The organism is Stenotrophomonas sp. GD04054 (assembly GCF_029836955.1).
GTDB lineage: Bacteria > Pseudomonadota > Gammaproteobacteria > Xanthomonadales > Xanthomonadaceae > Stenotrophomonas > Stenotrophomonas maltophilia_A.
This window is the reverse complement of the sequence record NZ_JAOECR010000039.1, coordinates 1-49070: the sequence shown is the minus strand read 5'-3', so window position 1 is coordinate 49070 and position 49070 is coordinate 1. Positions and strand designations below refer to the sequence as shown.

Genomic DNA, 49070 nt, shown 5'->3' with positions numbered 1-49070 from the left:
GGAATCAGCGTTTGGGCGTGTAGCGGCCCTTGGACTGGCTGAGGAAATGATACGTGTTGTTCTTCGAATCCACTTCGAAGCCGACGCCGGACTGTTCCATGCCCGGGCGGGTCATGGTCACCAGGGCGTCGGTGCGGGCGCGGTTTTCCTTCGGGAACACGTCCAGATGGTCGGTGCGGAAGGTGGTCGGCACCGTGCCCGGGCCGACCGGGCTGTCGCCGGCGACATTGCCGCGCAGCTTCATCTCGTCGCCCTTGGCGCTGAGCCAGCCGGTTTCGGCACGCAGGGTCCAGTGCCTGCCATCCTTGTCCGGCATCTCGAACAACGGCGTGGCGATGTTGATGGTCTGGTCACCGCGCTGGCGTTCCAGCAACGGTGCGCGGAGAGTGGTCGATTCCTTGCCTTGCTCATCCAGGGCGACGATCTGGAAGTCGTGCAGGATGTAATCCACGCCCACTTCCTGGCCGCCACTGGCTGGCCCCTTGTCGCGGTTGCGCAGCGCCGCCCAGCTGCTCAGCAGGGCGGCCAGCAGCAGGCCGATGCCGAGCAGGGTGCGCCAGTTCACGGTCGGCAGGTTCATGCGCCGAACCTCGCCAGCACCGCATCCACATGCCCCTGCGCGGCCAGCAGGATGTCGCACAGCTCGCGCGCGGCGCCACGCCCGCCATCGGCACGGGTCTGCCAGTGCACGCGCTCGGCGATCCACGGATGGGCGTTGGCCGGCGCCACCGCCAGGCCGACCGCGCCCAGCGGCGCCAGGTCCGGAAGGTCATCGCCCATGAAGGCCACCTGTTCCAGGCCGATGCCATGCTGCGCGCACAGCGCCTGCACGCTGGCCAGCTTGTCGCCCACGGCGATCTGGGTGTCGATGCCGAGGTCGGCGCCGCGCTTGAGCGCGGACTGGCTGTTGCGCGCGGTGATCAGCACGGGGTGGATGCCGTGCTGCTGCAGCAGTTTCAGGCCCAGGCCATCCTGCACGAAGTACGCCTTGCTCTCGTTGCCGTCCTTGTCGTAGTACAGCCGACCGTCGGTGAGGGTGCCGTCCACGTCGAAGCAGGCCAGGCGGATACGGGCCGCGGCGGCATGCAGGTGGGCAGGGAAGGCGGGCAAGGGGGACCAGGGCATCAGGGCGGCAGGCTCGGTGGGTTCGGGTGGGGCAGTACAGACTGAATGGGGTCTACGGACTGTCGGTTAAACCACCCGGGCCCGCAACAGGTCATGAATGTTCAGGGCGCCGACCGCACGGCCCTGGCCATCGACCACGATCAGGCCGGTGATCTTGTGGGTCTCCATCAGCCGGGCCGCCTCCACCGCCAGCTGGTCGGCGCCGATGGTGCGTGGGTTGCGCGTCATCACATCGGCGATCTTCGCGGTGCGCACGTCCAGCGCGCTGTCCAGCGCGCGGCGCAGGTCGCCGTCGGTGAACAGGCCGATCAGCACGCCGCCGGCATCGACCACGGCGGTCATGCCCAGCCGTTTGCGGCTCATCTCCATCAGCGCTTCACTGAGACTGGCGTCGGCGCCCACGCTGGGCAGGTCGTCGCCGGTGTGCATCACGTCGGTGATGTGCAGCAGCAGGCGGCGGCCGAGGCTGCCGGCCGGGTGTGAACGGGCGAAATCGTCGGCGGTGAAGCCGCGCGCATCGAGCAGGGCCACCGCCAGCGCGTCGCCCATCGCCAGCGAGGCGGTGGTGCTGGAGGTCGGCGCCAGCGCCAGCGGACAGGCCTCGGCCGGCACGCTCACGTCCAGGTGGATGTCGGCGGCGGTGGCCAGGCTGGACTGTGGGCGCCCGGTCATGGAAATCAGCACGTTGCCCTGGCGCTTGAGCACCGGCAGCAGCATCAGCACCTCGTCTGACTCGCCCGAATAGGACAGGGCCAGCACCACGTCGTCCTCGGTGATCATGCCGAGGTCGCCGTGGCCGGCTTCACCCGGGTGCACGTAGAACGCCGGCGTACCGGTGGACGCCAGGGTGGCGGCGATCTTGCGGGCGATGTGCCCGGACTTGCCCATGCCGGTGGCGACCACCCGGCCGCGGCTGGCCAGGATCGCCTGGCAGGCCTGCTGGAACGCCTCGCCAAGGCGGTCGGCCACGGCGTCCAGCGCCTGCCGCTCGATCTCGAAGACGCGGCGGCCGCTGGCGACCAGGCCGGCAGGGTCGACGGAACGGGGGGGCAACAGGGATTCGGCCATGCGGACGCCACGCAGCGGAAGTAGAATGGAGGCACATTTTATTAGGAAAGCCCGTTGGACGCCGACACCATCCGCAATCTGATCGAAACCGGCCTGCCCGGCGCCCGCGCCGACGTGCAGGGCGACGATGGCGTGCATTTCGAAGCGACCGTGGTCTGCGAGGCCTTCGCCGGCAAGATGCCGCTGGCTCGCCACCGCATGGTGTATGCCACGCTGGGCGACCTGATGGGCGGCGCGATCCACGCGCTGGCGCTGAAAACCGTGACCCCGGCCGAAGCCGGCTGAACCGCAGAAGATCCCGAATACATGGCCAAGATCGTTGTGACCGGCGGCGCTGCGCTGCACGGTGAAGTGAGCATCTCCGGCGCCAAGAACGCCGTCCTCCCCATTCTCTGCGCGACCCTGCTGGCCGATGCGCCGGTGGAGATCACCAACGTGCCGCACCTGCACGACGTGGTCACCACGGTGAAGCTGCTGGGCGAGCTGGGCGCCAAGGTCACCATCGACCAGGGCACGCTGTCGCGCGGCAGTGCGATCGTGGTCGACCCGCGTTCGGTCAACCAGCACGTGGCACCGTACGAGCTGGTCAAGACCATGCGCGCCTCGATCCTGGTGCTGGGCCCGCTGCTGGCCCGCTTCGGCGCGGCCGAAGTATCGCTGCCGGGCGGCTGCGCGATCGGTTCGCGTCCGGTCGACCAGCACATCAAGGGCCTGCAGGCGCTGGGTGCCGAGATCGTGGTCGAGAACGGCTTCATCAAGGCCACCGCCAAGCGACTGAAGGGGGGGCACTTCACCTTCGACATGGTCAGCGTCACCGGCACCGAGAATGTGCTGATGGGCGCGGTGCTGGCCGAAGGCACCACCATCCTCGACAACTGCGCGATGGAACCGGAAGTGACCGATCTGGCGCACTGCCTGATCGCGCTGGGCGCGAAGATCGAAGGCCTGGGCACTGCCCGCCTGGTGATCGAAGGCGTCGAGCGCCTGTCCGGCGGCCGCCATGAAGTGCTGCCCGACCGCATCGAGACCGGCACCTTCCTGGTGGCCGCAGCGATGACCGGTGGCAAGGTCACGGTCAACCGTGCGCGCCCGAACACCATGGACGCGGTGCTGTCCAAGCTGGTCGAAGCCGGTGCGAAGATCGAGACCACCGAAGACACCATCACCCTGGACATGCAGGGCAAGCGGCCGAAGGCGGTCAACCTGACCACCGCGCCGTACCCGGCATTCCCGACCGACATGCAGGCGCAGTTCATGGCGCTCAACTGCGTGGCCGACGGCGTGGGCGTGATCAACGAAACGATCTTCGAGAACCGTTTCATGCACGTCAACGAACTGCTGCGCCTGGGCGCGGACATCCAGGTCGAAGGGCATACCGCCATCGTGCGTGGCAACGAGCACCTGAGCGGCGCGCCGGTGATGGCCACCGACCTGCGCGCCTCGGCCTCGCTGATCCTGGCCGGCCTGATGGCCAGCGGCGATACCACCATCGACCGGATCTACCACCTTGATCGTGGCTACGAGAACATCGAAGAGAAGCTGTCTTCGCTCGGTGCCACCATCCGGCGCGTGCCATGATCCTGCGCGGCAAGTTCAGCCCGCGTCGCAAGGCGCTGCTGGCCCTGGTGCTGATCGTGCTGGCGTGGCTGGGCTATGCCTGGTACGCCAACATCGCCATCACCCAGGGCATCGAGCAGAAGGACATGGACTGGAACGGCGATGGCACGGTCTCGCGTGATGAAATCATCGAGTCGTTCTATGCGGTCGCAGTGAACGACAGCCAGGACGGCAACCGTCATTGCCGCACCTTCGTCTGGCGCAGCACCGGTGAGCAGATCCGCGTGGACTGCCGGACCGAGTTCAAGCCGGCCGAGGAACAGAAACCGGCTGAAGCGAAGAAATAAGAAAACGCCCGCGAAAGCGGGCGTTTCTTTGGGATACACCCATCCACGCATGGCGTGGATCTACTGGAACGTGAAGTAGATCCACGCCATGCGTGGATGACGTGGATCTCCGGTCAGTTCATCGCCTTGATGGTCAGGTCCAGCGCATCGCGGCCGCTCTCACGCTGCAGCATGCGCGCCGGCACCGGGAATTCCGGCACGATCCAGGCGATCAGCTCCTTGTTGCCGTCGGCGCGCGAGACCTTGGTGGCCTCGTAGCTCTTGCCGCCCACGGTGATCGATTCCTTGCCGATCACACGGTACGTCATGTTCTTGATGCGGCCTTCGTCGACCATGCGATAGGTCAGCGGCTTGCCCGCCGCCAGGTCACGGGCGATCGCCAGGTTGATCAGCAGCGCGTCCATGTCACCGGCTTTCAGCGCAATCGGGCCAGCGCGATCCGGCTTGATGTCACCGGTCCAGGTGGCCTGGTTGCTGGTCCAGTTGTAGTTGGCCTGCACGTTGCGCTTCTTCACCAGCAGCGCCGAACGGTCCTGGCTGCTGAGCGGGCGCAGCTGGCCACGCACTTCCTCGAACACCGTGCTCTGGCTGAGGTCGGCCAGCTGGTTCTTCACCTGCAGGCTGTAGCGCCACTTGTTGCTGCCTTCGCTGGCCAGGGTCATGGTGCCGTTGGCCTGCATGCCCATGTAGCTGGCCAGGTAATCGGCCTTGAACGGTTCCAGCGCCATGGCCGGCAGGCTGGCCACGGTCAGGGCAGCGGCTGCGATCCAGGTGAGGGGGCGGGTCAGGGTATTCATGCTCAGACTCCTTGGTATTCGATCAGGCGCAGATCGACGCGGTCTTCGCCGTCTTCGCGTTGCAGGATGCGCACCGGGGTGGGGACACCGTTGGCGATCCAGAGAATGGTTTCGTTTCTGCCACCGTTGGTCCGGTAGACCCGCAGTGCGTTGTAGGACAGGTCGCCGACCTCGACGTTCTCGGTCTGCGGCGCGGCCTGGTAGTCGTGTTCGCGGACCTTGCCCATGTCCACGTAGCGGTAATGCATGGAGGCGCCTGGACGCGCATCGCGCATGATCGCCAGGTTGATCAGCAGCGCGCTCTGGTCGCCTGCCTGCAGCGGGATCGGTTGCGCGCGTTCCTTCTTGACGTCACCGGTCCATTGCGCGGTGCCGGCCTGCCAGTTGTAGGTGCCGACCGCCTTCTTGCCCAGGAACAGGCCCTTGCGCACCGTGCTCTGGCTGAGCGGCGCATACACGCCGCTGCGCTCCTCGAACACTGTGCTCTGTTCGATGTTCAGGCCCAGCACGCTGGCAAAGCCGCGGCGGCCGACCACCTGCATGTCCACCCGCCACTGGCTGCCGCCGGTGTGGGTGACCTGCATGCTGGCATCGCCCGCTTCCTTGCCCTTGTAGAAGGCCTGGTAGGTGGCGCTGAACGGTTGCAGCGGCGGTGGCTCCCAGGCCAGTGCCGGTGGCATCGGTACGGCCGGCGCATCGGCTGGCGGCTGCGCTGCGGGGACGGGTGCCGGCGGGGTGGCGGGCGCCTGTGCCTGGCCCCAGCCCACGCCGGGGAACACGGCAAGCGACAACAGCAATGGAGTGGACAGCAGGGTCGTGGTCTTCATGGAGGACAGGGACCGCAGGAGGGGGGCAGGATGCCAGCCCCGCAGTCAGCGGGGCGTGTGCATGGGGACTACCGGTTCAGGTTCCCGGCGGAATCTAGGGCCAACGGGCTAAACAGGGGGTGACCGTCCAGTTGCGGCTGGCCCTCCCGTTCAGCCAGGCGGCCGGCGCACAACAGCTGCAGGGTGGCGATCAGCAGCGGATGCTCCACCGCCAGCACGCGCGCGGCCAGGCTGTCGGCGTCATCGCCGGGCAGCACCGGCACCCGCACCTGCGCCAGCACGGCGCCCGCATCCAGCTCGGGCACGACCAGATGCACGCTGGCACCGTGCTCGGCGTCGCCCGCCTGCAGCGCCCGTGCGTGGGTGTCCAGGCCCTTGTGCAGCGGCAGCAGCGATGGATGGATGTTGACCAGCCGGCCATTGAAGCGCTGTACGAAGGCCGCGCCGAGGATGCGCATGTAGCCGGCGCAGACGATCCAGTCCGGTTGTACTGCGGCCAGCGCATCGCCGAGCGCCTGCTCGTAGCTGGCGCGGTCGCTGAAGGACTTCGGTGCATGCGCCCAGCGCAGGTTCGGTGCGACGCGCTGCAGGGCCTCTGCGGCGGGGCGGTCGGAAAACACGCCGACCACCTCGGCGGGCAGTCGGCCGTCGGCAATGGCATCGAGGATGGCCTGCAGGTTGCTGCCGCGACCGGAGGCGAGCACGGCAATGCGGGTGGTCGCGGTCACTGCTGGGCGCTCCGGCGGATCAGCGGCCAGATCAGCAGGCTGCCGAGGGTGGCCATCAGCATGTCGGCGTGCGCGTCCCACATGTCGCCCTGCTGCCCGTTGTAGGCCTCGGCAGCATCCGGCGACAGCGCCAGCGCGATGGCCCACTCGAACCATTCGTAGACCAGGCTGGCACACATCACCGTCATCACCGCCAGGGTGAAGGCCTGGCCCAGGCGCAGCGCCGGCCACGCATGACGGGCAAGCTGCAGCAGCGCAGGAGTGAAGCAGACGCCGAACAGGAAGTGGATGAGGCGATCGAAATGGTTGCGCTGCCAGCCGAAGGCCGCATTCGGCGACCAGCCGCTCAGCGTCTGCGCCCAGGCGTCGTAGGGCACGTTGGAATACAGCCAGCGCGCGGCCACGCAGTGCAGGGCGATGAAGCCGCAGATCGCGATGAAGGCACCGTTGCCCAGCCAGCCACCGCGACGGTCGACCCACAGCAGCGCGGCCAGCCCGATCACGGTCAGGGTGCTGTGCAGGGCCTGTTCGGTAGGCCACAGCGGGTGGACCCAGCTGATTGCGAACACCGCCAGCACGGCGGCAAAGGCCAGCTTCTTGGGGCCCGAGAAACGGTGGGTGGTGGGCGAAGCGGACGTCGGGAGGGCAGGCGCGGACATGGGAAATCGATCAGGAAAGGACGGGGCGTCTGCCGGCAGGTTCAGACACTGAGGTGGTCGCCGCGGTCGAACAGCGCGGCCATGTCAGGTTTGGACAGGAACACCCAGGCATAGGCGGCCAAGGCCATGCCCAGCGGGCCGGCCAGTACGCCCAGCCACGCCGCGCGCCGGCACCAGGCCAGCCCGGTGCGATGTGACAGCTGGCGCGCGGTATACAACTGCACGAACCCCAGCACGGCCGCCAGCACTGCGATGGACGCATAGACCGTGGTCAGCATCCAGGCGTCGTCCAGCCCGCGCGAGTGGGCCACCCATCCGCTGAGGCCAAGGAACGCCACTGTGGCGAACCAATGGAAGCCGGCCAACGCGTAGAACAGCACTTTCAGCGTCTGCAGATGGCTGGTCAGCTGCAACTGCGCCAGGGTCTGATGCGGCAGCGGCGGCGGATTGCCGGAGGCGGTCATGCGGGCGTGGCGGGAAGGTCGAAGGCGGCCTTCACCTGCGGGCGCAGCAGGGTGATCAGGCTGAACACCCCCAGCACCGTGCCGACGGGGGTGAACAGGCAGGCCAGGCCGGCCGCGATCAGGCACAGCAGGTAGCGGCGTCTCTGGGCCAGGCAGCGTCCGGCATAGGCGACGAACGCGCCCAGGGTGACGCCACCGAATACGGCGACGCAACCGATGAGGGTGAACATCCAGCCGAACAGGCGCTGTTCGGCCGGCGACGACGGCTGGCCGCCGGAATTCATCGGCAGGTTGCCGGTGAGCGCGGTGATGCCCAGCACGATGTGGATGATGAAGATCAGCGAGAACAGCACGATCAGGCCGCCGACCACGTAGTGCGCGATGGCCAGCATGCGCAGGTGGTCGGCATCCTGCGCGTTGAACACCGGTACCGTCGCCAGCGGCGGCGGCACGGGGGCGGGCGACAAGGGGGGCGTTGCGTCCATGCGGGCTCCTGGGTTGTCGGGATCAGGCGATGTGGACGCGCTCGGCGCCTTCGGCGGTGACCACCTGGCCGATGGTCCAGTGCTCCAGGCCCTGCGCCTTGACCGCATCGGATACCGCGGCCACCTGGTCCGGCGCCACGATCAGCACGAAGCCGATACCGCAGTTGAAGGTACGCCACATCTCGCTGTCGGCGACCGCGCCTTCCTTCTGCAGCCACTGGAACACCGGCGGCAGGGTCCAGGACGAGGCCTGGATGTCCAGGCCGAGGCCTTCGGGCACCACGCGGATGATGTTCTCGGTCAGGCCACCACCGGTGATGTGGGCCATGCCGTGGATGGCCGCGCCGTGCGACTTCAGCAGCGACAGGATCGGCTTCACGTACAGGCGGGTCGGCGCCATCAGCGCATCGACCAGCTTCACGCCGCCTTCCAGCTCCAGCTCGGCCGGGCGGCCGGCGCGGTCGTAGATGCGGCGCACCAGCGAGTAGCCGTTGGAATGCGGGCCGGACGAAGCGATGCCGATCAGCACATCGCCGGCAGCCACGCTGGCGCCATCCTTCAGCTCGCTCTTCTCGACGGCGGCGACGGTGAAGCCGGCCAGGTCGTACTCGCCCGGGGCATACATGTCGGGCATTTCAGCGGTTTCGCCGCCGATCAGCGCGCAGCCGGCCTCGGTGCAGCCGTTGGCGATGCCGCCCACGACCGCCGCGGCGGTGTCGATGTCCAGCTTGCCGGTGGCGAAGTAGTCCAGGAAGAACAGCGGTTCGGCACCCTGCACCAGCACGTCGTTCACGCACATGGCGACCAGATCGATGCCGATCGTATCGTGGCGGTTCAGCTGGTGGGCCAGCTTCAGCTTGGTGCCCACGCCGTCGGTGCCCGACACCAGCACCGGCTCGCGGTACTTGTTGGACAGGTCGAACAGGGCGCCGAAGCCGCCCAGGCCGCCCATCACTTCCGGGCGGAAGCTGCGCTTGACCAGGGGCTTGATCCGCTCGACCAGCGCGTTGCCGGCGTCGATGTCGACACCCGCGTCACGGTAGGTGAGGGGGGAGGGGGCGGAAGACGGGGTGTTGGTCACGGGCGTCGGCGCTGGCAGGGGTTGAACGGGCGATTTTAACAGGCCGCATTGGCGCAAAGGCCGTATTCGGGCAACAATTCCCCCGGATACGTCGAGCCAATGGATGTCCTGATGCGCCGCAGCCTGATTCTGACCCTGCTCCTTGCGCTGAGCCTGCCGGTGGCCACGATGGCCCAGAGCGGCCTGCGCACCGAGGGTGATGTTGCCACCGCCACTGGCGCGTACGAGGCCGAAGTGCCCGTCAACAGCCAGGCCGAAGCCGACCGCAACGGTGCGCTGGCCCGCGCCTTGAGCGTTGTACTGGGCAAGTTGTCCGGCGATCGCAGCGTGATGTCGCGCCCTGGCGTGGCGCAGGCGCTGCGCAATGCCAAGGATTACGTGGCCAGCTACGACTACAAGCAGGACCAGAGCGTGAGCGCCAGTGGCGCCCCCAGCTTCCGCACCCTGCTGGTGGCCCGCTTCCGCGAGGACGATGTCGATTCGCTGGTGTCGGCGCTGGGCCTGCCGCTGTGGCCGCAGCCGCGGCCGAAGCCGGTGCTGTGGCTGGCCGTCGATGACGGCAGCGGTCCGCGCCTGGTCAGCGTGCAGCAGGCCAACGCCGCCCGCCCGTTGCTGAACCGCGCCATTGAACGCGGCTACAAGCTGGGCCTGCCCAGCGGTGGTGCCGCCGAACAGGCGCTGGCCGGTGCCATCTGGCGCCAGGACAGTGCCGCCGTGGCCCGTGCCTCTTCGCGCTACTCGCCGCCGATGCAGCTGATCGGCAAGCTGTACCGCGCCAATGGCGGCTGGCAGGCGGACTGGGTGTTCGTCGACAACGGCCGTGAGCTGAACAAGTGGACCAGCAAGGACGCCAACGCCATGCGCGCGATGGCCGCCGGTGCCGATGGTGCCGCCGATGCGCTGGTCAAGCGCTATGCCAAGGCCGGCGCGGCCGTCGGCCAGGCCGGCACCTATCGGGTGGTGGTCACCGGCATCAACAGTGCCGACGACTACCTGCGCCTGGCTGCCGGCCTGCGTGAGGTGCCGGTGGTGCGCAACGTCACCCCGCTGCACGCTTCGGCCGGCCAGCTGGAGCTGAGCCTGGAGATGACCACCGGCCTGGCCGGCTTCAACCGCATGCTGGGCGACAACGGCGTGCTGGTGCCGAGCGCACCGCTGCCGGCCCTGCCGACGCCGATCGACGACACCACCGGTGCCCCGGTCGCTGCGCCGGTCAGCAACGAGTACCGCCTGCGATGAACCTGACCCCGGAAGCGGAAATCGCGCAGTTCCTGCGCCGCCTGAAGTACATCCTGTTCGCCGGCCTGATCGGCTGGGTGGTGTGGTTGCTGGCGCCGATCCTGACCCCGTTCGTGCTGGCGCTGGCGCTGGCCTGGCTGGGCGATCCGCTGGTGGACCGCATCGAGGCCACCGGCCGTTCGCGCATGACCGGCGTGGTGCTGGTGTTCGCGGCGATGGTGCTGGTGATCGTGGCGCTGCTGCTGGTGCTGGTGCCGATGATCGAGCGCCAGATCACCACCCTGATTGCGGTCGCGCCGCAGGCACAGGCGTGGCTGATGGAAAAGGGCATTCCCTGGTTCGAGCAGAAGACCGGCCTGGAAGTGATGCAGTGGCTGGACCCGGACCGCCTGATCGAATGGGTGCGCAGCCACTGGCAGCAGGCCGGCGGCTTTGCCACCACGTTCATGGGCTACGTCTCGCGTTCGGGCTTTGCGATGGTGACCTGGGTGGTCAACATCCTGCTGCTGCCGATCCTGGCGTTCTACTTCCTGCGTGACTGGGACAAGCTGGTCGAGCGCGTGGCGTCGGTGATTCCGCGCAACCAGATCGGCACCATCAGCGCATTGGCGCGTGAGTCCAACGAGGTGCTGGGCGCCTTCATCCGCGGTCAGTTCCTGGTGATGCTGGCGCTGGGTGTGATCTATGCCGGCGGCCTGTCGCTGGTCGGCCTCAAGCTGGGTCTGCTGATCGGCCTGATTGCCGGCCTGATCAGCTTCATTCCCTATCTGGGCGCGACCACCGGCATCCTGATGGCGGTGGTCGCCGCACTGGTGCAGGCACAGGGCTTCGACCTGAAGCTGCTGATCCTGGTCGGCGTGGTGTTCACCGTGGGCCAGCTGCTGGAAAGCTACGTGCTGACCCCGCGGATTGTCGGCGACAAGATCGGCCTGCACCCGGTGGCAGTGATCTTCGCGGTGATGGCCGGCGGCCAGCTGTTCGGCTTCCTCGGCATGCTGCTGGCGCTGCCGGTGGCAGCGGTGACCAACGTGCTGCTGCGCTACGCGCACCAGCGTTATCGCCAGAGCGAGCTGTACGTGGGTGAAAAGCCGGCGATCGTGCTTGATGGCGTGGTCGATGCCCCCCATATCATCATTCCGAACGACAAGGGCCCCGACCTGAAGTGATGGGTGTGCCGCAACTGCCGCTGGCCCTGCATTACCCGCGGGACCAGCGCCTGGAGACCTTCATCGGCGCGCCGGACGGCGCGCTGGCGCAGCTGCGCGCGATCGCGGTGGGTGCCAGCCACGATTGGGTCTATCTGGAAGGTGCGGCGGGCACGGGCAAGACCCACCAGGCACTGGCGATGTGCTCCAGCGCCGAGCAGGCCGGGCGACTGCCGACCTACGTACCGCTGGCCAGCGCCGCCGGCCGCGTACGTGCGGCGTTGGATGGGCTGGAGGCGCGCGAGCTGGTGGCGCTGGACGGCCTGGACGAGGTGGCCGGCAACCGCGAGGACGAGATCGCGCTGTTCGATTTCCACAACCGCGCGCGCGCTGCGGGCGTGACCGTGCTGTACACGGCGCAGAAGGCGCCGGAAGAACTGGGCCTGGTACTGCCCGATCTGCGTTCGCGGCTGGGCCAGTGCGTGCGTGTGCTGCTGCAGCCGCTGGATGAGGAAGGACGGGCAGCGGTGCTGCGTGAGCGCGCGCTGCGGCGTGGGCTGGCGATCGACGAGGCCTCGATCGAGTGGCTGCTGTCGCACACCGGTCGCGAGCTGGGTGGATTGATCACGCTGCTGGACTGGCTGGACCGCGAGTCGCTGGCGGCGAAGCGGCGGATCACCGTGCCGTTCCTGCGCCAGGTGCTGGAAGAAGGCCGGCCGCGTTACTGAGGGTGGGGTTTGCTTTGCAGGGCTGCGCCCTGCACCCGCCGAAGCCGAAGCAACGTCAACGTCAACGTCAAAAGCGGGCTATCCGTGGGATGGCGGGGTGGCTCAGGTTGCGGGGGACGGCGCAAGTACGTCCATGTAGCCTCGGTCGCGCCATCCATGGCGCTCACGCCCCCGCAACCTGAGCCACCCCGCCTTCGACAGGTTCCCGCGGCTGTTGGTGGGTGTCGACCTTGGTCGACACGCGTCTTGCTTGTGGTAGGTGTCGACCTTGGTCGACACCAGAGCGAGCATAGCGACGCGACCCGCTTTTGCTTTTCTTTTTTCTTTTCCGTGGCTGGACGCGCACGGAAACTGTCAGAGGCCGGGCGGGATGGGTACGCGGGGGTGTCTGCGGCATGGATGCCGCGGACAAGCCTCCATGGATGGATTCACGGCGTCCCCCGCGTACCCATCCCGCCCGGCCAAGCACGGCTTTGCAGTCGAGCAAGCTCGACTCTACTGATTAGGCATCCAGCCACGAGGGGCTCAGCCGTTCGCGGCCAACTCAGCATCCAGCGCGCGCAGGCGATCCAAGGTCCCGACATCGGTCCAGCGCCCGCGATGGTGCTGCCCCGTCATCAACCCCTGTGCCATGAAGTGCTTCTGCAGCGGCACCACCGAGAACTTCGGCGGCAGCCGCTCGCTGCCCGGTGCATCACCGATCACCGTGTGCCAGTCGGCCACGATGGAAGGGCGATACACGCCGATGCCGGCATAGGTCAGGCACGGTCCTTCGCGGTCGTGGTGCAGCAACCCCTGCGCATCGAGGCGGTAGTCACCGTTCGGGTGCTGAACCGGATTGTCGACCAGCACCAGATGCGCCTGGCCCTGCGGCTCGCGCGGCAGCGTGGTGAAATCGAAATCGGTCCAGATGTCGCCGTTCACCACCAGGAACGGGGCGTCGCCCAGCACCGGTAGTGCATTGAGGATGCCGCCGCCGGTTTCCAGCGGGGTCTGCCCTTCGTACATGAAATGCAGGCGCAGGCCCCATTGGCTGCCATCGCCCAGCGTCGCTGGAAACTGTTCGGCCAGCCATGCGGTGTTGACCACCACCTCGCGCACGCCGAGTGCGGCCAGGCGTTCCAGGTGCCAGACGATCAGCGGTTTGCCGGCCACGTCCAGCAGCGGCTTGGGCGTGTGCAGGGTCAGCGGGCGCATGCGCTCGCCGAGGCCGGCAGCAAAGACCAGCGCCTTCATCGGGCCACGCGCATCGGTGCGGCCAGGTCGGTCAGCGCCGGCTTGATGCGGTGTTCCAGCAGCTGCTGCAGCGGTGCCAGCTCGCGGTAGCGCGGCAGCACTTCATCCAGATAGTTGATGAAGCGCGGCGCGTCGTCCAGGTAATGGCCCTTGTTGTCGCGATAGCGCAGGCGGCAGAACAGGCCGAGGATCTTCACGTGGCGCTGGATGCCCATCCAGTCGGCATCGCGCAGGAAGGTGGCACGGTCGGGCACCGGCAGGCCGGCGTTGCGGGCGCGCTCGTGATACTGCGCCAGCCACTCGTCCACACGCTGCAGCGGCCAGCTCAGGAACGCGTCCTTGAACAGGCTCATCGCATCGTAGGCGATCGGGCCGCGCACCAGGTCCTGGAAATCCAGCACTGCCGGACCACTCTCGACCGGCATCAGATTGCGCGGCATGTAGTCGCGATGGGTCATCAGCTGGGCCTGGCCCAGCGCGTTGTCCATCAAGCGGCGGTGCACCAGCTGCAGCCCTTCAATCTCGCCGCAGTCCAGTTCCAGGTTCAGGTGGCGCTGCAGGAACCATTCGTCGAACAGGCCGGCATCGCGCTGCAGCAGCGCTTCGCCAAACTGGCCGAAGTCGGCCGGCACCGGGATCGCCTGCAGGCGCAGCAGCTGTTCGATCGAGCGGCCGAACCATTCGTCCGCGTTGCGCTCGTCGAGGATCTTCGCCAGGGTCGGGCCGCCGAGATCTTCCAGCAGCAGGAAGCCGGCATCCAGATCCTGTGCCAGCAGCGCGGGCACACGCAGGCCGTTGTCATCCAGCAGGCCGCGCATGCGCAGCCACGGGCGCGGATCTTCCAGCCCCGGCGGGGCATCCATCACGATGTGGCTGCCGCGCGTGCTGGTGGTGCGCCAGTAGCTGCGCATGCCGGCATCGACCGAGGCGCGTTCGACCACCGCACTGGAATCATCGAGCTGGGTACGGGCCCACTGCAGGCGCTGCGCGCTGCGCTGGGGATCGGAGGTGGGTTCGGTCATGCAGGCATATCCGGGCGCGCCGGGCGCGCCTACGTCGGGAACAGGAAGGGAAGAGGGTGCGGGATCAGCGGCGACCGCTGAACAGACGCAGGACGGCCAGCACGGCCACCGCGCCCAGCACCGCACCGAGGAAGCCGGCCGGCTCACCGGGGGCGTACCAGCCCATGTACTGGCCGAACCACCCGGCCAGCAGCGCGCCGATGATGCCCAGCACGATGGTCAGCAGGCAGCCCATGCGGTTGTTGCCGGGCATGAAGAATCGCCCGAGCAGGCCGACGAAGAAGCCGACCAGGATGATGTAGAGCCAGCTGCTGCTGCCGAACAGACCATTCATGCGCGCGATTTCCACCAAGGGTGGACGCAGCCTAGCAAGGCCAGGCTGCGTCCGTCACGGTGTGCCGGATTCAGCAGCAGCCGTGGTCGCCGTGGCGGGTGCCACTGTCGGCAGCCACCGGCGAACCGCTGGTCTCGCCGCGCAGGCTGGCGGCGTAGTGCTCGCTGATCACCTTGGACACGCAGGCGGTGACCTTCTTGCCCATCGGAATGTGCAGGAACTCGTTCGGGCCGTGTGCATTGGAGTGCGGACCGAGCACGCCGGTGATCATGAACTGGGCGCCCGGGAACTTCTCACCCAGCATCCCCATGAACGGGATCGAGCCACCTTCGCCCATGTACATCGCCGGCTTGCCGAAGAAGGCCTGGCTGGCGTCGTCGATGGCCTGGGTCAGCCACGGCGCCATGGCCGGGGCGTTCCAGCCGGTGGAGGCCTTTTCCAGATCCAGAGTGACCTGCGCGCCGTTCGGCGGATCGCGCAGCAGCGCTTCCTTCAGCAGTTCACCGCAGGTCTTGCCATCGGCGGTCGGCGGCAGGCGCAGCGACAGCTTCACCGAGGTCTGCGGGCGCAGCACGTTGCCGGCCGATTCCAGCGGCGGCATGCCACCCACGCCGGTGACCGACAGTGCCGGGCGCCAGGTGCGGTTGAGCACCAGCTCGGTCAGGTCCTCGTTCATCGGACGCAGGCCGTCGACCATCGGGAACTTCTCGAAGATCTCGGTATCGACCACTTCGGCGGCGCGCTTGGCCTGTTCCTGGCGCTCGGCCGGGATCTCAACGTTCATGCCGTCGATCAGGATGCGGCCGGTGTCCTGGTCCTCGATGCGCGACAGCAGCTGGCGCAGCAGGCGGAAGCTGGACGGCACCACGCCGGAGGCATCGCCGGAGTGCACGCCTTCGTTGAGCACCTTCACGGTGAAGTTGCCGCCGGTCAGGCCGCGCAGCGAGGTGGTGCACCACAGCTGGTCGTAGTTGGCGCAGCCCGAATCCAGGCAGACCACCAGCGACGGCTTGCCGATGCGGTCGGCGAGGTGGTCGACGTAGGCCGGCAGGTCATAGCTGCCCGACTCTTCACAGGCTTCGATCAGCACCACGCAGCGGGCGTGCGGCAGGCCCTGGGCCTGTAGTGCCAGCACCGCTGCCAGCGAGCCGAAGATGGCGTAGCCGTCGTCCGCACCGCCACGGCCATACAGCTTGTCGCCGCGCAGGACCGGGGTCCACGGGCCGAGGTCGTCGTCCCAGCCGGTCATTTCCGGCTGCTTGTCGAGGTGGCCGTAGAGCAGGATGGTGTCGTCGCCGGTTTCGGCGCCGGTAGCCGGAATTTCCAGGAAGATCAGCGGGGTACGGCCTTCCAGACGCACCACTTCAACCTTCAGGCCGGGCAGCTGCTGGGCCTTGGCCCAGTTCTCCATCAGGGTGACCGCCTGTTCCATGTAGCCGTTCTGCACCCAATTGGCGTCGAACATCGGCGACTTGTTGGGAATGCGGATGTAGTCGACCAACTGCGGGACGATTTCGCTGTCCCACTTGTCATTGACGAATTGGCCGAGCTTGGCGCTGTCCATCTGAAACTCCGGTTGCATGGGCTGATCCGGCCATTCTACGCCTGTGCCGCGGGTAGGGTTTTTCCTACATCACGTCGGGTATTTGGCTGGCTTTTAGAAATCCAGGAAACCGATAGGCTGTGTGCATGTGGTGACGGACACTGTTCCTACCGACGGGATTGCCGGTCGGGACGGCCAGAATCACAAGGAGATACACGTCGTGCCTTGGAGTGTCGTGTTGAGGGCACTGGTGCTGGTCGTGTGGATCGCTGGGGCGCATGCCGCCGAACCGATCGACATCAACCGCGCCGATGCCCAGGCGCTGCAGCAGGGATTGACGATGGTCGGAGCCGCCAAGGCCGAGGCGATCGTCGAGCACCGGCGCAGACACGGCCCGTTTCATCGCGTCGAGGACCTGACGCAGGTGAAGGGGATAGGGAAAGCAATCGTCGAACGGAATCGACAGCGGATCACCGTAGGCAACAGGTTATTGCCGGCGGATCCGGTACCCGGATCGGTACCGGTGCGAACCGTACCGAGGCGCTGACAGCAGGAATCGTCGGAACCGGCAGGAGGCTGGTTCACCGGACACGGACAGGAAGGCCGTGACCACCGACCGCCGCAGGACGCGGCACCAATCACCAGGATGGTGGCATCACAGACCTGTGGAAGGGGCTGAGATACAAACAGGACAGACGCGGCCGCGTGCAGGATGCAACGCTACCCCCACAGCGCAGGATGCGAGGGGGCGGCAGCAGGCCGACAAGGACGTAACGATTGCCCGGTACGACACATGGCTGTGTCGCCGGGCAGTTTCATTTCCGGCACCTGGTTTTGCCGCGGCCACCACGGGTCGATGGTGTACGGTGGCCGCACCGCATGGAAAGGACCCCCGCTGGTTGCTTCTGCACCGCCCCACTACCCTGATGCTCGCCCTTGCACTGGCCCTGCCGCTGCTGGGCCATGCCGCTGCGCCGACGCCGGCCGCCAAGCCTGCCGCTGCCGCAGCCAGCACCGCCGAAGTGCGCGGACCGACCGACCTCAAGCCGGGCGAATACCTGTGGCATCCGGAAATTTCACCGACCGGCCCGATCGTGCTGGTGGTCAGCCTCGATGAGCAGCGCGCGTACGTGTACCGCAACGGCATTGCCATCGGCCTGACCACGATCAGCTCGGGCAAGGCTGGGCATGAGACGCCGACCGGCGTGTTCACCATCCTGCAGAAGGACAAGGACCACAAGTCCAACCTCTACAACAGCGCGCCGATGCCCTACATGCAGCGGCTGACCTGGGACGGCATCGCCCTGCATGGCGGCAGCCTGCCTGGTCATCCGGCCTCGCATGGCTGCGTGCGGCTGCCGCAGGCCTTCGCGCAGAAGCTGTTCAGTGAAACCCAGCGTGGCGACACCGTGGTCGTGGCCGATGCCAAGAGCTCGCCGATGACCCTGGCCTATCCGTCGGTACTGGCACCGGTCAACGCGCGTGGCCAGGCCTTGCCGGAGACCGAGGGTGGGGCGCCGGCGCAGGCCTGGTGGAACGACAGCGCGGCGCCGGCGGGGCAGGTCGGCATCCTGGTCAGCCTGCACGACCAGCGCCTGTACGTGCTGCGCGATGGCGTGATGATCGGCGAGTCGCCGCTGAAGGCCGACGCCCTGCCGGCGTTCCAGGGCACCACCCTGTTCGTGATGGGGCAGGGCTACAGCGATACGCCCAGCCCGTTGGACGCGAACCAGCGCCTGCACCAGTGGACGGCCTATCCGCTGCTGGGCCAGGACCGTGCCCAGGCCACGCCGGACCTGCTGGCCACGCCCTCGCTGCCGATGGCGTTGCCGGCCGATTTCGCCCGCCAGCTGTACCAGGTGCTGGTACCGGGCACGACCCTGCTGGTGACCTCGCTGCCGGCGGTCCGCCCAAGCCCGGCTGAATCCGGAATGCAGCCGGTCTTGGAATCCGAGCCGCCAGGGTCCACCCTCAAGGGCAACTGAGTCCCTTCGTTGTGCCCATGACTGCATCCCGCCTGTGCCGGCTGGCCGCGTTCGGCCTGCTGGCGACCTCGGCCAGTGCTCCGGTGCTGGCACAGACGCCCGCCCTTGCCACCAGTGCCGATGATCTGGCCGCCTTGCTGTCGCGCAGTGCGCCCAAGGCCGACCGCCACGTATTGCAGCTGGCGGCGCACGCCATGCGCTGCGCGCTGCAGCGGCCGGAGCTGGGCATCAATGGTGATCGCCTCAGCGTGATCGATTATTCGCGGCCGTCCACCGAGCCGCGCCTGTGGGTGTTCGACCTGGCCCACCAGCGCCTGCTGTTCGAGGAATGGGTGGCGCATGGCCGCAACAGCGGTGAGAACCGCACCGAACACTTCTCCAACCGCGATGGCAGCTTCATGTCCAGCCTCGGCGCGTTCACCGCGCAGGAGACCTACATGGGCGGCAACGGCTATTCGCTGCGCCTGGCCGGGCTGGAACCGGGCTTCAACGACCGCGCGCGCGAACGCGCCATCGTCATCCACGGCGCGCCGTACGTGAACCCGGCGACTGCGCAGCTGCAGGGGCGGCTCGGCCGCAGCCTGGGCTGCCCTGCGGTACGCCTGTCGGTGGCCAAGCCGCTGATCGACGCATTGCGTGGCGGCACGATGGTGTTCGCCTACTACCCCGACCAGGACTGGCTGAAGCACTCGCAGCTGCTGGGCGGTGAGTGTGGTGGCCAGGGCACGCTCGCCACGCGGTGATGCATGACGGCGCGCGGCATGATGCAATGCGCCGATGAACATCGACTCCCTGTTGCACACTCCGAGCCAGGTGATCTCCCGCCTGGACTATCGCCGCGAACGCTGGCGCAACGGCTTGGGCTGGACCCGCGAGATCCTGCGACTGCCGGCGCAGGGTGATGACTGGGCGCTACGCCTGTCGGTGGCCGAGATCGAGCAGGATGCCGCGTTCTCCGCCTTCCCCGGCGTGGAGCGCGAGCTGGTGCTGCTGCAGGGCAATGGCGTGCGCCTGCGTTTCGAGGATGGCCGTGTGGCCGAGGTGCTGCCGCCGCACGGACGCGTGCGTTTTGCCGGTGAGGAAGCGCTGCACGGCGAACTGGTCGATGGCACCACCCACGACTTCAACCTGATGTGGAAGCGCGAGCTGCTGCGGGCCGAACTGCTGCACCGGCCGCTGGTGGGCACGATGTTCTTCTTCTGCGAACCGGGCGTTGCCTGGGCGCTGCATCTGCTGGCCGGTCAGGCGGAGTTTGGTGCAGATAGTGGCCTGCCGGCGTTGCAGGCGGGAGACACTGCGTGGTTGGCGGCCGGTGAACGGCAGCGTCATGCGGTGCAGGGCGGTGGCGAATTGCTGGCGATACGGGTCAGTGCAGCGGCGGGATGATTCCTGGGCGCCCGTGGGCGCTATCCACGCATGGCGTGGATCTACTGCAAATGCGGTTGCCACCATGTCTGGACACACCGTTCAGTAGATCCACGCCATGCGTGGATGCGGCCACCGACACCGCGTCACGGTGCGAACCAAGGTTCGCACCCACCAGAATGCGGTTCGCGCCAGCCGAATCTGTTCAGTAGATCCACGCCATGCGTGGATGGGGCCGCCGATACCGCGTCATGGTGCGAACCAAGGTTCGCACCCACCAGAAAGCGGTTCGCACCCACCAGGATGCGGTGGCCTCAATACACATCGCGCCGGTAACGACCGGCCAGCAACAGCGCTTCCTTGCCCGCGGTACCCAGCACCTGCTCGATCACTGCATCCACCGCCGGGGCCATGCCCTGCAGGCTGCCGCAGACCAGGATCGTCGCGCCTTCATCCACCCACTGCCGCAGCGTTGCCGCTTCGGCCAGCAGCCGGTCTTGCACGTAGCGATGCGCGCCGCCATCGCGGCTGAATACCGCATCCAACCGCGCCAGCGTGCCGTCTTCCAGCATCGCCTGCAGTTCTTCACCGAAGTGGAAGTCATGCGCGGCGGTGCGCTCACCGAACAGCAGCCAGTTGCGGCGTGCGCCACTGCGTACGCGTTCGTGCAGATGCGCGCGCAGGCCGGCGATGCCGGTGCCGTTGCCGATCAGCAGCAGCGGCGCATCGGCCGGCGCGCCATGGAAATTGTCGTTGCGGCGCAGACGCAGCTGTACCGGTTCGCCGATGGCAGCGTGGTCGCACAGCCAGCCGCTGCCGATGCCGGGTGTACCGTCAGCGCGCAGCTGGCGGCGCAGCAGCAGCTCAACCGCACCGTCGGCCATGACCGAGGCGATCGAGTACTCGCGATGCGGCAGCGGTTGCAGGGTCGCCAGCAAGGCAGGCAGATCACCCGGGGGAACCAATGAGGGCAGGTGCGAGCGCGCGACGCGTGCCAGCAACGTCTGCCCATCATCCAGCACGGTGTCCGCGTCGAAGCGTTGTGCATCCAGCCAGGCACGCACGGTGTGCGATGCGTGCTGCGGGCCGATCTCGGCGATGTCACCGGCCTGCCACTGCGCATTTGCATCGGCCGGGGGCTGCAGGCGCAACCAGTACACCGGACCACCGGGGCTGCCCGGGTTCAAATGCTCGCGTTGCAGCAGCGTCCACGGCTGGTACTCGGCCGGGCTCCAGTCGGGCAGTTCAGTGGCGCCTCCGCCAAGTTGTCCCAGCAACTGCTGCCAATGGCGCAGTGCCGCCGGATCGGCGTTGTCGACCTCGATTGCATCGAACAGCGGATGCGCACCGTGCTGGCGCAGCCACGTGTCCAGCTGGTGGCCGAATCCGCAGAAGTGGCCATAGCTGCGGTCGCCCAGTGCGAGCACGCCGTAGTGCAGGTGCTGCAGCGAGGGCGGCGTGGCCATCACCCCGCGCAGGAACGGCAGGGCGTGGTCGGGTGGGTCACCTTCGCCGGTGGTGCTGGCAATGAACAGCGCGCGCTGGCTGTCGGCCAGCAACGCGGCGTCGACCTCATGCAGTCCGCGCACACGCACCGGCACGCCGGCACCGCGCAGGGCCTCGGCACTGCGTTCGGCCAGTTCGCGGGCAAAGCCGGTCTGGCTGGACCAGACCAGCAGGATCGGTGCGGTATCGCCGGACGCCGCATCATCGCGCGGACGACTGCGCCACCACAGTGCTGCGCAGGCCAGCGCGTACAGCGCGGTGGCGATGATGGCGATCTGAGATTGCCGTGCCGGCGGTGCGCCCTGCCACCAGGCTTCGCCGAGATGAAGTCGCAGCAGCGCCCAGGCGATCAGCGCCAGTACGATCAGTACAAGTGCGTTGCCGAACAGCGCGCGCGATGGCCGAGTGCTCATGCGTCCTGCCCGTCGAGCAGGCGCTGGAAGGCGCTGCTGAGGAATTCCTGCGGGCCTTCTGCGGCGCGTTGCAGGTAGCGCGCGGCCAGTCCTTCGCGTTCGGCCAGCGCCATGCCCTGTTCGCGACCCAGCACGGTCAGTGCGGTGGCCCAGGCATCGGCGTGCATGGCGTCGTCGGCTACCACGGTTACTGCCGCGGCGACCTGCCGCACCGGTCTGCCTGTACGCGGGTCGAGGCTGTGACTGTAGGCCTCGCCATCGGCCTGGTACTGGTGCCAGCGATCGCCGGAAGTGGCCACCGCCTTGCCGTCCAGCGCCAGCACCCGTGGCGGGGTATCGGTGTGCACGTCTTCTTCGGGTGCGGATTCCACCAGTACGCGCCACGGCTGGCCGTCCGGTTTGCGGCCGTAGCCGGCCAGTTCGCCGCCGACTTCGATCAGCGCGCCAGTGATGCCTTGTCCAGGCAACCAGGCGGCCACGTGATCGACGCCGAAGCCCTTGGCGATCGCAGAGAGATCCAGTTCCAACCCGCCCGGTTGCAGCAGCGCATCGTCCTGCCACTGCAGGCGCTGCCAACCGCATCGGTCGCGGGTGGCCTGCAGGGTGTTGGCATCGGGCAGGTGGCGATCGCCTGCGTGTGCACCGAACCCCCATAGCGCCACAAGCGGGCCGACGGTGGGATCGAAGGCGCCGTCACTGGCGGCAGCGATGGACTGTGCGCAGGCCAGGACGTGGCGCGTTTCGGCGGGCAGCACGCACCATTGGCCGGCGTCGGCGCGGTTGTAGCGACTCAGATCCGAACCACGCTCCCAGGTGCTCATCTGCGCGACCACCTCGTCCAGCCGCGCCTGGATGCCAGCATGCAGCGGGTGCAGGTCGCGCTGGCGCGACGCGACCAGCGACACGCTCCAGGTGGTGCCCATGGTGGTGCCACCGAGGCGGGCGATGTCGAGCAGGGGATCGGTCATGGTGGTGTGCTGCAGGCGCGATGCCGGGGCGTGCCCGGCATCGCGGTCCACGTCATTACTGCGGAAGCACTTCCAGCGTGGCGACGTAGCTCAGGCGGCGCTTGGCGGCCTGCTTCACCGAGGTCTTGTTGTCTTCGGTGCCGGTCTCCAGCCAGTACATGCCGGCTTCCGGCCAGGTCACCTTGATCTCACCCTTGGCATCGCTGGTGACCTTCAGCTCGTCCTGCGCGTTGCGGTAGCGGGTGGCGCCACGCACGATCTCGAACTCCAGGCCGGCGGTCGGCTTGCCGTCGATCAGCACGCGGAAGGTGGCTTCCTCGCCGGCGAACAGATCGTTCGGGTGGCCGACGGCGACCAGCTCGATGCCACGGTTGGTCGGCTTCAGCGCGGTGTCGTTCGGGGCGCCGTTGGTGACGAAGGTCTCCACGCGGCCGACCGACTGGCTCACTTCCAGCTTCTTCGCATCCTTGGGCAGTTCGCCGAAGGTAGCCACGCTGCCGCGCCAGCGCTTGCGCTCGCCGTTCTGCTCGTAGGTGGCGAACAGGCCGTCATTGACCGACGCGATGCGGTAGGTGCCCGGCTGCTTCAGCTCGACATCGAACACGCTGCGGTACTTGCCGGTGGACGCGTTCTGCGGCTGCACGGTGCTGCCGTCCGGCGTGGTGATCACCAGCGACTCCAGGCGCAGCGGCACGTGGTTGAAATAGAACAGGTCGTTGGAGACCGCACCGTCGACGGTGATCCACGGCGCATTGCCGGCGATCACGGTCTGCGAGGGCAGCAGCCAGGCCTTGTGGGCCAGGGCGGAGAAGGGAAGGGCAGCGGCCAGAGCGGCGGCGAGGACGAGCGTGCGCTTCATGCGGAAGACTCCAGGTGGATGCAGGGTGGTGCGGCGAGAGGAGGGGAATTACGACTTAATCCCCTCCGTCCCCTTTTCAGGGTTTGACGGCGAGGGTGACCTGGCCCAGTTCGGTGGCGCCCTGCGCCTTGCCGTTCTGCGCGGCGGTGGCCGGCCAGGTGAAGGGGATCTTCAGCAGCTCGCGGCCGCCGACTTCGCGCACCGCTTCCACCACCAGGGTGTAGTTGCCCGGAGCCAGCTGCTTCAGCGCCGGCTGCTTGTCGTTGAACGACAGCGCGTGCTTGCCGGCCGGGCGGGTCGGGCCGGTCACGCCGTCCACCGGCACCTGCAGGGTGCGGCCGCTCTTGCGCCACCACTGGCGCAGGTCCGGCAGCCACTTGGTGCCGTGGCCTTCGCTGTTGCTGGTCTGCTGGTACCAGACCGACAGGTTGGCCGCGACCTTCTGGTCGGCGCCTTCCAGCCACACCGCCACGTACGGGCGGTGGTACTCGGCCACGTTGAGCTTGGGCACTTCGACGTTGATGTCGAGGGTGGTGGCATAGGCCGGCGAGGTGGCCAGCAGGCCGCTGAGGGCGATGGTCAGGGTGACGCGCATGGGGCGGCTCCGGAAACGAAGGAAAGTCAGTGGATCAGCAGCAGGGCGATCAGCAGCGGGATCATCAGGCCGAGGCCGACCAGCGGCCAGGTCATGCGCCGCTGCCGTGCATGCAGGTGAAGCAGGAACAGGCCGGTGATGCAGAACACCAGGCAGGCCACGGCGAACAGGTCCAGGAACCAGCCCCACGCTGGGCCCGCGTTGCGGCCCTTGTGCAGGTCGTTGAGGTAGGACACCGCGCCGCGCGAGGTTGATTCGTACTCCACCGCGCCGGTCTCGCGATCGATGCTCAGCCAGGCGTCGCCACCCGGGCGTGGCAGTGACAGGTAGATCTCCTCGGCCGACCACTCGGCCGGGCGCCCGCCGATGGCGATGCCCAGCTGCGTGTCCAGCCATTGCCGGGCCGGGCGCGGGATCGGCGCGTTGCCATCCTCGCGCGTGCCCAGCTGGCCCAGCAGCGCGGCCGGCAGTTCCAGATGCTGGTTCTGCACCTCGGGCTTGGCCTCGATCTTCGCCGCATGGTTGAGGGTCAGGCCGGTCACCGCAAACAGCAGCATGCCGATCAGGCAGACCGCCGAGCTGATCCAGTGCCACTGGTGCAGCGTCCGCAGCCAGAAGCCACGGTTCTGTTGCTGCTGCACGGTGGAAGAGGCAGGACGGCTCACGGCACGGTTCGAGGCGGACGGGGACTGCCCATTACATCATTGATGAGAATAGCTCGCAATTGCGTGTCGTTCTGTATCCCAGGGGGATTGCCGGCCAGCGGCCGGCACTACCGACTGGCCGGCAATCCCGCAGATCAGTAGATCCACGCCATGCGTGGATGGAGCGGTGCCGACCAAGGTCGGCACCCACCAGGGCAGGGCGCAGAGATCAGAACTTCGCGTTCAACGAAATCCAGTAGCTGCGGCGCTGGTCCTTGGTCGCGTAGTCGTCCACGCAGCTGAACTCGCTGGGATTGAGCAGCAGGCACGACTGCGAAACGAAGTCCTTGTCGAACAGGTTGTTGACCCGTGCGTTGACCGTCAGCCACGGCGTGGCCTTCCAGCTGCCACCGAGATGGAAGATCGTGTAGTCCTCGTAATAGCGCACGTGGCGGGCGCCGGCACTGTCGATGAGGGTGTCGCGATAGCGGTCGTAGCGGCCTTCGCCGATCAGCGACAGGCTGATCGCTTCGTTGATCTGCCAGTTGAGGCTGGCGTTGGCCATGTGCTTTGCCGGCGTGGTGCCAGAGATCGGGCGCCCCTTGTCGGGGCCGCTGGTCTGTTCGCTCTTGGTCCAGGTGTAGTTGCCGCGCAGCTGCAGGGTGTCGAGCAGGTCGACGTGGCCGGCCAGTTCCGCACCGCGGGTCTCGGCCTTGTCGATGTTCACGCTCTGGGTGAAGGTGCTGTAGCCCAGTGCTGCCCAGCCTGGGCCGATGTCCACGCAATAACCGCTGCCGGCGCGGGCCACTTCGCAGTTCGGGAACGTGCCGCCGCTGGCGATCTTGTCTTCGAACTTGTTGAAGAAGCCGGTGACATTGAAGCCCCAGCGCTGGTCTTCGTAGTACGCGGCCAGCTCGTAGTTGGTGCTGGTTTCAGGCTTCAGGTTCGGCGAACCCACCAGCGGCAGCACGCCTTGGCCACCGAAGCCGGTGATGCCCGGGAACAGCTGGTCGGGACGCGGCGTCTTGTAGCCGGTGCTGACGCCACCCTTGAAGGTCCAGGCGTCAGTGGCGTTCCACACCAGGTAGCCGCGCGGGCTGACATGGCTGCCGAACACGTTGTGGTCGTCGTAGCGCAGGCCGAAGGTGGCGGTGAGGGTGTCGGTCAGCGACCAGTTGTCCTCGGCGAACAGCGCCCACATGCGGTGCTTCTGCTTGGTGTTGCTGCGGTAGCCGGCGCCATCCATGCCGAACACGCCGTCGATCATGTCGGTGTCGTTGTACTGGCCGCCGACGGTCAGCTTGTGCGCGCCGAAGTCGAGGTCGAGCATGGTGTCGAGCACGTAGCCTTCCAGCTCCATGGTGCGCAGCGGACGCGGCAGGAATGCCTGCAGGCGTGCCATTTCACTTGGGTTGAGGGCGGCCAGTGCATTGCCGCGGCCGGCCGCGCAGTTGTTGGCGCCGCCGGTGCGGCGGCAGACGTCGTTCCACAGTGTCTGCAGGTTGGCGCGTTCGTCCAGGGTCAGCGGCAGCGAGCGGCCCAGGTTGCTGCTCTTGCTGTGGGTCAGCGAGGTCTGCCAGGTACCGAAGCTGTAACGGCCCTGGTGGGTCAGCGAAAACTGGTCGCGCTCGTATCGCTGGTAGGCGGTGTAGCCCACGCGCGGCTGCACCACGCGGCGGGTGACGGTGCCGCTGCCGTTCGGGTTGGGGATGACGGCATTGCCGACGCGCCACAGGCTGGCCAGGCTGTCGAGGGTGCCGGTCTGGCCCTCGCTGTTGTCGTACTTCTGCCGCGACACGTCGTAGTCCAGCCACAGTTCGTGGTCATCGTTGACGTGGAAGTTCAGCCGCACACCGGTGTTCCAGTTGGTGTTGGCCACCGACTTGCCGCCGCCACCGAAGCCGATGCTGCGCTCCCACAGGCTGCCGTCTGGCAGGGTCAGTGCATCCCACTCCGGATTGGAGGCCCTGGCGTCGTAGTAGCTGCCGCGTACTGCCAGGCTCAGGCGGTCCTTGACCAGCGGGCCGCTGAGGTAGACGTCGGTGGTGCGTGCATCGCCGAACTGATCGTCCTGCTGCACGGTGAAGCCCTGGGTGAGCGCGCCGTGCCAGCTGTCCTGGTTGCGACGGGTGATGATGTTGATCACGCCGCCCATTGCATCCGAGCCGTACAGCGTGGACATCGGGCCGCGCACCACTTCAATGCGCTCGATGGCATCCAGCGGCGGCAGGTAGGCGAACTGGCCACCGCCGAAGTTGTTCGGATACAGCTGGCCGACATTGCTCTGGCGGCGGCCGTCGATCAGCACCAGGGTGTACTCGGAGGGCAGGCCGCGCATCGAGATGGTGGCACGGCCGTTCTTGTCGCTGGCTTCCAGGCCGACGTCGATGCCTTCAACGTCGCGCAGCGCGTCGACCAGATTGGTGTACGGGCGCTTGCTGAGTTCTTCGCGGCTGACCACGCTGATGCTGGCGGGTGCATCGACCACCTTCTGCTCAAAGCCGGAGGCGGTGACCACCACCTTGTCCAGCGTCTGTGGCGCGCCGGAAGCGTCACCGTGGGCGAAGGCAGGAGCGGTCATGGCTGCCAGCACGGCGCTGGTCAGCAGGGTACGGGACAGGGACGAACGGACACGATGGCGCTGGGCCATGGCAGTAACCTCGAAGGATGCAGGGTGGTGCAATGCCAGGCGCGAACGGCGCGGCATGCACGGGGAGGCCCGGTCAGGGGCGGCAGGGATGAAGCAGGCAGCGGCGTGCGGGCACGACCGCGCAGGCGGTCACGCGGGGGCGTGAATCAGGCGAGCGGCGGCGCCTGGCCGCGTTGCTGGCGGCGCCCGGGCGCGTCGGCCCAGGGCGTGTCCGGAGCGGCCAGCGGCCAGTCCGGGCGCACGCCGGGCATGGCCGGCGTGGCGGGTACGAGTTCAAGCTCGGTGCGCAGCCATTGGCTGGCCAGCAGCAGCGGCGGGCGCGCCTTCTCGGCCGATTTCACCGGGGCGGCAGCACAGCGGCGCAGTTTGGCCAGTGCTTCTTCCTGCGGGGACGCTTCGCCACCGCGCTCTTCCAGCGGCATCTGCACGGCCATTCCGGCCTGGCCGTGTGGCAGCAGCGGCAGGGTGCCCAGCAGCAAAGCCAGCATCGCCACCCACGCCAGCAGGCTGGCCAGCGCAGGACGCTGACCGCGCATGGCGGTGCCCATCTTTCGATGGATGAGTGGGCGAGGGCGAAGCGGGCGCAGCAAGCAGGGGTCCCCAGGGGTCTGCCGGCAGCGGCCGGCATCAACGGGGCGTGATTGTAATGAGAGCTGTTAGCTGTTGCAAATGAGAATGATTGCCAAATTGTCGCGGGTCGGCCGGATGTGGCTCAGACTTCGCTCCAGCGTCGCAGCAGGTTGTGGTACACGCCGGTCAGCTGCAGCACCGCCTCGGCGTCACCGCCGGTCTGCCGCAGGCGCTCGATCGAGCCATCCATTTCCCACAGCAGGCGGCGCTGCACATCGTCGCGGATCATGCTCTGTACCCAGAAGAACGAGGCCACGCGCGCACCGCGGGTGACCGGCCGCACCTGGTGCAGGCTGCTGGACGGGTAGACGATCAGGTCGCCAGCGGGCAGCTTCACTTCGTGCTCGCCGTAGGTATCGCTGATGATCAGCTCGCCGCCTTCGTATTCGTCCGGATCGGACAGGAACAGGGTGCAGGAGATGTCCGAGCGCAGCTGTTCGCCGTTGGCCAGGTTCATCACCGCGCCATCGACGTGGAAGCCATAGGTGCCGCCACCGCTGTAGCGGTTGAAGCGCGGCGGCAGGATCTTCAGGGGCAGCGCGGCAGCAAAGAACAAGGGGCTGCGGCTCAGCGCGGCCAGTAGGTCCCTGCCCAGCTCCGCCTTCAGGGGAGATGCATCGGGTAGCTGCAGATTGTGCTTGACCATCGCGCCCTGTGCACCGACGGTCTCGCGACCGTCGGTCCAGTCTGCAGCGTCGAGTCGCCTGCGTGCCTGCGCCACGTCCTGGGGTGAAAGCACGTCGGGAATGTGCAGCAGCATGGCGGTTCCTTTGGGGGCGCGGGGGAGTGGGCTCCCCCGCGTGCTGCATCAGAAGCGGATGTCCGCGCTGAGCAGGAAGGTGCGCGGGGCACCCGGGGTGTAACGGTAGCCGCTCTTGTTGATGCTGGCCACGTACTGCTTGTCGAACAGGTTGTAGCCGTTCAAGCGCAGCGAGATCGTCTCATTGATTGCCCAGGACACGACCGCGTCATACACCACGTAGGACTTGGTGAACGACGGGGTGCCCACCGCGCCGTCGGTGCCGCGGTGCATGCCGGCGGCATAGCGTACGCCGCCGCCCACGGTGATGCCGTAGGGCAGGGTGTAGCTGGTCCAGCCGGTGAATGTGTCGTCCGGGGTATAGGTCAGGTTGGTGGTGCCATCGGCGGCCACCTTCGCGCCTTCCCTTACGTCGGTGTCCAGGTGGCTGTATCCGGCGCTGACCGACCAGTTGTCGGTCAGGCGGCCGACTGCGGAGAGCTCCACGCCCTTGACCCGCTTGCTGCCGGTCTGGGTCGGGTTGCCGGCATCGTCGAGCACGGTGGTGTTGATCTCGTTGTCCACGTCCGTCTGGAACAACGCAAGGTTCACTGCCAGGGCGTCATCCAGGAACGCCCACTTGCTGCCCACTTCGAAGGTCTTGGCCTTCTGCGGGTCCAGCTTGGGGTTGTCGGCACTGCTGGCCGAGCTGCTCAGCTGGAAGTTGGCACCACCCGGGGGTTGTTGCGAGATGGCGTAGTTGGCGTAGACGCTGACGGCATCGCCGACCTTGTAGAGGGCGCCGAGCTTCCAGTTCAGCAGCGTATCGGACGCGTCCAGCGTCGGGTTGCGCAGCACCGTGCCGGCAGGATTGCTGCCACACGCCGGGCCGCCGCGGCCACCACACACCGACGCGCTGGCGTACTCGGTCTTGTAGTGGTCTGCACGCACGCCAGCGGTCAACAGGAAGCTTTCGCCGAAGGACAGGGTATCGAACAGGTACACCGAGGAGGTGGTGGTCTTGCCATGTGCATCGGCGCCGTTGTGCGCCCAGTTCAGGCCGCTGACGTTCCAGTCCGGGTTGTACAGGTTCGCAGCGGGCCAGCTGGTGCCGGCAGCGGCGGCCTGGCCGTAGCTGTCCAGTTCTTCACGGGTGAATTCCAGGCCAGCGCTCAATGCGTGCCCGACCGCGCCGGTGGCGAAGTCGGCGCGCAGGTTCAGCTGATCGGTGAGGATCGTGTTGCGCTGGTCCTTGAAGGTCGGCAGGCTGCGCGCGATGGCGTAGCTGGAAAGGTCGGCCGGGTTGGCATAGGTGATGTTGCCGGTCGGGCGGCCGCCTGCGCCGCGCACGCCGGTGCCCATGAAGGCGGTGAGCAGGTAATCCTGTTCGGTGCGACCCCAGCGGGCGGTGTTGGTCAGGCGCACGCTGTCGTTGAAGTCGTGCTCGAAACGGAACGTGGCCATCTTCGCGGTCACGTCATCGTGGTCGGCGCGGGTGCCGTAGAAGTTCTCCGGATCGACCGGGTGCCCGGCCAGCGCTTCCAGCGTCGGCTGCGGCGTCCAGCCCGGCAGGCCCAGGGTGGGCACGCCACCATCGGGCACGTTGTCCTGCTTCACGTACAGCAGGTTGAGGTAGTAGCGCGTGGCAGTGCCCAGGCCGAAGGCCAGCGACGGTGCGATGCCCCAGCGCTTGTTCTGCACGTGGTCGCGGCCGGGCTGGTCGCTGTCCTGCCACATGCCGTTGATGCGCAGCGCGCTGGTGGTGCCCAGCGACTGGTTCCAGTCGGCGGTGGCGCGGCGCTGCTGGTCGCTGCCCAGCGAAATGCTGGCCGACGTCGCGTCCTGCAGGTTGGCCTGCTTGCTGACAAGGTTGATCGCGCCGGTCGGCGCCGAACGGCCATTGTCGGTGCCGGCCGGCCCCTTGGTCACTTCCACCTGTTCGATGTTGAATACATCGCGCGAGATCGAGCCCAGGTCGCGCACACCGTCCACATACAAGCTGTTGGAGGTGTCGAAGCCGCGCATGAACAGCGCATCGCCGGTGGTCGTGTTGCCGTTCTCGCCGGCATAGAAGGTGCCCACGCCCGGGCTGTTGCGCAGCGCCTCGGTCAGCGTGGTGGCACCCTGCTGGTTGAACAGGTCGCTGGTAATCACTTGGATGGTTTGCGGCGTGTCCTGCAGGCGCTGGGTGAACTTCGGCGAGGCCACCTTGTCGGCTTTGTAGCCCCGGGTGGCGTGCACGTCGATCTTGTCCAGCGTGCGGGCGTTGTCGGTGGCTTCAGCGTGGGCCAGCGCGGGCAGGGTGGCCAGGCCGAGGCCGGCGGCAAGACTGGCGGTGGCCAGCGGCAGGGTACGAAGCGGCGAAGCGTGCTTGCGGCTCTTGATCGGGTTCATGGGCGTCTGCAGAAGGGGAACAGGGAGAGGCGGCCGGCGCGGGCCGCGCGGCAGCAGTACGTAGAACGAGGGGGGACGTGCGGATGCGGCTGCGCATGGCGCAGCAGAGCGTCAGGCCAGCAGCGCGGGCGGTGCGTGGGATGGGGGCTGGCGCCGGCCCGGTGCGAGCACCGGAGGGGTCGGTGTCACCGGCGCCGGAGCGTCTGCAGGTGCATTGTCAGGGTGCTGCAGGCAGAGTCGCCGCAGGGCACGAGGTTTGTCGCCGCGACTGCCATCGGGTTCGGATTCAGCGGGGTGCATCGCCTGTTCGTGCGGCAGCACGTGTGGCGGGGACGCGGGCGACACATCATGAGCATACAGAGTCGGCGCATCGGCGGTCGCCGTGTGCCTGCCTTCATGCAACGCAGACCAGCCCAACACCAGCGTCAGCAGCACGGCCACGAGCAGCGGCCACCCTTGACGGGCAAGCTGGCACAGCGTGGCGGTGGGCGCGGGCGAAGCCATGGCGCGGGCGCGGAGTCGTTACGAAGATGTTACGTAGAATAACATCAACGATAATGATTCGCATCTGCGGGGCGTGACGGGCCGCTGGGGCTGCCCCGGAGCGGCCTGGGGGCGCCCTCATGGCCTTCCAGTAGATCCACCCCATGGGTGGATGCTCTCCCGCGGGGCGCCCTTTGGGGGGTCTCTCCGGGCCGCGCACCGCCTCAGTCCCGGTCGTCGCGGGTCCAGACAGCGTCGTGCTCGCGCTTCACCGGAAACTTGGGCACAGGGCTGTAGGCCGGGGCACACAGGGCGCGGCCGTCACGCACGTCGAAGCGCGCGCCGTGCAGCACGCACTCCACGCTGCCCTCGGTGGTGTTGAACTCGCCCGAGGACAGCTCGAACTCTTCATGTGTGCACTGGTCTTCCAGCGCGTACAACTCACCGTCGAGGTTGAACACCACGATCGGCGTGCCGGTCACTTCGTCGAACACGCTCTTCATTTCACCCGGCAGCAGCTCGGTGCCGGCACAGACGAAGGTCCAGGTATCGCTCACGCGGCGGCTCCGGCCAGCGGCTTTTCCAGGATCTCGAAGCGCAGGTCGTCGCGCTTGGGAATGCCGAAACGCTCGTCGCCGTACGGGAACGGCTTCTTGATGCCGGTGCGCAGATAGCCGCGGCGCTCGTAGAAGGCGATCAGCTCGTCGCGCACGTCGATCACCGTCATCTGCATCACCGGCACCTTCCATTCGCGTGCGGCGTGCGCTTCGGCGGCGTCCATCAGCTGCTTGCCGACGCCGCCACCCTGCTGGGCCGGGTCGACCGAGAACATGCCGAAGTAGCCCTTGCCGTCGACATCGGCGACGTGGGCGCAGGCCACCAGCTGGCCGTCGCGTTCGGCCAGCAGGATGGTGGAGCGCGGGCGGTCCAGGTCGGCCTGGATGCCCTCGGCATCGATGCGGGCGCCGTCCAGCAGGTCGGCTTCGGTGGTCCAGCCAACGCGGCTGGCGTCACCACGGTAGGCCGAGGTGACCAGGGCGATCAGGGCGGGGATGTCGGCCGGCGTGGCGGCGCGGAAGGTCAGGGTGCTCATGGGCACATTCTAGGTGGAGCGGGGAAGGGCGCGGGAGGCTACCGCTTGGGCCAACTTTGCCGAGTGTGGCCAATACGCAGGGTTGACGCTGTATTCATTATTCGTTCATATCCATGGTCAGCACCCGCCCACCGTGAAGCAACGCGTGGCTGTCTGCCGGAGTGGGTGCCGCCTGGTCGAAGGCCAACTGCCGTTCGGCGCGGGTGGGGCACACAGGGAAGTCGATCCAGGGAGGATCTTCATGCAGTCTCGCCTCATTTCTCATCCGCGCGCCGCAACGGCTGCCAAGGGTCTGTTTCTCGGTTTCATTGCCCTGTGTGTGCTGGCACCGGTCGGCGTTTCAGCCCAGATCGTTCCCACCTGGCGCCAGGAGTACGACAAGCGACTGAAGTACGGGGACCTTGTCGAACCGCTGAAGGGCGAGATCTTCGGCGAGCAGGTCAACCTCTATGACGGCTCGATCAGCTTCAAGGCCACGGATATTTCGATTCCAGGCAATGGCGGGCTCGCGGTTTCACTCAGCCGCAGCTACGGGGATGTCAGCGGCGGTGCAAATGACAAGGAATATGGAAACTGGGATCTCGACATTCCGTCGCTTTCAGGCACATACGGAGACCAGCCCGAAACCGCGATCGGCGGGCATTGGATGCCAAGCGCCCGTTGCTCGACAGTTACCGCACCCCCGTCGCTGGATGTCTGGAATTACAAGCATACCCAGACCATCAATTTTTCTCCCCACACCTATTGGGATGGGGTGAGGCTTTCATTGCCGGGCGGAGGCGGTGAAACCGTCCTGGCGGGCAGCGGGGACGCACGCCAGCCAACGCCCCAGATTGGCACGCCAACGCCTTGGAACACAAAAGGGGGATGGTTCTTCTCATGCCTCAGTGCGCTCAAGAGCGGCCAGCCGGGCGAAGGTTTCCTGGGCCACGCGCCAGACGGAACCAAGTACTACTTCGACTGGATGGTGGCGCGCGAGAACGAGTCTGCCGTTCTCCAGCCCTACGACACCATCACCCATGCCACGCTGAAACGGAAAAAGGTCTTCCTCTATCCATCCCAGGTTGTCGATCGTTTCGGCAACTGGGTCCGCTACGAATGGAGTGGCGGGCGGCTGGATCGAATCGTTGCCAACGATGGGCGCAGCATCAGCCTTGCCTATGACTCCCTGGGCCGCATCGCAACCGCAACAGCAGCGGGCCGCACCTGGACCTATGGCTACACTCCGGCCGGTGTGTTGCAGTCGGTGACGCTGCCGGATGGCACCGCCTGGCGTTACGACCTGCCTCCGGTCCACGTGACGAAGAAGTACCCCGAATACACCGGGCAGGACCCTTCAGCCTACATGGACTTCGCTGGGCTGTGCGCGAAGACGAACAAGATTGTGCAGACCGAGGTCACGGCTACTGTCACACATCCCTCTGGCGCACTCGGTACTTTTGTGTTTCGACCGTTCCGACACGGGCGCAAGAATGTTCCGTTCAACTGCCAGACCTCCGGCGACGATCAGTTGCTGGCCGACGGATGGAATCTCACGCCCCTCTATCGGGACGCGATGTCTTTGGTGGCAAAGCGGATAAGCGGCCCGGGGATGCCCACCACGCAGTGGAGCTATCAGTACACCAATTTGGGGTGGCAGTACGACAGGAGAGTCGACCAGGCCGGGTGGCCGATGATTCCGGTGGGGCAGGCAGAGCCCAAGATAACGATTGAAACCCTACCCGATGGGGTTATTCGGACCTACGAATTCGGTAAGGAAGTCGGCTACAACGACGGTCTATTGCTGTCCACGACTACCAGCTCTGGTGGCGCGGTGGTTCGCATCGAGCGCAGCAACTACTACCCGGACGCGCAACTTGCCAGTGCGCCGTTCCCGCGCGAGGCGGGCCGGAATCTCAAGTACGGGGCCAGGGAACTGGGAGAGCATCTGAATCGCCCAGTGCAGAGCACGGTTGTGAATCAGGATGGCGTGCAGTTCACCCGCACCGTGCAGGCCTTTGATGCATTTGCGCGCGAAGTCACCGTCGTTGAAGCGAATTCCGCAGGCCAGAGTCGCACCAGCAGCACCAGCTACTACGACAATCCCGCGCTATGGGTGAACGGCCAGACAGCCCGCAGTGTGCTCAATGGCATCGAACAGTCCCGCACCGAATTCGATACGGCCAAAGCACTGCCACTGCGCGCCTACGCATTTGGCCGCCTGGCGCAGCAGGTGACCTATGCAGCCGATGGCACGGTTGCCTCGGTGGCCGATGGCCGTGGAAATACCAGCCATCTGTCGGGATGGAAGCGTGGTGTTCCGCAGCAGCTCCGCATGCCGGCCACGCCCGAAGCGCCCAATGGTGCGGTGCGCACGGTTGCCGTGGACGACAACGGTTGGATCACCTCGCTGACCGACGAAACCGGCGCAACCACCAGCTTCAGCTACGACAGCATGGGCAGGCTGCGCAGCCAGCAGTTCCCCGGCGGCGACAGCGTGAACTGGAATGGCGTAACCATGGACCTGCAGCGACTGGGTGGCGCGCAGTTGGGGGTGCCCGCCGGTGCGTGGAAGCACTCCCGCACGCAGGGCGGACGGCGCACGGATACCTACCTGGATGCGATGTTCCGCCCGGTGCTGGTGACCGAAAACGCCAACAATGTGCTGGACAGTGCCGTGGTGACCCGCTACGACACCAGCGGCAAGACCGTGTTTGCCTCGTATCCCACGCGGCAGCTCTCCGATATCAATGCCACCCTGACTGGCACCACGACGCAGTACGACGCGTTGGGCCGCCCCACCGTGGTCAGTCAATCGTCCGAGTTGGGGGCACTGGTTACCCGCACCGAGTACGTGGGCAACCTGTCGGTGAAGGTGACCACCCCCCGCGGCCAGGCCACGACCACTCGTCACCTTGCCTACGACCAGCCCAGCTACGAGATGCCGCTGACGCTGCAGCACCCGGAAGGCGTGGTGACCGAGATCCAGCGCGACACGCTGGGCAAGCCGCTGGCGATCACCCGCCGCAATGCAGACGGCAGCCAGTCGCTGACCCGCCGCTACGTCTATGACGGCTACCAGCAGCTGTGCAAGACCATCGAGCCGGAAACCGGTGCGACCGTGCAGGACTACGACGCGGCAGGCAACGTGCTGTGGTCGGCGGCCGGCACGGGTTTGACCAGCACCACCGACTGCAACCGAAGTGAAGCCCTGGCCAGCGGACGTGCGGTGAAGCGTAGTTACGACGCCGCCAACCGCTTGTCGTCCCTGATCTTCCCGGATGGGCGCGGAAATCAGAACTGGTCCTACGCGCCTGATGGTCTGCCGGCCGAGATCAGCACGCAGAACGATCCGGCCCGGCCGATGGTCGTCAACCGCTACCAGTACAACCGCCGCCGCCTGCTCAGCGGCGAAACCCTGCAGCATCCGGATCTGGGAAGCCTGAGCCTGGTATATGGCTACGATGCCAACGGCACGCTGGCCAGCAATACCTATCCGGGTGGGCGTGTCGTCAGCTATGCGCCGGACGCACTGGGTCGGGCGACGACGGTCGGCGGCTATGCGAAGGAGGCCAGTTACTTTGCCAACGGCGCGTTGGCCCGCTTCGTATATGGCAACGGAATCGTGCACACGTTGACCCAGAATGCCCGCGGGCTGCCCGACCGCAGCCGCGATGCCACTGCAGCGGCCGCAGTGCTGGATGACAGCTATGACTACGATGCTGGTGGCAACGTGATGGCCATTTCCGATGGTCTGCCCGGGGCGCCCGGCAACCGGGACATGACCTATGACGGCCTGGACCGGTTGCGGACGGTCACTGCGCCGGGCTTCGGCAACGCCTTGTATGAGTATGACGCGTTGGACAACCTGCGCCGTGCCAAGGTCGGCAGCCGCGATCGTACGCACTACTTCGATCCGACCAATCGACTGGTCAACGTGATTGAAACCGGAACCGGCGCAACCGTGACCGGTCTTGGCTATGACGTGCAGGGCAATCTTTCGGTACGTAATGGTCAGGCTTTCGCGTTTGACTACGGCAACCGGCTGCGCACGGCCGGAACAGCAGAGAGCTACGAGTACGACGCCCACGGTCGTCGGGTGAAGGCCAGCGCCAGTGGCAAGGGGGCAATCTACTCGTTCTACGACAACGGCGGCGTGCTGCGATTCCAGCGCAACGAACGTACCGGCAAGCAGACCGACTATCTCTACCTGTCAGGCAGTTTGGTTTCCCAGGTGCATGGCGAAGCGGCACCCAGCGTTCCCGCGCTGAGTGCGCCGGGCTACATCACCCAGGGCAGCGTGAACCTGACCTGGAGCCCGGCCGGCGGTGCCAACCGCTATGAGTTGCAGCGTGCCCTTGCGGGCACCTGGAGCACGGTCTTCGATGGCGCGGCGCAATCGTTCACCAGCACAGGCCTGGTCACGGGGACCTATCAGTTCCGCGTGCGCGGCTGTCGTGCGGTGTGTGGCGGATGGAGCAATGTCGCGTCAGTGGCCGTGGCACTGGCGCCATCCACCGTGCCGACCTTGAACGTGCCTGCCACGGCCTTCAATGGCAGTTACAGCGTGGCTTGGACCGTGGCTTCCGGTGCCGAGCGCTATGAGCTGGAGGAAAGCGCCAATGGTGGCGCCTGGGTCCAGGTGCATAACGCCATCGGTCAGTCCAAGGCCTTCAGTGGCAAGGCAGCGGGAAGCTACAACTACCGGGTTCGCGCATGTAACCCGGTGGGGTGCACGGGATACAGCGCCACGGCTGCGGTGACGGTCGTATATCCGCCTGCCACTGCGCCCGGACTCTCTGCGCCGGCACGCGCTGCGCCGGGCAGTATTGGTATTGGCTGGAACGGGGTGGCTGGTGCCACGCGTTACACCCTGCAGGAGAGCAGCAATGGTGGCGGATGGGTCACGCTGTTCGACGGCAACGCGGGTTCCTATGCCACCGCTGTGCGTGGTGTGGGCAGCTATGGTTATCGGGTTGCCGCCTGCAATGGCGCAGGCTGCGGGCCGTGGTCGGCCACGTCGACGGTAGCGGTGATCGGGCCGCCGACGATCGAGCCGGTGATCAGCGCGCCGGGCCTGGTGAACGTGCCGCAGTACAGCCTGAGCTGGTCGGTGCCGGCCAACAGCGAGAGCTTCGTGCTGGAGGAGAGTGCCAACGGTGGTGGCTGGACGGTGGTGCATAACGGCGGCGGGAACAGCTTTGGTGCCAGTCGTGGCAAAGGCAGCTACGCCTATCGCGTGAGGGCGTGCAATTTCGCGGGGTGCAGTCCGTACTCGGGCATTGCGACGGTTGTGGTCGCACTTCCGCCAGGGACACCCTACTTCAATGTGGCCAATTGGCTCAGTACGCGCAAGGCGCCCTATCAGATCCAGTGTGAGGTGGGCTGGAGCCAAGTGCCCGATGCTACCGAGTATCAACTTGAGAGTGGCGGCGGTGGCAAACGTCTGTATACCGGCCCCAATACCTATGTGAGCGCCAACGGCAATGCCTACTGCGCTGGAGAATATCGCGTACGTGCCTGCAATGCAGGTGGTTGCTCACCGTGGTCGGCCGAACGGCCGGTCACCCGCGGCGTACTGAGCTGGGACTAAGCCATGAACGGACTCTCTTCGCTGTTGATTCGGGCGGTACTCGCGGTGGTGGTGCTGGCAGCCTGTGTGGCGCCGGCGGTTGCCCAGGAAGTGGTCGAGTACATCCACACTGATGCACTGGGTTCACCGGTGGCGATCACCGATGCCAGCGGGAACGTCATCGAGCGTACGGTGTATGAGCCGTATGGGGCGGTGGTCAACCGGCCGTTAAAGGATGGGCCGGGATATACGGGGCATGTGACGGACTCGGGGACCGGGTTGAGTTACATGCAGCAGCGGTACATGGATCCGGCGTTGGGGGCTTTCCTGAGTGTTGATCCAGTGACCATCTATAGCAAAGGGGACATGCGGCACTTCACTCCCTACGCGTATGCCTACAATAATCCGTACAAATTTAGTGATCCGGACGGGCGATGCGGAGCGTGTGATCGACACAGTGATCAATTCGCACGTGATGCCGCTGCCGGTAAAACGGATGTTTATAGTCCAATGGTAGAGCCGGCCTCAGCAATAGCTGTGGCAGCCCTACCGGCTGCGCCAGTTGTTAGGTCGGTTATTGCTATCGCAAGGTCATTAACTGCGCAAAACAGAAATCAAAGTTCGGAAGGAGCGGGAGCATCGCCAAAGGGGGATCCGCATGCTCCCGGAGATGTGCCCAATGCCAATGTGATTGTGCGAGGTGGGGCTGGCGAGATGCCTGCGCAAGGAAGCGCCTTCTCTGCTTCTCAAGGACGCTCCGTTCAAGAAGCAGGGGCTGGAGTTCCGCACGGGACCATTCGAACCTCCACCGCAGGGGAGATTCGATCGGGTGGAGGAAAGGTGGACGTCGCGCCTGAGCCTACTCGCGCTGGAAATGTTAACTTCCAACACGTGAATGTTGCGGAGGGCCGTGGCGCGCCAAGTAGTTTCAGTCCCCCTCAGTCAAATCCTGTTCCAAAGATAGATCGCATAAAATGAATATTCCACAAGGTAAGTTCACTGTGTGTGAGTATCGGGACTTTTATGACATCCCGCGACTAATGGTGGCAATGGATGAGTTCGGTCGAGTATGGGTACTCGACTGCGAGTTCAATGAGAGCCTTGATGATTACGAAGATTACTATCACGTCTACCTACTAGGCCAAGGTGCGTTCCCCGAAGAGGCTATCTCAAATCACTTGAATGGGGAGCGCGTTGCTGAAGCAGTACTGATCCCAACTTCATCTGTTCAATTCGACGTAACCAGAAGAAGTTCATTCGTACTGGGGGGGCGAGAATAGAGTCGCTCCACCGACGATCGAGCCGGTGATCAGCGCTCCGGGCCTGGTGAACGTGTCGCAGTACAGCCTGAGGTGGTTGGTGCCGGCCAACAGCGAGAGCTTTGTGCTGGAGGAGAGTGTCAACGGTGGTGGCTGGACGGTGGTGCATAACGGCGGTGGGAACAGCTTGGGTGCCAGCCGTGGTAATGGCAGCTATGCCTACCGGGCGAGGGCATGCAATTTCGCGGGGTGCAGCCCTTACTCGGGTATCGCCAGTGTCTCCGTCGTGCTTCCTCCCGCAGCCACTCAGATCTACGTAGCGGAGTGGCTCAGCACGCGCAAGGCGCCCTATCAGGTGCAGTGTAGCGTCGGCTGGCGCGCGGTTCCGGGGGCAACGGAATATCAGCTTGAGCCTTCCGGAGCTGGACGGCGCCTGTACACCGGCCCCAGTACCTACGTGCAGTCGAACGGCGGGACGTACTGCGCCAGTCTCTACATTGTCAGGGCCTGCAACGCCGGCGGCTGTTCGGCATGGTCCGCAGACTTCCCCGTCACCCGCGGCGTATTGAATTGGGACTAGGCCATGAATGGACTCTGTTCGCTGTTGATTCGGGCGGTACTCGCGGTGGTGGTGCTGGCAGCCTGTGTCGCGCCTGCAGTTGCCCAGGAAGTGGTCGAGTACATCCACACTGATGCACTGGGTTCACCGGTGACGATCACCGATGCCAGCGGAAACGTCATCGAGCGTACGGTGTATGAACCGTATGGGGCGGTGGTGAATCGGCCGTTGAAGGATGGGCCGGGGTATACGGGGCATGTGACGGACTCCGGGACCGGGCTGAGTTACATGCAGCAGCGGTACATGGATCCGGCGTTAGGGGCTTTCCTGAGTGTTGATCCGGTAACGGCTGAAGGGGGCGATATGCGCCATCTAAACCGCTACGCCTATGCTTACAACAGCCCGTACAAGTTCAAAGATCCGGATGGGCGCTGCCCCCAGTGCTTGTGGGGCGCGCCAATAGGCGCAGTTGTGAACATCGGTGTTCAGATGGCTATGGCTGAAGGGTCGATGGGCGAAAGATTCTCCCAAGTAAAATGGGGGTAAGTTGCTGTCGCAACAGCGGCTGGCGCGCTAAGTGGTGGAGTAAGTGCCGTTGCAGGCACTGCTGCCACTGCCGGTGGAACCATTGCTGCAAACGTGGTTGGAAATGCAGCCGTCGGCGCAGTTTCAGTCCAAGCAAATGCACAACTTGAAGGCAAGACCGCTTCTGTATCCGAGGTTGCGAAGGGCGCAGCCTTGAGCGGAGGAACGGCTGGCTTAGGGGCAGCTGTTTCTGCTGCGCCTGGCGTAGCCGCTAGAAGTGCGAGTGCTGGGATGACACAGACTGAGCGAGCTGCGACAGGAAATCTGATGCAGGGTATAAAGGAAGCCACTCCTGGGTTTAAATACTCCAATCCCACCCAGACAGCGGCCAATGCCGTCGGTACGGCGGTCAGTTCATCAGGCGATCTGGAACCACTTGTGAACGATAAGTTGAAGTAGGATATGAAGGCCAAATTGATCCTGAAGGGCGTCGCCCTGTATTACGCGAAAGCTGCTGTTTTCACGATCGCAAGCTATGGATTGTTGCGTCTCGTGTACGGGCATACAGGGATTTCATTCATTGAATGGGCGCTCATACTTCTGGCGGCGTTCACGGTGGGTTACATACCTCTTTTCGTTGGCTTGCTACGCGGGAAGAGTTCGTAGCAGTCTTGTGCAGACACGATACGTCCGCCGAATGGGGCCTCTTCTTTAGCGTAGCTATCTGGCAGGCTGCTGAAGCGCCAGCTGCAACGGGAGACGGCGCCATCGGCATTTTTTCGCCGCAATGCTTATGTGCAGTCGAGTGGCGGGACCTATTGCGCGCATGAGTATCGCGCGCGTGCCTGCAATGCAGGAGATTGCTTGCCGTGGTCGAGCAACCATCCTGTCGCCCAGAGTATGCCGAGCTGGGACTAAGCCATGAATGGGCTCTCTTTGTTGTTGATTCGAGTGGTGCTTGCGATAGTGGTGCTGGTGGCCTGTATGGCGCCTGGGTTGCGGTATGAACGGGTCGGGATTGCGCCTTGCGGGGTAGGGTTGCCCAACTGGTGTGTCATTGCGAACTGATCGATCACGCCGATAGGCTTTGGGGGAATTTCCCCTTGGTTGAAGAATATGAGGTTTCGCATTGGGCGCTATCGATGAAAAGGATCTCGTTTTAGCCTGTCTGCGGAGACTGTTGGAATCCGAGCCTGCTTCCGTGGAACAGGCGTCTGGCTGGTACCAGAGGGCGGAATTTATCAAGGACGTGCTTCGGTCAATTTCGTATGAAATCGGGGTTCCTCACGTGATATGGCACTATCTTGATGACGCCGATATCCGTATTTGCGATCCCCGCTATGCCGAAGCACAGGTGTTGGCCGTTAGGCAGAGTATTGATGAGTGGGCTTGAGTGCAGTCAGAGAAGCCATGAACAATAAATGTTGCTTGCCAGACTTCATTGCGGCATCCCTCTCGGATGCTACCCCTCCGGATCTCCCTCTTCTCCGGGAAGACTGGGCGGGGATGGCGTTTGATCGCAACCTGTATGAGGATTTTGCTCCGAATGATGTTTGGGTGGCGTGGCTGAAAGTACTTTCGGAGCACTTTGCAGATATCGCGATGTGCGCGGTTCGATGTTCAGAGTGCTCCGACGGGGAGGCGTGGAAATTGAGCGAGGTCTGGATGGCCTGCGCTCCTACTGGCTGGCAGATGGGAACTTCATGCGTGATCATTTTTTGTTCTCGCGTAATAGTCGCTGGGTTGTAAAGCTGGATCAGGACGTGACGTTGTTTGCGGGAGATGTCACTTTCCTTGCGGATGTTGTCGCGCGACTTGGTGGTGTAGAGCATGTCGAGAAGATGATGCGACGGGACCTGATTGGTACAGTTGAGGACGTTGTTGGCCTCGGTGGGTACGTCAAGGGGCTTCTTGCGCCCTTGAACGCATCGACTCCATAGCTGATTGTTGCGTAGAAGATTGGGTGTGCAGGTGCTATGTGATGGAGTAGCCTCAAAAGGAGGAGCTGAGTGCCAGGGTTTGTTGAAAGCTTCCCCATTTTGGCTTCCATTATTCTAGGTGCCATGTGGATAAACGCATTTGCGGCTCACAGGATGTTGCTTAAAATCGAGCGTGAACGGCCGGAAGTACTCGCTGCAGTCGGAATCATCAAGGTTGATTGGTGGCTTAGGTGCTTGCGCGGTATTGCAGTGCTTGCCCTTACTTCCAAAGGGCAGACGCTCCATCAGGGGGAACGATGGGTGTTGAGGGGCGTCGTGATGATGTACGTCTTCTTGATTGCCTCCGGGGTATCCATGCTTGTTGGCATGTAGGGGACGGTGCCTCAAGGTCGTTGATGGTGGATGGATCGGCGTTACGGTGAGATTGCCCGTTCCTGGCATCACTCGGTGTTTCCCGGTCACGCCTCTGCTTGCTTGCGTCCAGCGCGCAATAAAAAAACGCCGCAGTTTCCTGCGGCGTTCTCATACTTCCCCGATTCTGGCGAATGCTCAGCCCAGCAGCTTGCGCACCTTGGTCAGCGCGGTCATGAAACGCTCGATCTCGGCGTGCGTGTTGTAGAACGCCAGCGAGGCACGGCAGGTCGCGGCAACGCCAAAGTACTGCAGCAGCGGATGCGCGCAGTGCTGGCCCGAGCGCACGGCCACGCCTTCCAGATCCAGAAGGGTGGCCAGATCGTGGGCATGCGCGCCATCGATCAGGAACGAGACCACCGCGGCCTTCTCCGGCGCTTCGCCGATGATGCGCAGGCCGTCAACGCGGCGCAGCTCTTCGGTGAAGTGCGCCAGCAGTTCGGCTTCGCGTGCTTCCACGTTCTCCTGGCCAAGCTGCTGCAAGTAGTCGGCAGCCACGCCCAGGCCGATGAAACCGGCGATGTTCGGGGTGCCGGCTTCGAACTTGTGCGGGGCATCGTTGAACACGGTGCCGTCGAAGCTGACTTCCTTGATCATCTCGCCGCCGCCGAGGAACGGCGGCATCGCGTCCAGGTGCTCGCGGCGCGCCCACAGTGCGCCGGTGCCGGTCGGGCCGCACATCTTGTGGCCGGTAATGGCGTAGAAATCGCAGCCGATCGCGGCGACATCGACCTTGCGGTGCGGTACCGCCTGCGAGCCATCGACCACGGTGATGATGCCGCGCTTGCGCGCTTCGCGGCAGATCTCGCGCACCGGGTTGACCGTGCCCAGCACGTTCGAGACGTGGGTGACCGCCAGCAGCTTGACCTCCGGGGTCATCGCCGCGCGCAGCGCATCCAGGTCCAGCGCGCCATCGGGGGTGATCTCGGCCACGCGGATGGTGGCGCCGGTACGCTGCGCGACCAGCTGCCACGGCACGATGTTGGCGTGGTGCTCCATGCGCGTGATCAGGATCACGTCACCGGCCTTCAGCCGCGGCAGCGCCCACGAATAGGCCACCAGGTTGATGGCGAAGGTGGTGCCACTGCACAGCACCAGGTCGCTGGGGCGCACGTTGAGGAAGCGTGCCAGCTTGTTGCGTGCGCCTTCGTAGGCATCGGTGGCTTCGCTGCCCAGTGCATGCACCGCGCGGCTGACGTTGGCGTTGTAGCGGCGGTAGAACTCGTCCACCGCGCCGATCACCTGCACCGGCTTCTGGCCGGTGTTGGCGTTGTCGAAATAGACCAGCGGCTTGCCGTGCACTTCACGCATCAACAGCGGGAAGTCGAGACGGACGCGGTCCCAGTCGGGGGCGCCGGTGCGTTCTTCGATCGGTCGCGGCGTGGACAGGTTCATGCCACACCCGCCTCGGCGAGGGCCTTGTCCAGGCGACGTGCCAGCTGCGCACGCAGTGCGTCGGGCAGGATCTTCAGCGGCTCGTGGCAGAACGCGGCGCTCAGCAGTGCCTGCGCCTGTGCCTGCGGCAGGCCGCGCGAGCGCAGGTAGAACAGCGCATTGGCATCGAGCTGGCCGACGGTCGCGCCGTGCGCGGCCTTCACTTCATCGGCGTCGATCACCAGTGTCGGCTGGGTGTCGATCTCGGCATCGGCCGACAGCAGCAGGTTCTTGTTGGACAGGTTCGCGTCGGTGCCATCGGCGCCTTCGCGGATCTGGATGCCACCATGGAACACCACGCGGCTGCGGTTGGCGGCGACGCCGCGCCACAGCAGTTCGCAGGCGGTATCGCGTGCGATGTGGTCGATGCCCAGGCGGGTTTCGACGTGGCGGCGGCCATTGCCAAGCAGCACGCCGTTGGCGGTCAGCTGGGCATTGTCGCCTTCCAGGCGCACGTTCAGTTCATGGCGGCTGAGCGCGGCGCCCAGTTCCAGGTCGACGCGGTGGTACTGCGCGTCGCGGGCCAGCACCGCGTCGGTGCGCAGGAAGCTGGTCTGGCGCGCGCTGCCGGCCTGCACGCGGGCGTGCTTGAGCACGGCATCACGGGCGACGTGGGCATGCAGCACGGTGTTGTCCAGGTGGGCGGAGTCACCCACGCTGAAGCGGTGCTCGACCACGCCCAGGCTGGCGCCGGCACGCAGTTCGATCAGGTGACGGTGGTGCCAGGCCAGGTCGGTGTCGCCGGCGACGCTGGCGAATACCAGCTGCAGCGGCGTTTCGACCTGCACGCCTTCATCCACGCGCAACACCACACCTTCATCGGCCAGCGCGGCATTCAGGCGGGCGAAGATCTCTTCGCTGCGTTCGTAGCGGCGGCCAAGGAAACGCACGGCGTCTTCGCCGGAGGCCAGTGCGGCCGACAGCGGCTGCAGCTGCACGCCGGCCGGCAGCGCCTGCACGTCGCTCAGCGCGGCATCCAGGCGACCGTTGACGAACACCAGGCGCGGCGCCGGAATGTCGTCCAGCAGCGCGGCGTCCAGCGCAGGGCCCTGCAGCGGCGCCGCAGCGAACGCACGGCGTTCCAGCTGGCGCAGCGAGGTGTACTTCCAGGCTTCGTTGCGGGCGGCCGGCAGGCCGTCACGCAGGGCCGCGTCCAGCACTTCGCGGCGCGCGTCGCTGCCGCAGAAGGCCTGGGCCATGGAGTCGAGCAGGGCGCTCATCAGACCGCCGCCTCGCGCACCACGCGATCCTTGATGAAATCGTAGCCGTGCGCTTCCAGTTCCAGCGCCAGTTCCGGGCCACCGGTCTTGACGATGCGGCCATCGGCCAGCACGTGCACCACGTCCGGCTTGATGTAGTCCAGCAGGCGCTGGTAGTGGGTGATGACCAGGAACGAACGGTCAGCGGCACGCAGCGCGTTGACGCCGTCGGCCACGCTCTTCAGCGCGTCGATGTCCAGGCCCGAATCGGTTTCGTCCAGGATCGCCAGCTTCGGCTCGAGCACGGCTAGCTGGAAGATCTCGTTGCGCTTCTTTTCGCCACCGGAGAAGCCTTCGTTGACGCCACGGTGCAGCAGCTCGTCCTTCAGGTGCAGCACGGCCAGCTTTTGGCGCACCAGCTTGAGGAACTGCATGGAGTCCAGTTCGTCCTCGCCACGCGCCTTGCGCTGTGCATTCAGCGCGGCGCGCAGGAAGTAGGTGTTGTTCACGCCCGGGATCTCCACCGGGTACTGGAACGCCAGGAACAGGCCGGCAGCGGCGCGCGCTTCCGGGTCCTGCTCCAGCAGGCCGACGCCGTCGAACTGCACGCTGCCTTCGGTCACTTCATAGCCGTCGCGGCCGGCCAGGACATTGCCCAGGGTGGACTTGCCGGCGCCGTTGGGGCCCATGATGGCGTGCACCTGGCCGGGCTGGACGTCCAGCGACAGGCCCTTGAGGATTTCCTTGTCGCCGATGCGGGCGTGGAGGTTTTCGATCTTCAGCATGGTGGGGGTTTCCGTGGGGCGGGCCGCGGCCCGCCGGTAAAGAGAATGCGTTTGCGAGGGGCAGGGGCGGGTGGTCAGCCCACCGAACCTTCCAGCGAGACTTCCAGCAGCTTCTTGGCTTCCACCGCGAACTCCATCGGCAGTTCGCGGAACACCTGCTTGCAGAAGCCGTCGACGATCATCGACACCGCGTCTTCCTGGCTGATGCCACGGGCGCGGCAGTAGAACAGCTGGTCGTCGGAAATCTTCGAGGTGGTGGCCTCGTGCTCGACGGTGGCGCCCGGGTTCTTCACCTCGATGTAGGGGAAGGTGTGCGCGCCGCACTGCTTGCCGATCAGCAGCGAATCGCACTGGGTGTAGTTGCGCGCGCCATCGGCATTGCGGTCCACACGCACCAGGCCGCGGTAGGTGTTCTGGCCGCGGCCGGCACTGATGCCCTTGCTGACGATCTTGCTCTTGGTGCGCTTGCCGACGTGGATCATCTTGGTGCCGGTGTCGGCCTGCTGGCGGTGATGGGTCAGCGCCACGGAGTGGAACTCACCCACCGAGTCGTCGCCCAGCAGCACGCAGGACGGGTACTTCCAGGTGATCGCCGAGCCGGTCTCGACCTGGGTCCAGGTGACCTTGCTGCGCGCACCACGGCATTCGGCACGCTTGGTGACGAAGTTGTAGATGCCGCCGACGCCGTTTTCGTCGCCCGGGTACCAGTTCTGCACGGTGGAGTACTTGATCTCCGCGTCTTCCAGCGCGACCAGCTCGACCACTGCGGCGTGCAGCTGGTTCTCGTCGCGCATCGGCGCGGTGCAGCCTTCCAGGTAGGACACGTAGGCCTTGTCCTCGCACACGATCAGGGTGCGCTCGAACTGGCCGGTGTGGCCGGCATTGATGCGGAAGTAGGTGCTCAGTTCCATCGGGCAGCGAACGCCTTTGGGAATGAACACGAAGCTGCCATCGGAGAACACCGCCGAATTGAGCGCGGCGAAGTAGTTGTCGCCCACCGGCACCACGGTGCCCAGGTACTGGCGGACCAGTTCCGGGTGTTCCTTGATGGCCTCGGACATCGAGCAGAAAATGATGCCCTTCTCGGCCAGTTCCTTGCGGAACGTGGTGCCGACGGACACCGAGTCGAACACCGCGTCCACCGCCACGCCGGCCAGCTTGGCACGCTCGTGCAGCGGCACGCCCAGCTTGTCGTAGGTGTCCAGCAGCTCCTTGGGCACGTCATCCAGCGAGGCGTACTTCGGGCCCTTCGGCGCGGAGTAGTAGCTGAGCGCCTGCAGGTCGATCGGCGCGATCTCCAGCTTGGCCCAGTCGGGCATCGGCATGGTCAGGAAGTGGCGGTAGGCGTCCAGGCGCCACTGCGTCATCCACTCCGGCTCTTCCTTCTTGGCCGACAGGGCACGGATGGTGTCCTCGTCCAGGCCCGGCGGCAGGGAGTCCGATTCGATCTCGGTGATGAAGCCGGCCGAATACTTGCGGCCGAGCTGCTCGTGGATCTCGCGGTTGGGGGTGTCGTCGTGGGCGACGTTTTCGATGGTTTCGGTGGCCATGGGGGGCTGCCTACGGATCAGGAGACGACGTCGACAGCGATGGTGCGGCGCTGTTCGTCATCGGCAAGGGGGAGAGGGGGCAGGATCTGCGCAAGGGTGACATCGCGCAGGGCCTCGGAAACCACGTCGTTGATCAGCCGCCAGCTGCTGCGCGCGCCGCACTTGGGCGCCATGCCGCACTGGTGGTGGTCGTGGCTGCATTCGGTCAGGGCCAGTGGCCCTTCCATCGCTTCGACCACTTCGAACAGCGAGATCTCGATGGCCGGGCGGGTCAGGCGGTAGCCGCCACGCACGCCGCGCAGGCCTTCAACCAGGCCGGCCTGGGCCAGCGGCTTGAGCACCTTGCTGACGGTGGGCGGCTCCAGACCGGTGAATTCGGCCAGCTCGGTGGCACTGAGCACCTCGCCCGGACGGGCGGCGAGCACGGTCAGCACGACGGTGGCGTAATCGGTGAGTTTGGTGACGCGCAACATGGGGATGCGAGTGGTTCTTAAAGCGGACTGAAATTGTACGCTTTTATTCGCCGCCATCCAACCCGGGCATTCAGCCGGCGCTGGGGCCGGGCCGGGAGGACACACCGGGGCCGTTGCCAGGGCGCAATGCTGCGCCAACGGGGTGATTTTCGCAATCACCCGGAATGGGCGAGAATCCCTGTTCCATTCGCTGCAAACAGCCCGTGCCGATGCCGAAGAAGATCCAAGCCCGCAAGTCCGCCATCCATGGCAACGGCGTGTTCGCCGTGGCCCCGATCAAGCAGGGCGAGCGCGTGATCCAGTACAAGGGCCTGCTGCGCAGCCACGGCGACGTTGATGCCGATGACAGCGGCGACGTCGAAAGTGGCCATACCTTCCTGTTCACCCTCAACGACGACTGGGTGATCGATGCCAACTACAAGGGCAATGACGCGCGCTGGATCAACCACAGCTGCGACCCGAACTGCGAGGCGGTGATCGAGGAAGACGAGGACGGCGACAACCGCGGCGACAAGGTGTTCATCGAGGCGCTGCGCGATATCAAGGCCGGCGAAGAGTTGACCTACAACTACGGCATCACCCTGGCCGAGCGTCACACCGCCAAGCTGAAGAAGATCTGGGAGTGCCGCTGCGGCTCGCCCAAGTGCACCGGCACCATGCTGCAGCCCAAGCGCT

At 65.8% G+C, this 49070-nt stretch carries 46 protein-coding genes; 16 read left to right on the top strand and 30 right to left on the bottom strand.

Annotated features, from left to right (window positions below; all coding sequences use genetic code 11):
• Positions 1–4: 4 nt before the first annotated feature.
• The 3 genes from lptC to N7573_RS16485 all read right to left on the bottom strand — a co-directional run bounded on the left by lptC (position 5) and on the right by N7573_RS16485 (position 2193).
• Positions 5–580 carry an LPS export ABC transporter periplasmic protein LptC gene (lptC, locus tag N7573_RS16495; RefSeq protein WP_071228064.1) on the bottom strand — a complete coding sequence of 192 codons (576 nt, stop codon included), beginning with the start codon at positions 578–580 and terminating at the stop codon, positions 5–7.
• Positions 577–1125 (bottom strand): HAD hydrolase family protein, encoded by a 549-nt coding sequence (locus N7573_RS16490; protein WP_049398160.1) that lies wholly within the window; start codon positions 1123–1125, stop codon positions 577–579. Before N7573_RS16490 ends, lptC begins: the two co-directional genes overlap by 4 nt.
• A 66-nt stretch (positions 1126–1191) precedes the next feature.
• Complete coding sequence (locus N7573_RS16485; RefSeq protein ID WP_049421533.1) at positions 1192–2193, bottom strand: KpsF/GutQ family sugar-phosphate isomerase; 1002 nt, start codon at positions 2191–2193, stop codon at positions 1192–1194.
• A gap of 54 nt (positions 2194–2247) precedes the next feature.
• Here N7573_RS16485 and N7573_RS16480 point away from each other — a divergent pair, with 54 nt between their 5' ends.
• Genes N7573_RS16480 through N7573_RS16470 form a run of 3 tightly spaced genes read left to right on the top strand, consistent with a single transcriptional unit; the run spans position 2248 to position 4097 of the window.
• Complete coding sequence (locus tag N7573_RS16480) at positions 2248–2478, top strand: BolA family protein (RefSeq protein ID WP_005408396.1); 231 nt, start codon at positions 2248–2250, stop codon at positions 2476–2478.
• A gap of 21 nt (positions 2479–2499) precedes the next feature.
• Complete coding sequence (gene murA, locus N7573_RS16475) at positions 2500–3771, top strand: UDP-N-acetylglucosamine 1-carboxyvinyltransferase (RefSeq protein WP_071228066.1); 1272 nt, start codon at positions 2500–2502, stop codon at positions 3769–3771.
• Positions 3768–4097 (top strand): hypothetical protein, encoded by a 330-nt coding sequence (locus N7573_RS16470; protein ID WP_032130368.1) that lies wholly within the window; start codon positions 3768–3770, stop codon positions 4095–4097. The genes murA and N7573_RS16470 overlap by 4 nt, the downstream gene beginning before the upstream one ends.
• 113 nt (positions 4098–4210) lie before the next feature.
• Here the strand turns inward: N7573_RS16470 and N7573_RS16465 are convergent, their stop codons facing one another.
• The 7 genes from N7573_RS16465 to purM all read right to left on the bottom strand — a co-directional run bounded on the left by N7573_RS16465 (position 4211) and on the right by purM (position 9138).
• On the bottom strand, positions 4211–4894 hold the full coding sequence (locus N7573_RS16465; protein WP_010483632.1) for a DUF3108 domain-containing protein: 684 nt from the start codon (positions 4892–4894) through the stop codon (positions 4211–4213).
• Positions 4895–4896: 2 nt separating this feature from the next.
• Complete coding sequence (locus N7573_RS16460) at positions 4897–5721, bottom strand: DUF3108 domain-containing protein (RefSeq protein ID WP_049462886.1); 825 nt, start codon at positions 5719–5721, stop codon at positions 4897–4899.
• Positions 5722–5789: 68 nt separating this feature from the next.
• On the bottom strand, positions 5790–6449 hold the full coding sequence (purN, locus tag N7573_RS16455) for a phosphoribosylglycinamide formyltransferase (protein ID WP_049398165.1): 660 nt from the start codon (positions 6447–6449) through the stop codon (positions 5790–5792).
• A complete protein-coding gene (locus N7573_RS16450; protein ID WP_049398166.1) occupies positions 6446–7108 on the bottom strand; it encodes a DUF2238 domain-containing protein in 663 nt (220 codons plus the stop codon). Before N7573_RS16450 ends, purN begins: the two co-directional genes overlap by 4 nt.
• Before the next feature lie 41 nt (positions 7109–7149).
• Positions 7150–7572, bottom strand: coding sequence for a hypothetical protein (locus tag N7573_RS16445; RefSeq protein ID WP_032130364.1), 423 nt, complete (start codon positions 7570–7572; stop codon positions 7150–7152).
• On the bottom strand, positions 7569–8057 hold the full coding sequence (locus tag N7573_RS16440; RefSeq protein ID WP_180838130.1) for a hypothetical protein: 489 nt from the start codon (positions 8055–8057) through the stop codon (positions 7569–7571). The genes N7573_RS16445 and N7573_RS16440 overlap by 4 nt, the downstream gene beginning before the upstream one ends.
• Positions 8058–8079: 22 nt before the next feature.
• Positions 8080–9138 carry a phosphoribosylformylglycinamidine cyclo-ligase gene (purM, locus tag N7573_RS16435; RefSeq protein WP_279913001.1) on the bottom strand — a complete coding sequence of 353 codons (1059 nt, stop codon included), beginning with the start codon at positions 9136–9138 and terminating at the stop codon, positions 8080–8082.
• Positions 9139–9237: 99 nt separating this feature from the next.
• Here purM and N7573_RS16430 point away from each other — a divergent pair, with 99 nt between their 5' ends.
• From N7573_RS16430 to hda, 3 genes are read left to right on the top strand one after another with little or no spacing between them, the layout of a single operon-like run.
• Positions 9238–10377 (top strand): DUF2066 domain-containing protein, encoded by a 1140-nt coding sequence (locus N7573_RS16430; RefSeq protein ID WP_032130361.1) that lies wholly within the window; start codon positions 9238–9240, stop codon positions 10375–10377.
• Positions 10374–11543: an AI-2E family transporter gene (locus tag N7573_RS16425; RefSeq protein ID WP_032130360.1), complete on the top strand. Its 1170-nt coding sequence runs from the start codon at positions 10374–10376 to the stop codon at positions 11541–11543. The genes N7573_RS16430 and N7573_RS16425 overlap by 4 nt, the downstream gene beginning before the upstream one ends.
• Entirely contained in the window at positions 11543–12250 is a 708-nt protein-coding gene (gene hda / locus N7573_RS16420; RefSeq protein ID WP_032130359.1) for a DnaA regulatory inactivator Hda, read from the top strand. Before N7573_RS16425 ends, hda begins: the two co-directional genes overlap by 1 nt.
• Positions 12251–12775: 525 nt before the next feature.
• Here hda and murU read toward each other — a convergent pair.
• The 4 genes from murU to N7573_RS16400 form a co-directional block, all read right to left on the bottom strand.
• Positions 12776–13486 carry an N-acetylmuramate alpha-1-phosphate uridylyltransferase MurU gene (gene murU, locus N7573_RS16415; protein WP_279913583.1) on the bottom strand — a complete coding sequence of 237 codons (711 nt, stop codon included), beginning with the start codon at positions 13484–13486 and terminating at the stop codon, positions 12776–12778.
• The gene (locus tag N7573_RS16410) at positions 13483–14508 is read right to left on the bottom strand and encodes a phosphotransferase (protein ID WP_279913582.1); all 1026 of its coding nucleotides are present in this window, start codon (positions 14506–14508) and stop codon (positions 13483–13485) included. The genes murU and N7573_RS16410 overlap by 4 nt, the downstream gene beginning before the upstream one ends.
• Positions 14509–14572: 64 nt before the next feature.
• The gene (locus tag N7573_RS16405) at positions 14573–14842 is read right to left on the bottom strand and encodes a GlsB/YeaQ/YmgE family stress response membrane protein (RefSeq protein ID WP_049398791.1); all 270 of its coding nucleotides are present in this window, start codon (positions 14840–14842) and stop codon (positions 14573–14575) included.
• A 70-nt stretch (positions 14843–14912) separates the two neighbouring features.
• A complete protein-coding gene (locus N7573_RS16400) occupies positions 14913–16406 on the bottom strand; it encodes a M20 family metallopeptidase (RefSeq protein WP_197579600.1) in 1494 nt (497 codons plus the stop codon).
• Positions 16407–16605: 199 nt separating this feature from the next.
• Here N7573_RS16400 and N7573_RS16395 point away from each other — a divergent pair, with 199 nt between their 5' ends.
• The 4 genes from N7573_RS16395 (at position 16606) to N7573_RS16380 (ending at position 19756) form a co-directional block, all read left to right on the top strand.
• Positions 16606–16932: a helix-hairpin-helix domain-containing protein gene (locus N7573_RS16395; protein WP_012510302.1), complete on the top strand. Its 327-nt coding sequence runs from the start codon at positions 16606–16608 to the stop codon at positions 16930–16932.
• A gap of 352 nt (positions 16933–17284) precedes the next feature.
• Entirely contained in the window at positions 17285–18370 is a 1086-nt protein-coding gene (locus N7573_RS16390; RefSeq protein WP_032129253.1) for a L,D-transpeptidase, read from the top strand.
• Between the two features lie 17 nt (positions 18371–18387).
• Positions 18388–19113: a murein L,D-transpeptidase catalytic domain family protein gene (locus N7573_RS16385; RefSeq protein ID WP_279913581.1), complete on the top strand. Its 726-nt coding sequence runs from the start codon at positions 18388–18390 to the stop codon at positions 19111–19113.
• A gap of 34 nt (positions 19114–19147) precedes the next feature.
• Positions 19148–19756, top strand: a complete 609-nt coding sequence (locus N7573_RS16380; protein ID WP_279913580.1) for a HutD family protein — start codon at positions 19148–19150, stop codon at positions 19754–19756.
• A gap of 293 nt (positions 19757–20049) precedes the next feature.
• Here the strand turns inward: N7573_RS16380 and N7573_RS16375 are convergent, their stop codons facing one another.
• From N7573_RS16375 to N7573_RS16325, 11 genes are all read right to left on the bottom strand, one after another.
• Positions 20050–21654 (bottom strand): sulfite reductase subunit alpha, encoded by a 1605-nt coding sequence (locus N7573_RS16375; RefSeq protein ID WP_279913579.1) that lies wholly within the window; start codon positions 21652–21654, stop codon positions 20050–20052.
• Complete coding sequence (locus tag N7573_RS16370; protein ID WP_279943222.1) at positions 21651–22622, bottom strand: FAD:protein FMN transferase; 972 nt, start codon at positions 22620–22622, stop codon at positions 21651–21653. Before N7573_RS16370 ends, N7573_RS16375 begins: the two co-directional genes overlap by 4 nt.
• Before the next feature lie 55 nt (positions 22623–22677).
• Entirely contained in the window at positions 22678–23481 is an 804-nt protein-coding gene (locus N7573_RS16365) for a DUF4198 domain-containing protein (RefSeq protein WP_279943221.1), read from the bottom strand.
• Between the two features lie 76 nt (positions 23482–23557).
• Positions 23558–24076, bottom strand: a complete 519-nt coding sequence (locus N7573_RS16360; RefSeq protein WP_004147429.1) for a DUF2271 domain-containing protein — start codon at positions 24074–24076, stop codon at positions 23558–23560.
• A 26-nt stretch (positions 24077–24102) separates the two neighbouring features.
• The gene (locus tag N7573_RS16355; protein ID WP_032129249.1) at positions 24103–24741 is read right to left on the bottom strand and encodes a PepSY-associated TM helix domain-containing protein; all 639 of its coding nucleotides are present in this window, start codon (positions 24739–24741) and stop codon (positions 24103–24105) included.
• Between the two features lie 208 nt (positions 24742–24949).
• Positions 24950–27370: a TonB-dependent receptor gene (locus N7573_RS16350; protein ID WP_279943220.1), complete on the bottom strand. Its 2421-nt coding sequence runs from the start codon at positions 27368–27370 to the stop codon at positions 24950–24952.
• Positions 27371–27516: 146 nt separating this feature from the next.
• Positions 27517–27918, bottom strand: a complete 402-nt coding sequence (locus tag N7573_RS16345) for a hypothetical protein (RefSeq protein WP_279912750.1) — start codon at positions 27916–27918, stop codon at positions 27517–27519.
• Between the two features lie 164 nt (positions 27919–28082).
• A complete protein-coding gene (locus tag N7573_RS16340; RefSeq protein ID WP_049463140.1) occupies positions 28083–28760 on the bottom strand; it encodes a Fe2+-dependent dioxygenase in 678 nt (225 codons plus the stop codon).
• Between the two features lie 48 nt (positions 28761–28808).
• The gene (locus N7573_RS16335; RefSeq protein ID WP_279912749.1) at positions 28809–31133 is read right to left on the bottom strand and encodes a catecholate siderophore receptor Fiu; all 2325 of its coding nucleotides are present in this window, start codon (positions 31131–31133) and stop codon (positions 28809–28811) included.
• Between the two features lie 707 nt (positions 31134–31840).
• Positions 31841–32173, bottom strand: a complete 333-nt coding sequence (locus N7573_RS16330; RefSeq protein ID WP_100437470.1) for a non-heme iron oxygenase ferredoxin subunit — start codon at positions 32171–32173, stop codon at positions 31841–31843.
• Positions 32170–32709 carry a GNAT family N-acetyltransferase gene (locus N7573_RS16325; RefSeq protein WP_032129242.1) on the bottom strand — a complete coding sequence of 180 codons (540 nt, stop codon included), beginning with the start codon at positions 32707–32709 and terminating at the stop codon, positions 32170–32172. Before N7573_RS16325 ends, N7573_RS16330 begins: the two co-directional genes overlap by 4 nt.
• A 133-nt stretch (positions 32710–32842) precedes the next feature.
• Between N7573_RS16325 and N7573_RS16320 the strand changes: the two genes are divergently transcribed.
• From N7573_RS16320 to N7573_RS16300, 5 genes are all read left to right on the top strand, one after another.
• A complete protein-coding gene (locus N7573_RS16320; RefSeq protein ID WP_279943219.1) occupies positions 32843–38281 on the top strand; it encodes a wall-associated protein in 5439 nt (1812 codons plus the stop codon).
• Positions 38282–38284: 3 nt separating this feature from the next.
• Entirely contained in the window at positions 38285–39238 is a 954-nt protein-coding gene (locus N7573_RS16315; RefSeq protein WP_279912747.1) for an RHS repeat-associated core domain-containing protein, read from the top strand.
• Entirely contained in the window at positions 39235–39540 is a 306-nt protein-coding gene (locus N7573_RS16310) for a hypothetical protein (protein WP_279912746.1), read from the top strand. The genes N7573_RS16315 and N7573_RS16310 overlap by 4 nt, the downstream gene beginning before the upstream one ends.
• Before the next feature lie 562 nt (positions 39541–40102).
• Positions 40103–40624 carry an RHS repeat-associated core domain-containing protein gene (locus tag N7573_RS16305; protein ID WP_279912745.1) on the top strand — a complete coding sequence of 174 codons (522 nt, stop codon included), beginning with the start codon at positions 40103–40105 and terminating at the stop codon, positions 40622–40624.
• A gap of 1541 nt (positions 40625–42165) precedes the next feature.
• On the top strand, positions 42166–42543 hold the full coding sequence (locus N7573_RS16300; protein WP_279912744.1) for a hypothetical protein: 378 nt from the start codon (positions 42166–42168) through the stop codon (positions 42541–42543).
• A gap of 549 nt (positions 42544–43092) precedes the next feature.
• Here the strand turns inward: N7573_RS16300 and N7573_RS16295 are convergent.
• The 5 genes from N7573_RS16295 to N7573_RS16275 all read right to left on the bottom strand — a co-directional run bounded on the left by N7573_RS16295 (position 43093) and on the right by N7573_RS16275 (position 48395).
• Complete coding sequence (locus N7573_RS16295) at positions 43093–44349, bottom strand: cysteine desulfurase (RefSeq protein WP_005408431.1); 1257 nt, start codon at positions 44347–44349, stop codon at positions 43093–43095.
• Positions 44346–45608, bottom strand: a complete 1263-nt coding sequence (sufD, locus tag N7573_RS16290) for a Fe-S cluster assembly protein SufD (protein WP_149908878.1) — start codon at positions 45606–45608, stop codon at positions 44346–44348. The genes N7573_RS16295 and sufD overlap by 4 nt, the downstream gene beginning before the upstream one ends.
• On the bottom strand, positions 45608–46372 hold the full coding sequence (sufC, locus tag N7573_RS16285) for a Fe-S cluster assembly ATPase SufC (protein ID WP_279912743.1): 765 nt from the start codon (positions 46370–46372) through the stop codon (positions 45608–45610). Before sufC ends, sufD begins: the two co-directional genes overlap by 1 nt.
• Positions 46373–46446: 74 nt before the next feature.
• Entirely contained in the window at positions 46447–47922 is a 1476-nt protein-coding gene (sufB, locus tag N7573_RS16280) for a Fe-S cluster assembly protein SufB (RefSeq protein ID WP_043396952.1), read from the bottom strand.
• A gap of 17 nt (positions 47923–47939) precedes the next feature.
• Complete coding sequence (locus tag N7573_RS16275) at positions 47940–48395, bottom strand: SUF system Fe-S cluster assembly regulator (protein ID WP_005408436.1); 456 nt, start codon at positions 48393–48395, stop codon at positions 47940–47942.
• A 209-nt stretch (positions 48396–48604) separates the two neighbouring features.
• On the opposite strand from N7573_RS16275, the gene N7573_RS16270 reads away from it, so the two are divergent.
• Positions 48605–49070, top strand: a 466-nt coding sequence (locus tag N7573_RS16270; protein WP_164115458.1) for an SET domain-containing protein-lysine N-methyltransferase, incomplete at its 3' end; no start/stop codon positions are given.

Bases quoted from the DNA above. Each gene is read 5' to 3' on its own strand.
- lptC (WP_071228064.1), bottom strand. From the start codon at position 580: ATGAACCTGCCGACCGTGAACTGGCGCACCCTGCTCGGCATCGGCCTG.
- N7573_RS16490 (WP_049398160.1), bottom strand. From the start codon at position 1,125: ATGCCCTGGTCCCCCTTGCCCGCCTTCCCTGCCCACCTGCATGCCGCC.
- N7573_RS16485 (WP_049421533.1), bottom strand. From the start codon at position 2,193: ATGGCCGAATCCCTGTTGCCCCCCCGTTCCGTCGACCCTGCCGGCCTG.
- murA (WP_071228066.1), top strand. From the start codon at position 2,500: ATGGCCAAGATCGTTGTGACCGGCGGCGCTGCGCTGCACGGTGAAGTG.
- N7573_RS16470 (WP_032130368.1), top strand. From the start codon at position 3,768: ATGATCCTGCGCGGCAAGTTCAGCCCGCGTCGCAAGGCGCTGCTGGCC.
- N7573_RS16465 (WP_010483632.1), bottom strand. From the start codon at position 4,894: ATGAATACCCTGACCCGCCCCCTCACCTGGATCGCAGCCGCTGCCCTG.
- N7573_RS16460 (WP_049462886.1), bottom strand. From the start codon at position 5,721: ATGAAGACCACGACCCTGCTGTCCACTCCATTGCTGTTGTCGCTTGCC.
- N7573_RS16450 (WP_049398166.1), bottom strand. From the start codon at position 7,108: ATGTCCGCGCCTGCCCTCCCGACGTCCGCTTCGCCCACCACCCACCGT.
- N7573_RS16445 (WP_032130364.1), bottom strand. From the start codon at position 7,572: ATGACCGCCTCCGGCAATCCGCCGCCGCTGCCGCATCAGACCCTGGCG.
- N7573_RS16440 (WP_180838130.1), bottom strand. From the start codon at position 8,057: ATGGACGCAACGCCCCCCTTGTCGCCCGCCCCCGTGCCGCCGCCGCTG.
- N7573_RS16430 (WP_032130361.1), top strand. From the start codon at position 9,238: ATGGATGTCCTGATGCGCCGCAGCCTGATTCTGACCCTGCTCCTTGCG.
- N7573_RS16425 (WP_032130360.1), top strand. From the start codon at position 10,374: ATGAACCTGACCCCGGAAGCGGAAATCGCGCAGTTCCTGCGCCGCCTG.
- hda (WP_032130359.1), top strand. From the start codon at position 11,543: ATGGGTGTGCCGCAACTGCCGCTGGCCCTGCATTACCCGCGGGACCAG.
- murU (WP_279913583.1), bottom strand. From the start codon at position 13,486: ATGAAGGCGCTGGTCTTTGCTGCCGGCCTCGGCGAGCGCATGCGCCCG.
- N7573_RS16410 (WP_279913582.1), bottom strand. From the start codon at position 14,508: ATGACCGAACCCACCTCCGATCCCCAGCGCAGCGCGCAGCGCCTGCAG.
- N7573_RS16405 (WP_049398791.1), bottom strand. From the start codon at position 14,842: ATGAATGGTCTGTTCGGCAGCAGCAGCTGGCTCTACATCATCCTGGTC.
- N7573_RS16400 (WP_197579600.1), bottom strand. From the start codon at position 16,406: ATGGACAGCGCCAAGCTCGGCCAATTCGTCAATGACAAGTGGGACAGC.
- N7573_RS16385 (WP_279913581.1), top strand. From the start codon at position 18,388: ATGACTGCATCCCGCCTGTGCCGGCTGGCCGCGTTCGGCCTGCTGGCG.
- N7573_RS16380 (WP_279913580.1), top strand. From the start codon at position 19,148: ATGAACATCGACTCCCTGTTGCACACTCCGAGCCAGGTGATCTCCCGC.
- N7573_RS16375 (WP_279913579.1), bottom strand. From the start codon at position 21,654: ATGAGCACTCGGCCATCGCGCGCGCTGTTCGGCAACGCACTTGTACTG.
- N7573_RS16370 (WP_279943222.1), bottom strand. From the start codon at position 22,622: ATGACCGATCCCCTGCTCGACATCGCCCGCCTCGGTGGCACCACCATG.
- N7573_RS16365 (WP_279943221.1), bottom strand. From the start codon at position 23,481: ATGAAGCGCACGCTCGTCCTCGCCGCCGCTCTGGCCGCTGCCCTTCCC.
- N7573_RS16360 (WP_004147429.1), bottom strand. From the start codon at position 24,076: ATGCGCGTCACCCTGACCATCGCCCTCAGCGGCCTGCTGGCCACCTCG.
- N7573_RS16350 (WP_279943220.1), bottom strand. From the start codon at position 27,370: ATGGCCCAGCGCCATCGTGTCCGTTCGTCCCTGTCCCGTACCCTGCTG.
- N7573_RS16345 (WP_279912750.1), bottom strand. From the start codon at position 27,918: ATGGGCACCGCCATGCGCGGTCAGCGTCCTGCGCTGGCCAGCCTGCTG.
- N7573_RS16340 (WP_049463140.1), bottom strand. From the start codon at position 28,760: ATGCTGCTGCACATTCCCGACGTGCTTTCACCCCAGGACGTGGCGCAG.
- N7573_RS16335 (WP_279912749.1), bottom strand. From the start codon at position 31,133: ATGAACCCGATCAAGAGCCGCAAGCACGCTTCGCCGCTTCGTACCCTG.
- N7573_RS16325 (WP_032129242.1), bottom strand. From the start codon at position 32,709: ATGAGCACCCTGACCTTCCGCGCCGCCACGCCGGCCGACATCCCCGCC.
- N7573_RS16315 (WP_279912747.1), top strand. From the start codon at position 38,285: ATGAACGGACTCTCTTCGCTGTTGATTCGGGCGGTACTCGCGGTGGTG.
- N7573_RS16310 (WP_279912746.1), top strand. From the start codon at position 39,235: ATGAATATTCCACAAGGTAAGTTCACTGTGTGTGAGTATCGGGACTTT.
- N7573_RS16305 (WP_279912745.1), top strand. From the start codon at position 40,103: ATGAATGGACTCTGTTCGCTGTTGATTCGGGCGGTACTCGCGGTGGTG.
- N7573_RS16295 (WP_005408431.1), bottom strand. From the start codon at position 44,349: ATGAACCTGTCCACGCCGCGACCGATCGAAGAACGCACCGGCGCCCCC.
- sufD (WP_149908878.1), bottom strand. From the start codon at position 45,608: ATGAGCGCCCTGCTCGACTCCATGGCCCAGGCCTTCTGCGGCAGCGAC.
- sufC (WP_279912743.1), bottom strand. From the start codon at position 46,372: ATGCTGAAGATCGAAAACCTCCACGCCCGCATCGGCGACAAGGAAATC.
- sufB (WP_043396952.1), bottom strand. From the start codon at position 47,922: ATGGCCACCGAAACCATCGAAAACGTCGCCCACGACGACACCCCCAAC.
- N7573_RS16275 (WP_005408436.1), bottom strand. From the start codon at position 48,395: ATGTTGCGCGTCACCAAACTCACCGATTACGCCACCGTCGTGCTGACC.